The following is a 56335-nucleotide window of genomic DNA, read 5'->3' on the forward strand; positions in this document are numbered from 1 at the left end:
GCCTTCCTAAGAAACATCCTCGATTGCCTGTAGGGTGAAACCAAACTCGGCGGCCCGCCGGTGCAATCCCTTGACCACCCGCTCGCGGTACTGCTGCTCATAGTGGTCGGCGCCGGGATCCTGATATTCCATACCAAAACGCATTGCGTTGTAGAACAAGACCGCAATCTTGCGCGCGGTGGCGGTGACAGCCTTCGCTTTGCCGATACGCGCCGACAACCGTCGATAGAATGCCCCCAGCGCCGTATTTGTTCTGCCAATGGTCACCGCTGCCAGTCGTAAGTGGGCGGTCACTCGATTCTTGGTCTTGCGAGTATGAGCTGACAACACCTTGCCGCCACTGATCCGGCAGCCCGGAGCCAGTGTCAGCCAGGAGGTGAAGTGTTGGGCCGTTCGCCAGCGACTCAGGTCCGTTCCACACTCGGCCACCAGACGCAGTGCCAGGTAAGGGCCAATGCCATGGATTTGAGTCAGATCGATACCGACCAGCTGATAGAGCAAGGTGCGCACATCGAAGTTGAGTGCGTTCGGTTGCCGGGTACGGTGGCGAGGCTTGGGTAGCGCTTCGCTGGGGCGGGGCTTTCCACGAGAGAGTTGTTGCAAGCTTTGGGCAATCTGTTCATCACAGAGAGAAATCTGGGCCTGGTAGGCGTCGTACATGGCCAGTGCCTGACTCAAGGCAAACACATGCTCGGGCTGGTAATTGCCAACCAGCGCACGTTGGATAGTTTCGACGCTCGACTGACAGCGCAGGTCGCGCATGGCGGCGAGCATCGTGGCATTGCGCTCTCCTGCGACAATGGCACGGATGATCCGCATACCGGTGGCGCCGGTGATGTCACTCACCACATGCTGCAATTGCAGATTCATGTGGGTGAGCACCTTTTGCATGTGCTGGATATGAGCCGCAGCGTAATCGAGGTGACGTTCACGTAGCCGCAGATAACTGCGCAGCGCGGCGATCTCCCGCTCAGGATGGAAGCTGGCGCGCAGTAGACCGCAAGCATGCAGGCGCTGGATCCATTGCGCATCGTTGACGTCGGTTTTTCGCCCTGGTACGGCCCGGGCATCCCTGGCGTTAGCTAAGATGACCTGTAAGCCATGGGTCTCCAGGATCTCATACACGGGTATCCAATACACGCCCGTTGACTCCATTGCCACGGTGGTGATCCCAAGCTCGACCAACCAAGCAGCCATACGCTCCAGGTCTGCCGTGAAAGCCTGAAAGGTTTGCACTGGTTCTTCGGCGAGCGCGGTGGGCACCGCAACCACATGGAACCGCGAACCGATATCGATGCCCGCGGCGAAGGCATGGATGATCGGTAAACCGTGTTCAGTGTTGTGCTTTTTCATGAATACCCCTCCATCACAAAATAGTGCCGGACGGGGACTCGGATTCGATCACATTCCTAAACGGGGTCACCAAGGTGCCACCACTCACGGGTCCGCAGCTTCCCCTGGGTCAGGTTTTTTGACGGGGACTCAGCCTCCAAAAAGCAGACGACCACTGTCCGGTGAGGTCAGTGTAGTGGACGTGTTTCTAATTCCATGGGCCACGGAGTGCCGGGGAGGCGGTTTTTTAAGATATCTCGCTCATCGGTGACGCGACGCAGTTCAGCCTTGAGGCGCCGAATTTCGGCTTGCTGGCTGGAGTCATCCTGTTGCTGCGCTTCGGGTTGGCTGTAGCGTTTGATCCAGACATAAAGACTGTGGCTGGAAATACCAAGTCGTTCAGCGACCTCTGCTACTGGGTAATTGCGCTCAGTCACCTGCTTGACGGCTGCCAGTTTGAATTCTTCCGTGTAACGTTGCTGCTTGCTCATAACACCTCCTGATTGACCTCAGTTTGAGGCTCTTGAGGTGTCTAGGAAAGTAGGGGCGATTCACATCTCCCACAGCGGTAGCCAACCGATGAACATTAAATGGCGTCTCACTACTCCGATGCCGCCTTTTATGTGGAAAGAAGCGGCCAAATTGGCAGTTGGCTGAGCGACCAATCACAACAAGGCCCACCCACGGCGGGCCGCCTTCGTGTGGTCAGCAGGCAATCCGCTCGATTCGGCCACCGCTTAGTTTGAAGAAGGCATCCTGCGGCAGCTCCTGCAGCCAGGTGGTGGTGTAGTCCAGATCCACATAGGCGCCGCGCAGCATGGCGCCAAAGAGACCGTGAGAAACCACGATGGCCTGCTCGGCAATGTACTCGTCCTCAAGCCATTGCCGGGCCCGGCGCTGAATGCTCTCAAAACTCTCGCCATGGGGGGCCCGCAGATACCAGTCCGGCTCCTCCAGATCCAGCTCGGGGTGGGCCGCCAGCAGCTCGGGCACCCGGCGACTCTCCCACTCCCCCATCCCCAGCTCCACCAGCCGCTCGTCCCAGATGATGCGCTCCTGGTCCAAGCCAAGCTGCTGACACACCCGCTCCGCCGTCTGCCGTGCCCGGCCGAGGGGGCTGGCGTAGATCGTCCAGTCGGTGGGCTCGGCCAGGAGCTTGGCCAGACGGGCCCCCATGGCGAGGGCCTGGGCTTCGCCCCTGGGGGTCAGCTCGGAGTTGCACCGCCCCTGCAACCGCAATTCGGCGTTGTAACGGGTCTGGCCATGGCGCAGCAAATAGAGGGTTCGAGACATGGTTTCTCCAGCAGAGTCAACGAGATAAGAAAACAGGGGGAAGATGATAACAGATGTACCGGGTCAACCAAGACCCGGAGGATGCAGGCTTGTGCTGACTCCTTGAGCGCATGGCCTGCGGCTATCGTGAAAGGACGACAGGGGCTGCGCGCCTTTATCGCACAGGCGCCTTGTGCGCATACCACACGCCTTCGCCACGGGCCCGCCAGCGCCGTGGCAAGCGCCCCATGCTCCCCTATCTTGTTGTTCAGACGGAATAAAATGGGGATGTGCCGGTTTATCGGTCACAGGATGGCGGCCAAAGCCAGAAAAGACAGAGTTTTTGCTCTGATCCGGGGGCCATTTTGGTACGTATCTCTGGCTCACGACAGGGACGCCTGGTGTACAATCTGCCACCCGATTTCCCCTGACCCGGCCCAGGCTCAGGCCCTGATGTACCCCAGAGTAAATGAACGTGACCCCAACCCACCCCATGCTCGACAGTTATTACAGCCAGGATCTGGTGTTCTTCTCCATCCTGGTGGCGGTGCTCGCCTCCTACACGGCGCTGACCATGACCAGTCGGGTGAGCCAGAGCCGGGGACGGGCCGCCGTGCTCTGGCTAGCGGGGGGAGCCTTCGCCATGGGGCTCGGCATCTGGTCCATGCATTTTATCGGCATGCTCGCCTTCAACCTGCCCATCGCGCTGGGATACGATCTGACCCTCACCGGTCTCTCCCTGGTGGCGGCCATCGGCTCCTCGGCCTTTGCGCTCTGGCTGGTCAGTCGTCCCCAGCTCCCCTGGCACCAGATCCTGTTCGGGGCCGTGCTGATGGGGGCCGGCATCGCCACCATGCACTACATCGGCATGGCGGCCATGAAGATAGCGCCCGGCATCCACTACCTGCCTGGGCTCTTCATCCTCTCCATCCTTATCGCGGTATTCGCCTCGGGTGCCGCGCTCTGGATAGCGTTTCGCCTGCGCAACAGCTCGCCCCGCGCCTTCTTCAGCAAGGCCCTCGCCTCCCTGGTGATGGGGGCGGCCATCATCGGCATGCACTACACCGGCATGGCGGCGGCCCAGTTCCCCGCAGAGAGCCTGTGCGGGGCCCTCTACACCGGTCTCAATACCCAGTGGCTGGCAACCGTGGTCATCATAGTGACCCTGGCGGTGTTCGCCATCGCCTTCGTGCTCTCCATGCTGGATGCCCACGCCGCCAGGCTCTCCACCTCCCTGCACCAGGCCCACGACGAGCTGCTCAAGCTGGCGCTCCATGACAGCCTGACCCGGCTGCCGAACCGGCTGCTGTTTGCCGACCGCCTGGAGCAGCGCATCCAGGAGTGCCAGCACAGCCAGCGCAGCTTCTCCCTGCTGTTTCTCGATCTCGACGGCTTCAAGATCATCAACGATGCCCACGGCCACCACACCGGGGATCTGCTGCTGGCCGAGGTGGCCCAGCGCATCACCGGCCTGCTCGGTGCCAGCGACACCGCCTCGCGCTTTGGCGGGGACGAGTTCGTGCTGGCCCTGGCGCCGGGGGATGTGAGCCAGACCACGGCCTTCGCCGAGCGGCTGCTGGCCACCCTGGCCCAGCCCTATGAGTGGGAGCACCACAGCCTGCACATCACCGCCAGCATCGGCATTGCCGTCTATCCCCAGGATGGCACCAGCCTGCACGAGCTGACCCTCAACGCCGATGCCGCCATGTATTACGCCAAGGAGCAGGGGCGCAACGACTACTACTACTTCGACAGCGCCATGAACGCCAACGCCCACCAGCAGTTCCTGCTGCACAAGGAGCTGCAACACGCCCTGGAGCGGGGGGAGCTAGCCCTGCACTACCAGCCCAAATACTGTGCCCGCAGCGGCCAGGTGGTCGGCGCCGAGGCCCTGCTGCGCTGGCAGCACCCGGAGCATGGTGCCGTCTCGCCGGCCAGCTTCCTGCCGCTGGCGGAGAAGAGCAGGCTCATCATCCCCATCGGCAACTGGGTCATCGACGAGGCGTGCCGCCAGATGAGCGCCTGGCGGGCGGCGGGTCATCACGACTGGAGCGTGGCGGTCAATCTCTCCACCATCCAGCTCGCCAGCCCCGGGCTGCTGGAGGAGGTGCAGGGCGCCCTCGCCCGCCATCGGCTCGAGGCCCGTCACCTGACCCTGGAGATCACCGAATCCACCGCCATGCAGAAGGCCGAGGAGAGCCTCGCCATCCTCAACCGTCTGGCCGAGCTTGGCCTTGGCATCTCCATCGACGACTTCGGCACCGGCTACTCCAGCCTGCTCTACCTCAAGCGCTTCCCCGCCAACGAGCTCAAGATTGACCGGGGCTTTGTCACCACCCTGGAGCGGGGGGGCGACGATGCCACCATCATCGCCGCCATCATCGCCCTGGGTCAGGCCCTGGAGATGCGCATCGTGGCAGAGGGGGTGGAAACCCCGGAGCAGCGCGACCTGCTGACCGAGCTGGGCTGCGACACCTTGCAGGGCTATCTGCTCGGGCGCCCCATGACCGGGGAGCAACTGCTTGTCCACTGCGCTCCCGAGACTCCCCAACGGGTGCTGGAAGGTGTGCTTGCCTGACAAGCAGGTGAGGCGCTGCGCCCATGTCGCCAGAGCCATCACCAGGCCGATTGCGTCCCTTCACGACTCAAGGTAGTCTGCTGCAAGACTCGAATGCTACTTTATCTTGCCGGGCGCATCGAGCGCCCCATGGCAGATCACCCGTTCAGAGGAGCCACATCCATGGCCAGATACCAGTTCTTCAGCGTCCCCGCCTCCCACCGTCAGCAATATACCTATGTCGACATGGCCTCCCCCACCTTCCTCACGGAGAAGGAGGCGCTGCTGACGCAAGGGTTCGAGGTGGAAGAGGATTTCATCGACGCGGCCACTCCCCGCGAGGCGGTGGAGAAGTACAGATCCGGTTTTCTCTACGTGGCGGACGAGATAGGCAAGTCAGACGAGGCCTATGCGGCGGCAACGGCCTTGCTGGAGATGGGCAAGAAGATCCTCGGCCGCAAGGCGGGCTGAGCAAGGCGGGCCGCCGGGACGATACCTCCGATGGCCCGCGGGCAGTCAGCGTTGGGGGTGCTGACGGAGCATCTCCACCAGCTCCTCTTCACTGCCGGGTTCATGGGCAAGCTGCAGGCTGGGGGCGGCGCCCCCCATCAGCATATAAACGTGAGTGCTGCAGTGATCGTAGTGATACCACTTACCGTCGATACAGACGTCGGTATAGCATCTCGGGTCCCTCTTGAGTTCCATACGCACATCCTTATGTGTCATTCACCAACATCACCCTTGACCGTAAAATAAGCGGCCCGAGTCCCCCTTGACCTGGATCAAGGGAGGTGGCGGGCAGAAGCGGGCAGTGGCCGGATCTGGCCGGGGCCGGATGCCCCCAGCCCGGGTGACCTAGCCCGCCAACCGGCCCCAGCCAGGCAACAGCGCAACAAAAACGGCGCCCGAAGGCGCCGTTTTTCATGTCCGTCATTTGACCGACGAGGAACAAGCCGCTGGCTTATTCGTCTTCCAGGTAGGCGTAGCCTTGCAGACCCAGCTCCAGCTCGTCGAGCAGGGCCTTGCGGGTCTCTTCGTCCAGCGCCGGGTGGGAGACGATGCGCTGGTAGTTCTCGCGGATCACGGACGGGTCGATGTTGACGTAACGCAGCAGCTGGTCGACGGTGTCGCCACGCACCACGTTGCGGATGTCCATCTTGCCTTCTTCATCCAGCCACACTTCCGCGCAGTGGGTGTCACCAAACAGGTTGTGCAGATCCCCCAGGATCTCCTGATAGGCACCCACCAGGAAGAAGCCGACGTGGCACTCTTCGCCTTCACCGTAGACCGGCATCGGCAGGGTGCTTTCCACCCCCAGACCGTCGACGTAGTGCTCCACCTGACCGTCGGAGTCACAGGTGATGTCCATCAGGATGCCGCGGCGGGTGAGCGGACGCTCGAGGCCGGAGAGCGGCATCACCGGGAACACCTGACCGATACCCCAGGCATCCGGCAGGGACTGGAACAGGGAGAAGTTGGCAAAGCACTTGTCAGCCAGTTTCTCGGAGAGCTCGTCGGCCAGGGCGCGGTGGTTGCGGTTGACTGGGTTCAGCAGCTCCTTGAGCGCCAGACAGGTGTTCTGGTGCAGCATCTCTGCCCAGGCACGTTGCTCCAGGTTCAAGAGGCCCATGGTGTACTGGGCGTTGACGTCACCGAGATCCGCCACGGAGTCGTGGAAGATCTCCAGCAGGGAGGGGTCTTCACCGCGCAGGTCCAGCCAGCCTTTCCACATGTTCTGCAAGATGGTGGGCGCGTCTTCGTCCGGGGCGCTGATGTCGTTCACCTCCACCCCTTCGGCACCAATGATGTTGGTGACCAGCACGGCGTGGTGCGCAGTCAGGGCACGGCCGGACTCGCTGATGATGGTCGGGTGCGGCAGGTCGAACTCGCGGCACACATCGCCGATGCCCCAGACCACGTTGTTGGCGTACTCGGAGAGGCTGTAGTTCGCGGAGCAGTGGCTCTGGGAACGGGTGCCCTCATAGTCCACCCCGAGGCCGCCGCCCACGTCCACCACCTCGACCTTGGCGCCAAGACGGCACAGCTCGGCGTAGAAGCGGCCGCACTCGCGGATGCCGCCCTGGATGTCGCGGATGTTGGCGATCTGGGAGCCCAGGTGGAAGTGCAGCAGTTGCAGGCAGTCCAGCTTGCCGAGGCTGCGCAGACGCTCCACCAGCGCCAGGATCTGGGAGGCAGAGAGACCGAACTTGGACATGGAACCGCCGCTCGATTCCCACATGCCGGAGCCGGTGGACGCCAGACGGGCGCGCACCCCGATGTTGGGCTTGATGTTGAGACGAGCAGACTCGTCGAGCACCATTTCCAGCTCGGAGGGCTTCTCCACCACGATGTAGACCTTGTGGCCCATCAGGTTGCCCAGGAGGGCGTGGCGGATGTATTCGCGGTCCTTGTAACCGTTGCAGACGATCACGGACCCTTGCTCATGATGATGGGACAGCACGGCCAGCAACTCGGGCTTGGAGCCCGCTTCCAGCCCAAGCCTCGGCTTGTCGCTGTAGGACTGACTGATGGTCTCGATGACGCGGCGCTGCTGGTTTACCTTAATCGGGTAAACGCACAGGTAATCCCCCTCATAGCCTGACTTTTCGATGGCCTGACCGAAGGCGTTGAACAGCGCATCGACCCGGCTCTTGAGGATGTCGGGGAAACGCAGCAACACCGGCGTGGTCAGCCCGGACTGGCGCAGTTGCTCGATGGCCTCGGACAGCACGATCTGAGCCTCGGGGCGAGACTTGTCGGGAGAGACGGTCACATGACCGGCGTCATTGATATTGAAAAAACCCGCACCCCAGTAGGGAACGTTGTAGACCTTCAAGGAGTCCTTGCTGGACCAGTTAGTCATGGGCTATGCCTCGCAAATGAGCGGCCGTGGGCCGCCTTCGTTACCCTCAATCACATCCAGACCATTGATTGCAAAATGCGGCAAGCCAGAGCGGCCTGCTGACGTTGGACCCGCAACGGAGCATGCTCCGCCACATCCTGTTCATTGCACATCGCGGCAAGCCAAGGCTGCCTGGTGGATCTTGGGAAGTAACGAGTCTTGATGTGGGGCTGGTGGCTTTACATCAAGCTCAACGGTATGCGGTAACACCTTGCCGGCGTACCGCGGTACTTTGATGACAATCGGCATCAGCCACGCCGTTTGTTCATCATTCGGCAGCCATCCCGACGGACAGGAGAGGGTTTCAAGGAAGAGAAGGGAAGACGTCAGCACGCATCGTGTTGATGGACGACAACCACTACGACCCGCTCAACGCCAGTGACCGCCCATGACAAGGGAGATGATGAGCCCGAAGCCCACTCGGTCAGCTGAAAGATGAGAGTCCGTTGTTCTCCCTGATACCGGAGCCTAACCGGTATTAAAGAAACCATTCCCCAGCAGTGTCTGTCGTTTCTGCGTGCCTCGCCCTATAGGCGTCATGATCCTGCGGGTCTGGCGGACACGGCCTGCGCAGGGTTGCCCTTGGATCGGCGCGGAGTGTACACACTTACCGCAGCCAGTGACAATAAAAAATCGTGCTAAAAAACGGGTTTTCATCGGGGGGCAAAATCTCGCTGCCAGCAAGGCGGGCTCTGGGATGGCGGGGGATGGGAGTGCGTGGGCGAGGCGATGAAAATAACCAACACGTCACGCTTTTTGGGTCACCCCTTGCCAGCGCTGGGCCGAGGGGAAATTCAGCTTTTTCGCAATTGCTTAACCAGTTTTCATTTTGGAATTTTTATGCAAGGTGCCGAGCGATGATCCCTGCCCCTCCCCCTCGATGGCCCTCCTCTCCCCCACAAAGTCATCAAAAACTGCGCTGACGCAATAAGCGGCGCCGCCGTCTTGGCCACAATGACTCCTCTTTCGTGACCCGAGGCTTGCCCATGAACACCCTGCTTTCGCGCTTTCTCCACTACCTCACCTTTCATACCCGTTCCGATGCGACCAATCCTGCCTGCCCCAGCAGCGAGGGACAGCGCCTCTTCGCCCGGGCCCTGTGCGACGAAATAACGCAGATGGGGCTGAGCCAGGTCACCCTGGACGAGCATGGCTACCTCACCGCCTGCCTGCCGGGCAACCAGCCGGATGCCCCCGCCATCGGGCTCATCGCCCACATGGACACCGCCGATTACGAGGCCGAATGCGTCGTCCCCCAGATAGTCGAGCACTATCAGGGGGGCGATATCTGCCTTGGCAAAGGGGACGAGGTGCTGGCCATCCGCCAGTACCGCTTCCTGAAAAACTACCTGGGGCAGGATCTCATCACCACCGACGGCACCACACTGCTGGGGGCCGACGACAAGGCGGGCATCGCCGAGATCCTCACCGCCGTGGAATACCTGCAGGCTCACCCCGAGATCCCCCGTGGCGATGTCTGGGTCGGCTTTACCCCGGACGAGGAGATAGGGCGCGGTGCCGACCGCTTCCCGCTGGACCGCTTCCCGGCCAAGTGGGCCTACACGGTGGATGGCGGCGAGCTCGGCGAGCTCGAATGCGAGAACTTCAACGCCGCCAGCGCCACGGTGCGCATCACAGGCAACAACGTCCACCCCGGCACCGCCAAGGGCAGCATGATCAACAGCCAGACCCTGGCCGCCCGCTTCCATGCCGCCATGCCCGCCGAACAGACCCCGGAGTGCACCCAGGGGTATGAGGGCTTCTTCCACCTGGCCCGGATGGAGGGCACGGTGGAGGAGACCACCCTGCACTACCTCATCCGCGACTTCGACGATGACTGCTTCGCCGCCCGCAAGGCCCAGCTCAAGGAGCGGGTCGCCTCCCTTCAGCTGGACGCCCCCAGAGCGCGCATCACCCTGGAAATAGTGGACAACTACCGCAACATGCGCAGCCAGATAGCGCCCCATCCCCACATCGTCGAGCTGGCCAAAGCCGCCATGGAGGCCGCCGACGTGGTGCCCAAGATCAAACCCATTCGCGGCGGCACCGACGGCGCCCGGCTCTCCTTCATGGGGCTGCCCTGCCCGAACCTGTTCACCGGCGGCCACAACTTCCACGGCAAGCACGAGTTCATCCCCCTGCAATCCATGGAAAAAGCGGTCGCCACCCTGGTGGCGCTGGTGCGCCTCACCTCTGCCTGGCGGGCAGAGTAAGGGGGCAAGGACGGGGCTCGCCCCGTCATCAAACCGTCACCCAACCGACACACGAAAGGCACGCAGGGGCGTCAAGCTGGGGCAAAGTTCAGCGGAGCCTTGCCCATGTTCGACGTCGATACCCTGTTGGGGCAGCACCTGCCCCACCTCGCCAGCCAGCCCCTCCTCCGTCCCCTGATGAGGCAGGGGCTGCGCTGGTTGCTGCATGAGGAGGCCTTCACCCGCTTTGCCGCGCGCCATCCCCACCTGCGCGGTCTGGACTTCGTCGAGCAGGCCCTCACCGAGCTCCACTTCGACTACCGGGTGAGCGAGGCCGAGCTCGAGCACATTCCCGCCAGCGGCCGGGTCATTCTTGTCGCCAACCACCCCATCGGCTCCCTGGACGGGCTGGCCCTGCTGCGCCTCATCGGGCGCATCCGCCCCGACGTCAAGATAGTGGCCAACCAGGTGCTGGCCCAGCTCGCACCGCTGCGCCCTTTGCTATTGCCGGTGGACAACCTGGGGGGCAAGACCGACAGGCAGGCCATCCTCGCCATGAACGAACACCTCGCCGCCGACGGGGCCCTGGTTATCTTCCCCGCAGGCGAGGTCTCCCGCCTCGGCCCCAAGGGGGTGAAGGATGGCCCCTGGCAGGCCGGCTTCATCAAGCTGGCCCAGCGCAGCCGAACGCCCCTGGTGCCCATTCACCTGGGAGGGCGCAACAGCCTCTGGTTCTATCTCGCCTCCTGGCTCAACAAGCCCGCCTCCGCCCTGCTGCTGGTGCGCCAGCTGTTTCGCCAGCAGGGGCAGACGCTGCCGGTGACCATAGGGGCGCGCATTCCCCTCGCCAGTTTTCAGGAGCTGCCGGCCAAGACGGCGGCCCGGCTGGTGCGTGGCCACCTCTACCGAATCGCTCGGGGCAAGGCGGGACGGCTGCAGACCGAGGCCCCCATCGCCCTGCCGGAGGATCGCCGCCTGCTGAAACAGGCCATCGACGGGTGCGAGCTGCTCGGCCAGACCCCGGACGGCCAGCGCATCCTGCTCTATCGCCGCCACGAGCAGAGCCACTCGGTGATCCTGCGTGAGCTGGGGCGCCTGCGGGAGATCGCCTTTCGGGCGGTGGGGGAAGGCTCGGGCAAGCGGCGGGATCTCGATGCCTTCGACGATGACTATCACCACCTCATCCTCTGGGATCCCGCCCGCCTCGACATCATCGGCGCCTACCGTTTTGCCCCGGTGGCCGAACGGCTGGCCAGCAAGGGGCTGGATGGCCTCTACAGCCACACCCTGTTCGGCTTCGAAGAGAAGCTGCTGCCCCGGCTGGAACAGGCCATCGAGCTTGGCCGCAGCTTCATCCAGCCCGCCTATTGGGGCAAGCGGGGGCTCGATTACCTCTGGTTCGGCATCGGGGCCTATCTGGCCCGCTATCCCCAATACCGCTACCTGTTCGGGCCCGTCACCCTCTCCGGCAGCCTGCCGCCAGCGGCCAAGGATCTGCTGGTGAGCTTCTATCGCCAGCACTTCGCCCCCGCCCTTGCCCTCGCCCCTTCCCGCCGCCCCTATCCCGCCACGCCGACGCTGTTCGAGGGGCGCGATTACGGGGACGACCTCAAGGTGCTCAAGGCAGGGCTCGACAATCTGGGCTGCGCCATTCCCACCCTCTACAAGCAGTACGCCGAGCTGTGCGAGCCGGGGGGCGTGCAGTTCATGGACTTTGGCATCGACCCGGACTTCAACCACTGCATCGACGGCCTGGTGTGGGTGGACGTGAGCCGCATCAAGCCCCACAAGCGGGCCCGCTATATCGGCCTCCCCGCCGGGGAAGCGCTGGCCACCTCTGGCGACCGTTGACCGGGGGCCGCAACGAAAGAGGGAGGCCTGTGCCTCCCTCTTTCACTTCATGGGTGATGCCGCTTACTCGGCTGCGGGTTTGCGATCCGCATGGCCGAGATCCCGCTCAGGGGCGATGACATCCCGCACCCGCTGCTTGATCTCCTTGGCCTCGGGGAAGCCCTCGTCGGCCACCCTGTCCCACACCAGCACCCCGTCCACCAGGATGCGAAACTCCCCCTTGCTGGCGGGCACCAGGGCCACCTCGCCCAGTTCGCCGTCGAAGGTGGAGAGCAGCTCCTGGGCGAGCCAGGCGGCCCGCAGCATCCAGCGGCAGAGGGTACAGTAACGGATTTCGATGCGCGGTTTCGCGAGGGGCAAATGGGTGTCTGTCATGGGGTGACTCCGTGAAAATCGGTCAACCAGTGGCGAGCGATGCGCTGCATGGTGGCCTGGGGCAGTTCGTGAAGGCCCGGGGTGGATGCCTGATGGGCCAGTTGGTGCACCCCTTCGATGATCTCCGCCAGCACCAGGTAGACATATTCGCCGATGACGGCGCCGTGGACGAAGTTGACCGCCTCCCCCCGGTTGAGCAAAAAGATGGTGCTGCCGTCCGGCCGGGTCAGGGCCAGCACATGGGGACACACCTCCTCGCTCGGCCAGGGCAGCTGGGCGAGGCTGAAGGCAAATTCGTCGTCGGCGGAGGTGACCGAGGCCAGCATGGCGCCGGGGCGCAGGGCCTGCAGATCGGTGATGTCGAGGGAGCCGTTGCCGGTGGAGCAGATCACCAGCTCGGCGCGGCCCAGGGCCTCGGCCTTGTTCACCAGCTTGAAGCCGTGGGAGAGTGCCTCCACCTGGCGCAGGGCATCCGTCTCCACCAGCTCCAGATGCAGGTTGCGACAGCGCAGTTCCCGGGCGATGCTGCGCCCCACCTTGCCATAGCCGAACAGGGCGGCCTGGCAGACATTGAAGGTACGCCTCAGGGTACGTGCGAGAGACTCCGCGGAGTAGACCACGCTCAGGCCGATCTGGATATCTTCCGCCTGCTTGAGGGGGCTGCGGGCCACCGAGATGACGGGGGCCGCCAGTGACTCCTGTTCGTAGCGCTGATGGCCGTTCTCGGTCATCTCCACCACCCCGATGAAACGTGCGCCAAAGTGCTCGGCCAGTACCGCCTGGCTCTTGGCGAAGTAGCCGCCGATGTCGAGGATGATGAGCCGCTCGTGGGACATCACCAGGGGGGCAATCTGGGCGATCACCTCACCGGGATCCGAGGTCCAGTGGCGATTGAGGGGCAGCACGGGGTAGTGCTGCTGGGCCCAGGTCAGGGTCGGTCCATGCACCGACTTGGGTTTGGGCAGGATGGCACCGACCCGACCCACCCGATCGAGCACCTGGATGAAGTCGGGTCTGTCGGGAAGCAGGTGGGTCACCAGCAGGATGCAGAGATCCCCAAGACATCCCTGTTCGGTGAAATGGCGAAAAAACAGATGCTCAGATCCCTGACTGCGCAACTGTGGCCTCCTTAGCGTGCCGCGGGAAAGCAGGCAAACAGAACCCGGCATAGCCGGGTTCTGTGTGTATCCAGATAATTGAAAATCCTTTTTATCCGAAAGCACCATGGGTCTCAATCTTTATCTGTCCAGACTTTGACAAGCCCATCAATTTCTAAGGTAATAGCCTGTTTTTCATGCAGAAATCAGTAAAGTGACGCCTCTGGCCATACCCACCACAGACTCACTCCGGCACCGACGGCCGCCACCAGGATCAAGACCCCCCAGCGAGAGAGTCCCGGGCGCCCGTGCAGGGCACGTTCCAGCAGCGGCAACAGCCAGACCGGCAGCAGCACCAGCAGGGGCACTTCCACGTACTGCCAGGCGAGCATCTGCACGAAGGCGAGTGAAAGCCCCAGGGCAGCCGGGGTCACCTTGACCCCTGCAAAGGCGCCGAGCAGGGCACGGAATCCGGCAAACGCGGCCAGGGCACCCGTCAGCTGGGCGATGAGCAGGCTGCCATCGATGCCGATGACCAGCGCCAGCCAGATGAAGGCCAGGGCGAAGCCGAGCCCCTCCTCGCTGTCGCCACGCCAGCTCGTCCAGCCAGACCAGAGGATGGCGGGCAGCAGGGCCAGCCAGATCCCGGGCTCGCTCGCCAGCACGGAGGCCAGCCCCTGCCACCACACCAGGGCGCCCAGCCCCCCGAACAGCGCGAGGGCGACCCCCTTGCTGGTACCCTGGGTCAGGGCGGGCACCAGCAGGGTCAGCGGCAGCCACTGCCACGCCTTGACCGGCAGGCCATAGGCACCGCCCAGCAGGCAGCCCACCAGCCAGATCCCCAGGGCGCCCCACAGATAGCCCAGCAGCGGCCAGCGCCACGACAGCAAAGCGGCCCCCAAAGGAGCCGCCAGGGTTTGAAGCAGGAGTGCTGCGCCCATTACTTGCGCACGCCTTCAACGAACAGGTTGATGGTCATCTCGTCAGGGATGTTCGGCACCATGTAGTTCACGCCAAAGTCGCTGCGCTTGATGGTGGTGGTGGCGTTGAAGCCGCTGCGGTAGCCGCCCCAGGGATCCTTGCCTTCGCCGATGTGGACCAGGTCGAAGGCCACGTCCTTGGAGACGCCGTGCAGGGTCAGGGTGCCCTTGAGCACGCCTTTGTCCTTGGTGCCTTCATAGCCGGTGCTGACGAAGGTCATCTTGGGGTACTGCTTCACGTCCAGGAAGTCGGGGCTGCGCAGGTGCTTGTCGCGGGCCTCGTGGTTGGAATCCACGCTGGCGGCATCGATCTCGAAGCTCGCCTTGGCCGCTGCCGGGTTGGCGTCGTCCATGCTGAAGGTGCCACTGAAGGTGTTGAACCGGCCGACCAGTTCGGAGAAGCCGAGGTGGCCCACCTTGAACTGGACTGTGGTGTGCGCTGCATCGACATCGTAATCGGCAGCCATCAGGGGAGCCGCCATAAACAGGCAGGAGGCCAGCAGGGCCTTGGTCATTTTCATTCCGATCGTTCCTTCATTGGGGGTTCACAACGGTGTCCAAAATGCTAACCTCCTATCGAGAATAGATAATCATCGATTTATTAAAATAATTATCAACCGAGAGTGGAATATGGATCAGATAGCCGCCATGCGCACCTTCATCAAGGTGGTGGAGTGCCAGAGCTTCACCAAGGCCGCCCATCAGCTCGGGATCTCGGTCGCCATGACCTCCAAGCTGATGCAGCAGCTCGAGGAGTCCCTCTCCACCCGGCTGCTGTCGCGCACCACCCGCCAGGTCAACCCCACCGAGGCGGGCCAGTTCTACTACCAGCGCTCCCTGGCCCTGCTGGCGGAGCTGGAAGAGACCCACAGCCAGCTCACCCACAACAACCAGCAGCCCCAGGGCACCCTCAAGCTCTCGGTGCCCATGGATTTCGGCTACCTGCACCTCTCCCCCGCCCTGCCCCTGTTTCGCGAGCGCTACCCGGACTTGAAGCTCGAGATTGAGTACAGCGACCGGCGGGTGGCCCTGGTGGAGGAGGGGTTCGATCTGGCCCTGCGCATCGGCAACCTGCCGGACTCCTCCCTGGTGGCCAAGCCGCTCGCCATGATGAAGATGGTGGTGTGCGCCAGCCCCGACTACCTGGCCCGCCGGGGCAGGCCGAAGACCCCGGAGGATCTCAAGCAGCACGACTGCCTCATCTACACCCTGACCCAGCCGGACTGGGTCTTCAAACGGGATGGGGAGGAGCACAGCATCCGCCCCCAGGGGCCCCTTCGCGCCAACAACGGGGTGGCCCTGACCCGGGCCGCCTGCGACCACCAGGGCATCATCTTGCAGCCCACCTTCATCGTGGGGGATGCGCTGCGCTCGGGGGCGCTGGTCCCCTTGTTGCTGGAGTGGGAGAAGGGGCAGGTGGGGCTCTATGCCCTCTATCCGCACCGCCGTTTCGTGTCGGCCAAGGTGCGCTGCTTCATCGAATTCGTGCAGGAGCGCTACCTGGCGCCCCACTACTGGGACAGGGAGACCTGAGCCCGGGCTCAGGGGGTGGGCATCAGCTCGGCCACCAGCAGGTGATCCTGCTGGCTCATCTGCCAGCGTGGCAGGCGCTGGCGCAAGGCGGCGAGCTCGGCCTCCCCCAGCGCATAGGGCAGGGTGACGTGCAGGCAGTGGCAATCCAGCATGGCCGCCAACTGCATCATCAGGGCGAGGTTTGCCTCGTCGCTCTTGTGCTTGTTGATGCGCTTGCCGAGCTCGTGGCGAAAGTGGGTCTCGGGATCCTGGGTCATCGCCTGCCAGCCGTAGCCAAAGAGCGGGATGAAGGCGCTGACGATGCCAAGGGCGGTGAGGGGCCGTTTGGGCGGGTGATAGAGGGCATTGAGATCCAGCAGGATGGGGCTTTGATGGGGCTCACGACTGCCGGATAAAATAGTATTGCTCATTGGATTACCCTGTTGATTCCTCTAGACTTCGCCGCATATTTGACCTGACATGCCAACGAGGTGCTGATGCTAAGCGATATCGAGATCTCCCGCCAGTCCCCCCGCCTGCCCATCGCCGAGGTGGCAGCACAGCTCGGCATAGCGGCCGCCCATCTCCACCCCCACGGCCATTACAAGGGCAAACTCGACCTCGCGCTGCTCCATCACGCCCCCGCCCGCGAGCCCGGCAAGCTGGTGCTGGTGAGCGCCATCACGCCCACCCCCCTTGGGGAGGGCAAGACGGTCACCACGATCGGCCTCTCCATGGGGCTCAACCACATCGGCCAGCCCAGCATCGCCACCATTCGCCAGCCGAGCCTCGGCCCCGTCTTCGGGGTCAAGGGGGGCGCCGCCGGGGGCGGCATGGCCCAGGTGGTGCCGATGGAGGAGATGAACCTGCACCTCACCGGGGATTTTCACGCCCTCACCGCCGCCCACAACCTGGCCTCTGCCGCTCTCGATGCCCGCCTGTTCCATGAACGCAAACTCGGTGACCAGTTCAGCGCCAGAACCGGTCTGGCGCGGCTCGATATCGACCCGGCCAACATCCTCTGGCCCCGCACCCTGGACATGAACGACCGGGCGCTTCGCCACCTCACCCTCGGCCAGGGCGGCGCTGCCGATGGTGTCGAGCGCCCCGATCGCTTCGTCATCACCGCCGCCTCCGAGCTGATGGCCATTCTGGCCCTGGCCAGGGATCTCAAGGACTTGCGCGCGCGTATCGGCCGCATCCAGCTCGCCCTCGACCTGCGCGGCAAGCCCATCACCGCCGAGCAGCTGGAAGTGGCGGGGGCCATGACGGTGCTGCTCAAAGACGCCCTCAAGCCCACCCTGATGCAGACCACGGAGCAGACCCCTGTGCTGGTCCACGCCGGCCCCTTTGCCAACATCGCCCACGGCAACTCCTCCGTCATCGCCGATCGCATGGCGCTGGGTCTTGCCGACTATGTGGTGACCGAGGCGGGTTTTGGCTCCGACATGGGGCTGGAGAAGTTCTTCAACATCAAGTATCGCCAATCCGGCCTTCCCCCCGCCTGCGTGGTGCTGGTGGCCACGGTGCGCGGCCTCAAGGCCAACAGCGGCCTGCTCGACATCCGGCCGGGCCAGCCGCTGCCGGCCAGCCTGCAAGGGGAAGATCTGCCCACCCTGACAGCGGGGTGCGCCAACCTCGCCTGGCATATTCACAACGCCCGCCGTTACGGGGTGCCCGTGGTGGTCGCCATCAACCGCTTCCCCACCGACAGCGATGCCGAGCTGGCCCTGCTGGAGGAGGCGGCGCGCCAGGCCGGTGCCTGTGGGGTCGCCCTCTCCCGGGCCTTCACTGACGGTGGCGCGGGTGCGGCGGATCTGGCTCACGCCGTGGTGGCGGCCTGCAAGCAGCCCAGTGAGGTCAGGCTGCTCTACCCCGATGAGATGAGCCTTGCCGCCAAGCTCGCCACCCTGGTGGAGTGCGGCTATGGCGGCCGGGGTGTCACCCTCTCGGACAAGGCGCGCCAGCAACTGGCCAGACTCTCGGCAGAGGGCCAGGATCACCTGCCCGTCTGCATGGCCAAGACGCCGCTCTCCCTCAGCCATGACCCCGCCAGGAAGGGCGTGCCGACGGACTTCGAGGTCCCCATCGAGGAGGTGAAACTCTGCGCGGGGGCAGGCTTCGTCTATGCCCTGGCGGGCCCCATCATGACCATGCCGGGCCTGGGTAGCCTGCCGGCCTATCGCCATATCGACATCGACGATGACGGCGACATTGTCGGCCTGAGCTGACGTGCAGGCTGGCAGCCTGCCCTCAATGAGCGCCATATGGATATCGACGATGACGGGGAGATTGTCGGCCTGAGCTGACGCGCAGGCTGGCAGCCTGCCCTCCCTGAGCGCCTGACGGCGAGATAGTCCGATTGCGTCACATGATCGGACAAGCAGTCTGGCGCCGGCCGATGACGCGGCGCTAATCGACCCTGACATCAACAGACCCGCCATCAACAACAAGGCCCCGCCGATTGGCGGGGCCTTGTTGTGCGTATCAGAACGCCATCAGTAGTGGAAGCGCCCCAGCTTGCTCATGACCGTCTCGGTCAACCCGTGCATCTGCCGGCTCTGGGCATCCTGCTCCCGGGCCACCCGGGTGGAGGCGCTCGCCAGCTCGTGGATGTTGCTGACGTTCTGGTTAATCTCCTCGCTCACCTTGGATTGCTGCTCGGCGGCGCTCGCAATCTGGGTCGCCATGTCCTGGATACGGTCGGCGGCCTGCACTATGGTCGCCAGCTCGCTTACCGCCTGCTCGGCATCACGCAGCGCCAAGCTGCTCAACTGGCGCCCCTCTGTCATGGTGTCGACCGCGGCACGCGTGGTATCCCGCAGCCTGTCTATCATCTGCTGGATCTCCTGGGTCGAGGCCCGGGTCTTGGAAGCCAGGGTACGCACCTCGTCGGCCACCACGGCGAAACCGCGACCATGTTCACCGGCCCGTGCCGCCTCGATGGCTGCATTCAGCGCCAGCAGGTTGGTCTGCTCAGAGATGGTCCGGATCACATCCAGGATGCTGCCAATCTGCACCCCCTGCTGCTGCAAGGCGGTGATCCTGTCCGACACCTCGCTGACCTGGGCACTCAACTGGCGGATGCCGTTGGCAGAGGCGCTCACCACCTGCTGACCCTTGTGCACCGCATGACGGGTCTCATCCACCGCCTGGGCCGTGATCTGGGCGCTGCTGGAGACGGAGTCTGCGGTCGATGACATTTCATGGATGGCCGTGGCCACCAGCTCGACCTGCTCCAGCTGGTGATGGCTGTTCGCCAGCCCCTGCTGGGCCTGCCTGGCCGAGGTCACCGCCGCCTGCTGCAACTCGTGCACGCTGGTGGCGGTGTCGGTCACTATGCCCTGCACGGTCGCGACGAACTGGTTGATCCCCTCCGCCAGCACCCCGGTCTCATCGCGCCGGTGCTGGGTCAGCCGCTGGGTCAGATCCCCTCCGGCGCTGGAGAGACGCGCCACCATGCGAGCCGTCTCCTGCACCGGCCGGGAGATGGACCCTGCCGCGAAAGCGAGCCCGACCAGACCGATACCCGCCACCAGGATGCCCACCATCAGCTGGGTCCAGACCCCCTTGCCAAAGGCCTCGGCACGGACCTGCGCCATCCGCTCGTACTCGGCATAGAGGGCGCTGCCCGGCACCTCGATGGCGATCCCCCAGGCCTGTGTGACCTTGTTGAGGCTGATGGGTGCGAAGACCCTCAAGCCATCGGCGTGCTCGTCGCTGCCCCTCTCGCCACGTTGCAACTGGGCCAGCAAGGATGGATCCTGCAAGCGCTGCCCTACCCCGTCGCCATCGCGGGAGTCGGCGGCGATGATGCCCATGGGGCTGATGATGCGCACCCTGCCCTGCCCGTCGAACACCCGCTGGCTGATGTCAGCGGCCAGCCGTTGCAGGTAGTTGAGGGAGTAGTCGATGCCCACCATGCCGAGGTATTGATCCCCGTTCAGCACAGGCACCACAAAGGAGGTGAGCAGGGTGGGCTGACCGTTGACCTGGTAGACGGAGGGGTCGACGGCGCAGCTTGCCTTGCTCTCCTGCGGGCAGAGATACCACTCGGAGGCCCGGATCCCGGTCGCGCTCGGCGTCTTGCTGTAGAAATCCCCCAGGGGTTTGAGGTCAAAACCGGCCGGGCCACGGCTCCAGTAGGGGGCGAAGTTGCCCGATGCCTGGCTATGCCGGCCATCACCGGTATGGAGCGCATCCTGACCGTCGAAACGATCCGCCTCCCAGCCACTGTAGATGCTGAGGAAATCCGGGTTGCGATCCCCTATGTCCTTGAGCAGGGCCGTGACCTCGTCCCGATCGAGAGGCTCGGACTGATGGACATTGCCCGCCAGCAGCGCCGCCAGGGTTTCGGCCGCATCCAGCGCCAATTCGAAGGAGCGTGCCACCTCGCTCGCCTGACCATCCGCCAGGGTCAGCAGCCACTGCCTGGCCTGCTGGCGGGCCGCGTCGTGGCTCTCCTGCTGGATCTTCTCCTGCATGCTGGCCAGGGAAACATAGCTGTAACCCACCACGCTGAGGACGGTGGTCAGCAGGATGCAACCCGCAAAGAACATGACTTGATACTTGATGGAACGGAACATGACGGATGGTGGGTCTCTTGAGCCAAAAAAGGGGGGCATCATACGGGCTCGCAAACAGGTCGCAAACGGCCCTGCATGAAATTAATCGCCGATTTGTGAGCGAATTCGAACATCCGGCCTGTCATCCCCCCATCCGGTAGGTGACGGGGCAGGCGGGCCGGTTGAAACGGGCACAGGGAGGGCGATGACAAACAACAAGGCCCCGCCAATCGGCGGGGCCTTCTGCGTTGTGCCGGGTGGCAGCAAGACTCAGAGGGTGAAACGCTGGGTCATATGGTGCAGGGTATTGGCCAGCTTGCTCAGCTCGACACAGGCCTGGGCGGTCTGCTGCGCCCCCTGGGCATTCTCGTCGGCGGCGGTGTGGATCTTGACGATGCTGCGATTGAGCTCCTCGGTGACCGCGTTCTGCTGCTCGGTGGCGGTGGCGATCAGGGTGTTCATGTCGGTGATCTGGGTGACGGCACCGTTGATGCTGTCGATGCTGCTCCCCGCCTCCCGCGCCAGCTCCACGCTCTCCTGCATCTGCTGACGGCTCAGCTGCATGGCGCTGCCCGCCTCGGCGGTGCGCTCCTGAAGCACCTCGATCATCTTGCTGATCTCGGCGGTGGACGCCTGGGTACGCTGGGCCAGACTGCGCACCTCGTCCGCCACCACCGCAAAGCCACGCCCCTGCTCGCCGGCACGGGCCGCTTCGATGGCCGCATTCAGTGCCAGCAGGTTGGTCTGCTCGGCGATGCCGCGAATCACGTCCAGCACCATGCTGATGCTGGCGCTGTCGGTCTCCAGTTGCTGCACCACGCCCCCGGCCTGCTCTATCTGACGGGAGACCTGCTCTATGCTGCCGATGGCGCTGCGTACCACCTGGTTGCCCTGGGTGGAGGTGCGGGAAGCCTGCTTGGCCGCCCCCATGGCGTCCGTGGTGTTGCGAGCCACCTCATTGACGGTGGACTGCATCTCGTTCATGGCGGTGGCGACCTGAGAGACCTCTCCCTGCTGGCTCGCCATGCCTTTGGCGGACTGCTCGGAGATGGCGCTCACCTCCTCCACCGCGCTGCTGAGCTGGCTCACCGAGCCGGAGATTTCGCTCACCAGCTCTGCCAGTGCCCCCTGCATCCGGTCGATGGCCGACCCCAGCTGACCCAGCTCGTCGCGGTTGAAGCGGTTGCCGCGGACCCACTCCTGCAGCTCGCCCCGGCCGAGATCGCCGCTCGCTATGCGCTGGGCCTGACGGGCCAGCATGATGAGCGGGTCGCGGATCTGGCGGGTCAGCACCACGGAGAGGGCGACAACCAGGGCCAGGCCGATCACCAAGGCCAGGGTCACGCTCAGCTTGGCGCTGTCAAAGGCGTCCACCACCTCGGCACGGGAGCCCACGGAGTAGCCGTGGTTGATGCGGATAAGCTCACCCACCGACTTGGTCAGATTGGTATAGAGGGTGACCCCCTCCCCCATGAAGAGGTGCTGGGCTTCGGCCATCTGTCCCGAGTCCTGCATCTGCCGGATGCGCTGGTGCAGGGCGACATATCGCTCCCAGTCCGCCTTGACGATGTCAAAGGCGCGGCGCTCCTCCCGATCCTCCGCCCAGATGGTGCCATCGTGGGCCACTATCTGGCGCGCAGCCTCTTGCAGGCTCTTCTCGCTCTCGTTGCGATAGCGGGCCTTCTGTTGGGCATCGTCCGCCACCAGGAAGACATCCAGTTCGTAGCGGCGCAGGGCATTGATGGTCTCGCCGAGGGTGCTGGTGCGCACGACGGCGGGCAGGATACTGTCGGTAAAGCCGATGGCGGCGCGGTTCATCTTGCTGAATTCAAACAGCGAGAAGCCGCCGATAAAGGCCATCATCAGGCCGAGTACGGCAAAGCCGGCGGTAAGTTTTTTGCCTATCGTCATGGTGTTCATGGCATGTCCTGCATGGGGGAAAACAAGTGGCATTGCTGGGCGCAGGCCTGGCCTGCGCCTTCACTACCCTCCTTGGCAGCACATCTCGTCCCTGTCGGCGCGCACAAGGGCGGGCCCGGGGGTGTCGGCGTCAACCAGACCGTCCGACAACACGGAGAGCCATAGCGACCGGCACGGTCACAACTTTAGGTATTTTTCAAAAAAAGTGAGGGAAAGGAGCCGGGGCCTGTCGGCGACAGGCCCCGGGAGCACTACCCTTTCAGACCACCGAGGAACTCGGCGCGGGTGTCGGGCTGGGTCTTGAAGACGCCGCCCAGGGAGGTGGTGGTGGTGTAGGAGGTGGAGTCCATCACGCCACGGGCCTTCACGCAGAAGTGGGTCGCCTTGATGCTGATGGCCACGTCCCTGGTGCCAAGCAGGGTCTGCAACGCCAGCAGGATCTGCTGGGTCAGCCGCTCCTGTACCTGGGGACGGCGGGCGAAGAACTGCACGATGCGGTTGATCTTCGACAGGCCAATCACCTTGCCGCGGGGAATGTAGGCCACGTGGGCAAAGCCGTCTATGGTGACGAAGTGGTGCTCGCAGGTGCTGGTGAGGCTGATGTCCCGCACCATGATCATCTCGTCCACCTTCATCTTGTTCTCGATCACCGTCACCTTGGGGAAGGTGGCATAGTCGAGGCCGGAGAAGATCTCGTTCACGTACATCTTGGCAATGCGGTGCGGGGTCTCGGCCAGACTGTCGTCGGCCAGATCCAGTCCCAGCGTCTCCATGATGGCGCGCATATGACCTTCGATTTTTTCCTTTTTCTGCTGGCCGCTCAATTCATTGGCCACCAGAGGTGTCTCAAGGCCCTCGGCCTCGAGCGCCGCCCTGACCAACAGGGCTTCCTGGCTTAAGCTCGTCATCGTGTTTCTCTCCCACGCTCAGGGACTGTGCTGGCCTGCGGCATGGTGCCGCGGCGCAATCTTACAGGGCGATTATTGTCATAATTCTGTCTAACTCAAGCCCGGTGCCCGACTTTATGCCAAACCACCCCGTTTTGTCCGCACCGGCCTGCCCATTCGGGGGCAAGGCCATGCCGCCTCTTCCCCAGCCACCATCTCGCACAAGCCTCGCCCTGGTTACCCATCAGGAGGTAATTCAACGGGATAGCGCCCCAGAATCCGATCACTCCGGGGCATCTGCCCCCCATTACCACACCTTCGGCCTGCCCATCGGAGCGGATTTTTGGGATAATCCGCCCCCTACACACCAGAGAGGTCATGATGATGGGATTCGATACCGGTGCACTCCTCCCCTTGGACAAGGCCCTGCAAGGGATGCTGGAACAACTCACCTGCTGCTGCGAGACGGAGCGGTTGCCCCTGCCCCAGGCGCTGGATCGGATCCTGGCCGAGGAGATAAGCTCCCCCCTCTTCGTCCCCCCCTTCGACAACGCCGCCATGGACGGCTATGCCGTGCGCCTGGCGGATCTCGCCGCCGGGGTGCCGCTCCCCGTGGCGGGCAAGGCCTTTGCGGGCCAGCCCTATGAGGGGGAGTGGCCCGCTGGCCACTGCATCCGCATCATGACCGGGGCCCCTGTGCCCCCGGGTGCAGACGCTGTGGTGATGCAGGAAGAAACGCAAGCCGGCGACAACGGGATCACTTTCCTGACCCACCCCGTTGCTGGCCAGAACATCCGTCGCCGCGGCGAGGATCTGGCGCAGGGTGCCCAGGTGCTCGAAAGCGGCCTGCGCCTGAGCCCCAGGGAGCTGCCGCTGCTCGCCTCCCTTGGCATCGCGAACGTCACGGTGCGCCGTCCCCTCAGGGTCGCCATCTTCAGCACAGGGGACGAGCTCAAGCCTCTGGGCACCCCGCTCCAGCACGGGGACATCTACGACTCCAACCGCTACGGGGTCAAGGCGATGCTAAGCCGCATGGGCTGTGAGTGCCTGGACCTTGGCATCATCCCCGATGATCCGGCGGCCCTGCGCGCCGCCTTCTTGCAGGCCGACCGCGAGGCCGATGCCCTGATCACCACCGGGGGAGTCTCGGTGGGGGAAGCGGACTTCACCAAGCAACTGCTCGAAGAGCTCGGGGAAATTGGCTTCTGGAAGCTCGCCATCAAGCCGGGCAAACCCTTCGCCTTTGGCCGGTTGCCAAACGCCTGGTTCTTCGGTCTGCCGGGCAACCCGGTCTCCGCCATGGTCACCTTCGATCAACTGGTGCAACCGGCTCTGGCCAGGCTGGCCGGTCAGCAGTTTGCACGCCCGCACCCCCTCCAGGCCCTGGCGACAGCGCCGCTCAAGAAGAGCCCGGGGCGCCAGGACTTCCAGCGCGGCATATTGAGCGTGGGCCCGAATGGTCTCGAGGTACGCAGCACCGGCTCCCAGGACTCCGGGGTGTTCAGCTCCCTGTCCCGGGCCAACTGCTACATCGTGCTCGAGCAGGAGCGCGGCAAGGTAGCCGCCGGTGAGACGGTCACCGTCGAGCCCTTCTCGGGGCTGCTGCTGTGAGCGAGATCCTGAGCGACGCAGAACTCCTTCGCTACAACCGCCAGATCGTGCTCAAATCCTTCGACTTCGAGGGGCAGGAGGCGCTCAAGCAATCCCGCGTGCTGGTCATCGGCGCCGGGGGCCTCGGCTGCGCCGCCAGCCAGTATCTGGCGGTGGCCGGGGTCGGCCACCTCACCCTGGTGGATTTCGATCGGGTGGAGCTCTCCAATTTGCAGCGCCAGGTGCTGCACAGCGACGAGCGCATCGGCCAGCTCAAGGTGGAGTCCGCGGCGACGTCCCTGCGCGCCCTCACCCCCTGGCTCGAGGTGGAGACCCACGCCGCCCTCGCCGATGAGGTGCTGCTTGATGCCCTGCTGCCAGGCCATCAGCTGGTGCTCGACTGCACCGACAACGTCGCCATCCGCAACCTCCTGAACCAGCGTGCCCGCCAGCACAAGGTGCCCCTGGTCAGCGGCGCCGCCATCCGGCTGGAAGGGCAGCTCTGCAGCTTCACCTGGCAGGACGATGAACCCTGCTACGCCTGTCTCAGCGCCCTCTTTGGCGATCAGGCCCTCACCTGTGTCGAGGCGGGGGTGCTGGCCCCCGTGGTGGGGCTGGTGGGCAGCCTGCAGGCGCTCGAGGCCATCAAGCTGCTGGCGGGCATGGGCAAAAGCTACAGCGGCCGCCTGCTGATGATCGACGGTCTGGGTGGCAGCTTTCGCGAGCTGAAACTGCCCAAGCGCCCCGACTGCCCGGTCTGCTCAAGGCCCTGAGCTGCGCCCACAAAAAAGCCGAACCCCCGGGGTTCGGCTTTTTTATCTACCTCTGCTGTCTGCTCCCCTCAATGGGTTGAGAGGATCCGCTGCAACAGATGATTGAACCCGGCGGGATCTTCCGCCGGCCAGGCGTGGTGACCATCCGGGGTGTGGATGGTGGCATTGGGCAGGGAGGCGAACTGCTCCACCCGCCGCGCCAGGGGCAGATAGTCGTGACTGGTGGAGATGATGGCCACCGGCTGCCAGAGGGTGCCGAGACGAGCCCGCACCGACCAGCCGGGCAGCGCCTCCAGCAGCGCCTTGTAGGTCTTCTTTTTGTTGCGCACGAAGCGCCCCCGGAAGGTGTGGCGCACCTGGGCGAGATCGGGGCCGGGAAAGAGCTCGCGACCGAGCCACCACGCCAGCGGCCGCATGCCGAACCAGCGCAGCCACTTGAGGCGCATGGCATAGCGCTCCTGCTCCTTTGGCGTCTCCAGCAGAAATTCGCTGAAGCCGTTGACCAGCACCAGCCCCTGCACCTTGTGGGGCAGTTGCAGCGCCAGCTCCAGCGCCACCATGGCACCGAGCGACAACCCCACTACCCAGGCAGGCTCGGGCTGTTCGTCGAGCCAGCGGGCCACGTCCGCCGCCAGGGTGGGCACGTCAAAGGGCCCCACCTGCATGCTCTGGCCGTGGCCGCGCAAGTCGATGGCCACCACCCGGTAACGCTCGGAAAAACGCTCGATCTGCGCCTGCCAGTCGAGGCTGGAAGAGCCCAGCCCGTGCAGCAAGAGCAGCAAGGGCCCCTCCCCCGCACTGCGCAGGGCCAAGCCATGGGATTTCATTACCTGATTGCGACGCACCCGTCCCCCCTTTCTCGACGCCATGCCGGCCACTCATGACCAGCCAATCCGTACTCCGGTCCCCCGTCTACCCCTCTCCCACCAGGCTCACCGCCTTGATGTAGGCGTAGAGGCGCATGGCCGGCGTCAGGGCGAGCCGCTGCGCGGAGCGGCTGGTGATCCGGGCCAGCAGTATCTGCTGCCCGAGAGCCAACTGCAACAGGGTCTGCCCGGGTCGCACCTCCCGCACCTCCAGCAGCCGGGTCTCGAGGCAGTTGGAGAGGCTGGAGTGCACGATGGGCTCGGTGGCGATCACCAGATCCCGCGCCGCCACCTTGATCTGCAAGGGGCCAGCTTCATCGGGGGCATGCTCCATGGTCACCATCAGGGTCTGCTCCCCGAGTCGCAGGGTCGCCATCTGCTCGTGCTCGTCGTAGTGGGCCAGGGTCGCCGAGAGCATGACCCCGACGTCGTCGCGACTGGCCAGCGACAGGTCGGTGCGGGCGAAGATCTCCTCGGGGGTGCCCTGAGCCTCCACCCGTCCCTCTGCCAGCAGCACCAGTCCATCGCAGAGCAGGCTCACCTCCTCCATGGCGTGGCTGACGAAGATCATGGGGATGCCGCTCTCCTGCTGCAAGCCCTTGAGCACGTGGGCCTGATGGATGCGGCTGCGCCTGTCCAGCGCCGAGAAGGGTTCATCCAGCAGCAGCAAGTCGGGCTCGGCCAGCAAGGCCCTGGCCAGTGCCACCCGCTGGCGCTGACCGCCGGAGAGGCCGTGGGCCGGTTGCCCCAGCAGCTCGGCAAAGCCGAGGCGCGCAGCCAGATCCTCAGGCTGCCAGCGCCCCCTCCCCTTGCGAGCCGCCAGTTGCAGGTTACCGAGCACGCTCAGGTGGGGGAAGAGACGGGCATCCTGAAACACCAGCCCGATGCGCCGCGCCTCGGGGGGCAGGGCTGCAAGCTCGCGCCCCTGCCAGCGCAGGGCATCGCCCGGGGCCCTGTCGAGCCCGGCGATGATGCGCAGCAGGGTGCTCTTGCCACAGCCCGAAGGACCGAACAGGCCGAGGATGCGGCTGGGGGGCAGCGCCAGATCGCACGCCAGGGTGAAGGGGCCGAAATCACGTCTGGCCTTGAGGTAGAGGCTCATCCGAACAGCCTCCGTTGCCGACGTTGCAGCACGCCGTAGACCAGCACCAGCATCACCAGGGAGAAGCCCATCAGGCCGCCTGCCAGAATATGGGCATTCTGGTAATCCATCGCCTCCACGTGATCAAACAGGGCGATGGAGAGCACCTGGGTCTCCCCGGGAATGTTGCCGCCGATCATCAGCACCACCCCGAACTCCCCCAGGGTGTGGGCAAAGCCCAGCGCCGCCGCCATCACGAAGCTGGGCAGCGTCATGGGCAGGATGATGCGAAAGAAGCGCTCAAACGGGCCCATCCCCAGGGTGGCAGCAGCCTCCAGCTCCTTGTTGCCCATGTTGACGAAGGCGGAGGTGAGGGGCTGTACCACGAAGGGGAGCGAATAGATGACGGAGGCGATGAGCAGGCCGAGAAAACTGAAGGCGAGCGGGGCCCCGAAAGTCTCCCGCCACCAGCCACCCAGGCCGTACTCCGGGGAGAAGGCCAGCAGCAGATAGAAACCGAGCACGGTGGGCGGCAGCACCAGCGGCAGGGCCACCATGGCCTCCACCAGGGGGCGCAGCCGGTGCTGGCTGCGAGACAGCCACCAGGCGAGCGGCGGCGACAGCAGCAGCAGGATGGCAGTGGTGCTGGCCGCCAGTTTCAGGGTCAGCCAGACCGCCAGCAGATCCCCTTCACTCATCTGACTCACTCCCAACGCCAGATCCAGCACCAGACACGGCGAATAAGCCGCACTCCCGGTAGCGCTGATCACGAGTTAGACAAGTCATTGCCAGCAGATCTCTTTCAATACTCATCGCCCACCTCCCGGGTGAATTCAGGCAACGGCATGGTGCGCATCCTTATGGCAAAAGTGGGCCGACCCGAAGGCCGGCCACTCATCAGGCAGGTGTGTGGTTGCGCCATCAGTGGGGCAGCGCATAACCAGCCGCCTTGATCTGCGCCTGTCCCGGCCCCTTGAGCCAGGCGACCAGGGCATCCACCGCCGCCCCTTTCTTCAGCACCAGGGCCTGCTGCTCGATGGGGGGATAGAAGCTGGCCGGTACCGCCCAGGCTTCGCCGGTCTTGCCCGCCTCCACCAGATTGGCCCAGGCGACGAAGCCCAGCTTCGCATTGCCGGTGTCAACAAACTGCCAGGTCTGGCTGATGTTGGTGCCGGTCAGCACCCGATACTGCTTGGGATCGATCTTGAGATGAGCCAGGGTCGCCATGGCGGCAGCGCCATAGGGCGCTGTCTTGGGGTTGGCGATGGCCAGCTCCCCCTGCCAGTGGCGCAAGGTGGCCTCGTCGGGAGCAGGCCCCCCCTTCTGCCAGAGGCCGAGCTGACCGATGGCATAGGTGAAGCGTTCGCTCCCCTTGCCTTCCGACTCCAGCTTTTGAGGGGTCGCCACGTCGGCCGAGAGGAAGAGATCGAAGGGCGCACCGTGGGTGATCTGGGTATAGAGCACGCCGGTGGCCGCCGAACTGATGACGACGCTGTGGCCGGTCTTGGCGGTGAACTCCTTGCCGATGCGCTCTATGGTGCCCTTGAAGTTGGCCGCCACCGCCACCTTGACCTCGTCAGCCAGCACAGCACCGCTGTACATGGCGCCGGCGCCCAGCACCAACACGGATACCCATCTCTTCATTCCGTTGCTCCTTATGTTCCGGCACGGCCGGATCGATTGACGCGAGCCCGAGGCTCACTCCCCTTGTTGCCAGCGGGCCAGGGCGGCGTCATCGCTCGCCCTGGCCTCGACCCAGCGTTGCACCCCGTCGGCGGTCAGCTCTTTTTTCCAGAACGGCGCCCGGGTCTTCAAGAAATCCATGATGAAGTGGCAGGCCTCGAAAGCCGCCTCGCGGTGGGCGCTGCTCACCACCACCAGCACGATCTGATCCCCGAGCAGCAGCTCGCCGATGCGGTGAATGAGGGTACACTCCTGCAGCGGCCAGCGGCTGCGGGCCTCGGCCACTATGTTCGTCAGCGCCTTCTCGGTCATGCCGGGGTAGTGCTCGAGGGCCAGCCCCTTCACATGCTCCCCCTGATTGAAGTCGCGCACCTTGCCGACAAAGCTGACAATCGCGCCTGTGTCCTGCCGGGCAGCGAGGCGGGCATATTCGTCCGCCAGCGAGAAGTCATCCCGCTGCACCAGAATGCGATCGGTCATGGTTGCCTCGCTCATCATCAGCCTCCGGTCACCGGCGGGAAAAAGGCGACCTCATCCCCGTCATGGAGGGGGGTATCCAGCGGCACCAGGGTCTGGTTGACCGCCACCAGGAGCTTGCCGGATTCGAGCGCCAGCGCCCACTTGTCACCTCGCTCGCTCAAGGCGGCGCGAAGGACATCGGCACTGGCGTAGTCGCAAGGCAGGCTGAGCTCGTCGCAGCCGACCAGCTCACGCACCTGCGCAAAAAACAGAACCTTGATCATGCTTGCTCTCCTTTGGTCGCACCCAGTTGGAAATGACCGGACTTGCCGCCCTTTTTCTCCACCAGACGCACCTGCTCGATCACCATGTCCTTTTGCACCGCCTTGCACATGTCGTAGATGGTCAGGGCCGCCACCGAGGCGGCGGTGAGCGCTTCCATCTCCACCCCGGTCTTGCCCGAGAGCTTGCACAGGGTGCGGATATGAACCCGATTGTGCGCCGTCTGGGGGGCTATCTCTACCTCCACCCGGGTCAGGGCCAGGGGATGGCACAGGGGAATGAGGTCGGCGGTCTTCTTGGCCGCCATGATGCCGGCGATGCGGGCGGTGGCGAACACGTCCCCCTTGTGGTGCTGACCGCTCAGGATCAACGCCAGGGTCTCTGGGGCCATGGTCACGAAAGCCTCGGCGCGGGCCTCGCGTTCGGTCACCTGCTTGTCGGTGACATCCACCATGTGGGCCTCGCCGCTCTGGTTGAGATGGGTCAGGTTCATCTATGCACCTATCGAAAAATAAGATGGATGATCCGGGTTTACTCCCGGGATCACAGATGGGTCACGAAGTTGCACGGCCGGGTACGGGCATCGAGCTGATCCCGGATAAGCTGTTCCCAACCCAGACGGCAGGCGCCGGTGGAGCCGGGCAGGCAGCAGATCAGGGTGCGATTGGCGAGCCCTGCCAGGGCACGGCTCTGCATGGCGGAGCCTTTTATCTCGGCAAACGAGAGCTGGCGGAACATCTCGCCAAAGCCCTGCACCGTGCGCTCGAACAGCACGCCGACCGCCTCGGGCACCCGGTTCTGCTCGTTGAAGCCGGTGCCGCCGTTGATGAGCACCACCTGGACTCCCTCGTCGGCAATCCAGTCGCTCACCTGGGCGCGGATGCGAAACAGGTTGTCGGGGCAGAGCGCCCGGTCGGCCAGCACGTGGCCGGTCTGGGTCAGGGCCTCGACCAGATAGTCCCCCGAGCTGTCATCGGCAGCGGTGCGACTGTCGGAAACCGTCAGGACGGCGATCTTGAGAGGGATGAATTCGCTGTGTTTGGGTGCCATTGGGACCATTCCTGTCAATCATTGACCACGAGAGGATGAGGTGAACGCGCCGCACCGTGGTGCCAGCCATGAAAGGAGCCGGTGGGCGCCGCGTTGCCGGGAAGGGATTCTATCAAAAGATGTCTGGCTGGGGGGCGTCATTGCCCATTAATCTCGAAGGCCGCCGGATCCCGGGGATCCGGCGGCCTTCCCATCAGAAGCCTGGCACCCCTTTCATGTCAGGCAGTTGGTGCGCAATCCCCTTGTGGCAGTCGATGCAGGTGTTGGCCCCGCTTGCCAGGTTGGTGGAGTGCATCTGGGCGGCCCGACGCCCTTGCAGGGAGAAGTCCATGTACTCGAAGTTGTGGCAGTTGCGGCACTCGCGCGAATCCGTCTCCTTCATCCGCTGCCACTCCCGCTCGGCCATCTCCCGCCGGTGAGATTCAAACTTCTCGCGGGTATCCACCTTGCCGGTGATCATGCCCCACAGCTCCTTGGAGGCCTGCACCTTGCGGATGATCTTGTAGGTCCACTCGTGGGGTACGTGGCAATCCGGGCAGCTGGCCCGCACGCCGGAGCGGTTGGCGTAGTGGATGGTGTCGCGGTACTCCACGAACACGTTGTCCTTCATCTCGTGGCAGCTGGTGCAGAAGGCCTCGGTGTTGGACGCTTCCATGGCGGTGTTGAACCCGCCCCAGAAGATGACGCCACCGAAGAAGCCCATCAGCAGGATGACCCAGAGGGCCGCCTTCGACGGTGACTTGAAGGTGGTCCACAGACGCTTCACAAAGCCGGGTAATTTCATCTATGGGTTCCTCAGTTCAGCGCTTCAACCGGTTTGAAGGTATTGTTCACCAGCGGCTTGGCATCCGCTTGCGGCACGTGGCACTGCAGACAGAAGTAGCGACGCGGAGAGACTTCGCCCAGGGTCATGCCGTCGCGGGTCTCGAAGTGGGTGGGGCTTATCTTGGGGGCCTTCATGGCACTGGCGTTCTTGAAGCTGTGACAGGCCAGGCACTTGTTGACCTTGTTGTCCACTTCATAGTTGCGGGTGTCGTGGGGGATCAGCGGGGGCTGGTGCATGTACTGGCGATCGTAGAGGTCGCCATCCTTGCGAAAGTTCTTCATGGGGGCCGCGTCGGCATCCGTCACCAGATCCGTGCTTCCCCGCTCCGACTTGATGCCCCCCGTGCTGTTGGTGATCTCGGGGACGGCCGCCATCAAGGAACCCGCCATCAGGCAGGCCAGCATTGCTCCAATCAGCTTCTTCATTATGTGTTCTCCGACGTTTTCTCTGCCTTGACGGCAAAACCTACAGTGATTTCAAAAACTTGCTCCGCGCAGACATCGATGCAACGGCCGCAGTTGGTACACTCCTGAGCCGCAATCAAGGGCCCGTGACCACGCCTGGCACCGTGAACGGGGCCGCGCAGGATGGGACGCTCCGGGCAGACCGCATAACAATCCATGCAGTTGCTGCACCGCTCGCGCCCCGAGGCTGCAATCTTGATGAACCCGACCCGGTTGACCAGGGCATAAAAGGCCCCCACCGGACAGAGGTGACCGCACCAGCCCCGCTCCACCACAAAAAGGTCGAACAGGAACAGCACCGCCAGCAGGCCCCAGCCCGCCCCCATGCCAAACAGCAGGCCCCGCAGGGTGAGCGACACCGGATTGACCAGCTCCCACACCAGCACGCCTGTGATGGCCGGTGCCACCAGCACCATGGCCAGCAGCCAGTAGCGGGTGGTGCGGTTGAACTGACCATTGCCCTTGAGCCCGAGCCGCCCCCTGAGCCAGGCGGCGGCATCGGTGACCAGGTTGACCGGACAGACCCAGGAGCAGAACACCCGCCCCCCGACCAGCCAGTAACCCGCGAGCACCAGCCCGGCCCCGAGCCAGAGGGTGGGGATGGGCCACTGGCCCGCCGCCACCGACTGCAACAGGGTCAGGGGATCCGTGAGGGGCACCGTCTCCAGCAGCAGGGAGCTGGAGAGGTTGCCCTTGAGGATCCAGATGCCCGCGAGCGGCCCCAGCAGGAACAGCCCCAGCACCCCGAACTGGCAGAGCCGGCGCAGCAGCAGGAAGCGGTGTGACCGCCACCAGCCCAGCCTGGCCGTGGCCTCGGCCCCCGGATACCGACTCATAGACCCTCCGGTTTGCGGGTCGGCAGGGTCAGTCGCTCACCGATGAGGGACTTGCCCGCCTTCTCCTTCTCTTCCCAGCCGAGCCGGTAGTGGTGACCCAGCTCCCCCTTGGCAAGCTGGCGAGGTACCACCTTGATGGCCGCCTCCTCCAGCACGCAGGCGTGCTCGCACTTGCCGCAGCCGGTGCAGACATCGCTGTGCACCGTGGGCAGGAACATGGCGTGCTTGCCGGTGCGCGGGTTGTGTTGCAGCTCAAGGGTAATGGCCTTGTCGATGAGGGGGCAGACCCGGTAGCAAACGTCGCAGCGCAGCCCCAGGTAGTTGAGGCAGGTCTCGTGATCGATGAGCACCGCCACCCCCATCCGCGCCTGATCGATGTCGGTCATGGCCCGATCCAGCGCCCCGCTCGGGCAGGCCGCCACGCAGGGGATGTCGTCACACATCTCGCACGGGACGGCGCGCGCCTTGAAGTAGGGGGTGCCGGTGGTCACGGGTTCAAACAGCCGGGCGAGCTTGAGAGTGTCGTAGGGGCAGGCCAGGGCGCAGAGCCCGCAGCGCACGCAGGCGCCGAGGAACTCGGCCTCGTCGAGGGCCGCCGGCGGGCGCAGCGCCTGGGCAGGCAAAGCCTGCACCTGCTGGCGCGCCACGCCGCCAAGCCCCACACCAAGCAGGCCCACACCGCAGGCCCCCTTGGCCATGTCGGCCAGAAACTGGCGCCGACTACGACTCATCTCGCGCTCCCCCGCCTCAGGCCTTCATGACCTTGACGGCGCACTTCTTGTAATCCGTCTCTTTGGAGAGCGGATCCGTGGCGTCCAGGGTCAGCTTGTTGACCAGCTGGCTCGCGTCGAAGAAGGGCATGAACACCAGTCCCTTGGGCGGACGGTTGCGGCCGCGGGTCTCGACCCGGGTCTTCACCTCGCCCCGGCGGGAGGAGACGATCACCTCTTCGCCACGGCGCACGCCGCGAGCCTTGGCATCTTCCGGGTGCATGAAGAGCACCGCATCCGGGAAGGCGCGATAGAGCTCGGGGACCCGGCGGGTCATGGTGCCGGTGTGCCAGTGCTCCAGCACGCGACCGGTAGAGAGCCACATGTCGTACTCTTTGTCCGGAGCCTCGGCGGCGGGCTCATAGGGCAGCGCGAAGATGACCGCCTTGCCATCGGGCTTGCCGTAGAAGCGCACCCCCTCCCCCGCTTTCACATAAGGGTCGAACCCTTCGCGATAGCGCCACAGGGTCTCCTTGCCGTCCACCACAGGCCAGCGCAGGCCACGGGCTTCGTGATACTGATCGAACGGCGCCAGGTCGTGGCCATGGCCGCGACCGAAGGAGGCGTACTCCTCGAACAGCCCCTTCTGGACGTAGAAACCAAAGTGCTCGGCCTCGTCGTTCAGGGCCCCCTTGCTCTGCTCTTTCGGGAACTGGTTCACCTGGCCGTTGGCATAGAGCACGTCGAACAGGGTCTTGCCCTTCACTTCCGGCATCTTGGCGATGAGTTCGGCCGGCCACACCTCTTCCACGGTGAAGCGCTTGGAGAACTCCATCAGCTGCCACAGGTCGGATTTGGCCCCTTCCGGTGCCTTCACCTGCTGGTGCCAGAACTGGGTGCGACGCTCGGCGTTGCCATAGGCCCCCTCTTTCTCCACCCACATGGCGGTGGGCAGGATAAGGTCAGCCGCCTGGGCGGTCACGGTCGGATAAGGGTCGGAGACCACGATGAAGTTGGCCGGGTTGCGATAACCGGGCAGCGCCTCTTCATTCATGTTCGGGCCGGCCTGCATGTTGTTGTTGCACATCACCCAGTAGGCGTTGAGCTTGCCGTCCTTGAGCATGCGGTTTTGCAGCACGGCGTGGTAGCCCACCTGCTCGGGAATGGTGCCTTCCGGCAGCTTCCAGATCTTCTCGGCGATGGCGCGGTGTTTGGGATCCGTGACCACCATGTCCGCCGGCAGACGGTGGGCGAAGGTACCCACTTCACGGGCGGTACCACAGGCGGAGGGCTGGCCGGTCAGGGAGAAGGGGCCGGAGCCCGGCTGGGAGATCTTGCCGGTCAGCAGGTGGATGTTGTAGCAGAGGTTGTTGGCCCAGACACCACGGGTGTGCTGGTTGAACCCCATGGTCCAGTAGGAGACCACCTTCTTGTCCGGATCCGCATAGATCTGGGCCAGCTTCTCGAGCTTGTCCTTGGGCACGCCGGAGAGCTTGGAGACGGACTCCAGATCGTAATCCGCCACGAACTTGGCGAAATCGTCGAAGCTCATGGGGGTGGAGTCGCCGCTGTCCGGGTTCTTGGCCTTCTGTTGCAGCGGGTTGGTGGGACGCAGGCCGTAGCCGATGTCGGTCACCCCTTTGCGGAACTGGGTGTGCTTGTTGACGAACTCCCAGTTCACCTTGTCGTTCTGGATGATGTAGTTGGCGATGTAGTTGAGGATCGCCAAATCGGTCTGGGGGGTGAACACCAGCCCGTTGTCCGCCAGCTCGAAGCTGCGGTGCTCGAAGGTGGAGAGCACGTGCACCTGCACATCCTGGTGGGACAGACGGCGATCGGAGATGCGCGACCAGAGGATGGGGTGCATCTCGGCCATGTTGGAGCCCCACAGCACGAAGGCGTCGGCCTGCTCGATGTCGTCGTAGCAGCCCATGGGTTCATCCATGCCGAAGGTACGCATGAAGCCCACTACTGCGGAGGCCATGCAGTGACGGGCATTGGGATCCAGGTTGTTGGAGCGCAGGCCTGCCTTCATCAGCTTGGCGGCGGCATAGCCTTCCCAGACGGTCCACTGGCCGGAGCCGAACATGCCGACGGCGGTCGGGCCCTTCTCTTTCAGGGTCGCCTTGAACTTCTCGGCCATGATGTCGAAGGCCTGATCCCAACTGATGGGGGCGAAGTTGCCGTTCTTGTCGAACTTGCCGTTGGTCATGCGCAGCATGGGCTGGGTCAGGCGATCCTCCCCGTACATGATCTTGGAGAGGAAGTAGCCCTTGATGCAGTTCAGGCCACGGTTGACCGGTGCATCGGGATCCCCCTGGGTCGCCACGACGCGGCCAGCCTGGGAGCCCACCAGCACGGAGCAACCGGTCCCGCAGAAGCGGCACGGCGCCTTGTCCCAGGTGATGGCGGTCTTGTCGGTACTGGTGATCAGGTTCGCCGCCAGAGTGGGGGCACTGACACCGGCCACGGCAGCGGCTGCCGCCACCGCATTGGCCTTCATAAAGTCGCGTCGACTCAGCTTCATGACATATCCTCGCATTGCTTAATCACATCAATGACAGCCATTGTGACGAGCCGCGCTGGCTCAGCTCCATGGCGCTTTATTCCTTTGCTCTGGGCTTTTCGTTCATCGAACGCAGACAACAGACCCGGCATCCCGTGTATTACCCGTGGCGCTCAGCGAACGACTCTTGCGCTTCTGCCACATGACGCCTTATTCCCCATCTTCGGCGTCCATTTCATCGAACTGGTGGTAGATCAGGGCCGCAGAGAGCACCCCGGGCAACCCCTGAATGGTGTCGATGGCCGCCATGATGGGGCGCTGGCTCGGCCCCTCCAGGGTCACCACCAGCTTGCCCTCCTCGCTGACGGCGTGGATCTCGGCCCCATCCAGGGTCGCAATCCGCTCTGCCAGGGCGTGGCGCAGATCGGGCTGGGTCAGCACCACCAGGCTGGATACATGGAACTCTTCTCGCGTCATATCACCGTTTTCCAACTTGTTCGTCTCTTGGGTCATCGCGAAGCCTCGCCACGAGACAGACCGATGCTGATGCTGCCCACCGGGCAATCCGCCACGCAGGCCCCGCAGCCGTTGCACGACTCGGCATGGATGCTGGGGGTGGGTACGCGCCCCAGCCGGGGGGAAAAGCGGATGGCCTGCTGCTCGCAGCTGTCCTGACAGCGCTGGCAGAACACCTGAGCCGTGGCCAGACAGCCCGCCTCGATATGGGCCACATACTCCCAGGGTGTCTGGGTTGTCGGCCTGAACACCGGCGCCTGGCAGGCGCTGACGCACTCGGTGCAGAAGGTGCACTCGCCGCGGTGAAAATCCACCGTGGGGAAGCCCCCGTCCCCCTTGATCAGGATCTGCTCCGGGCAGGCCGCCAGACAGTCGCCGCAGCGGGTGCAGCCAGCCACGAACTCGTCCCAGGAGACGGACCAGGGCAACTGGATCCCGGCCTTGGGGGCGCTCAGGCGTCCCCGAAACAGGCCTCTGCGTGACAAGTTGACCCCATCGGTCATATCGACTCCTCTTTTCGAGGACGGATGCCCCCGCGCGGATCCCGTGACTGGCATTTTCAATACCAATTATAAGCGTGGGTGTATATTGCGGCCCTGACAAGTCAGGGGATATACCACCAGGGAGATAAACAGGGGGGATTCTTGCGCTGGATCAAACCCTTGGCGCAATTAGACACAGCAGGGGCAAGGTAAATTACCCCTATGTGAGGATTGATAATTAATCGAAGGTTATTTGAGGTGCACGGCGGCTGTCAGCCGCCGATGGAGGCCAGGTGGGGGGTCATGCCTGCATTGCCTTCATGGAGGCGATGGGTGGCGGCCTTACCGGTCAGCGCCTGGCGAATACGCCATTGCAGCGCCTCCTGCTGGCTGTCATCGGTGAGCAGATCCCGCAGTTCCACCCCGTTGTCGCCAAAGAGACACAGGTGCAGTTTGCCCTTGGAGGAGACCCGCAGCCGGTTGCAACCGGCGCAAAAATCCTTGCTGTAGGGCATGATGAGCCCCACCCCGCCCCTCGAGTCCGGATGCGTGAACACCTGGGCAGGGCCATCATCCAGGCCGCGCAGCTGCTGCACCCAGCCGCTCTCTTGCAGGCGCTGCTTGATGAGTTCACCGCTGGTATGGTGATCGCGAAACAGGGCGTCCATCTCGCCGGTCTGCATCAGTTCGATGAAACGAAGCTCGATGGGTTTGTCCCGGATCCAGGCGAGGAACGTCTCGAGCTGATGATCATTGAGCCCCTTGAGCAGCACGGCGTTGATCTTGACCGACCGAAAACCGGCACTCAGGGCGGCGTCTATCCCCGCCATCACCTCCGCCAGCTTGTTCTCGCCGGTGATCTGGTGGAACTGGCGGGGATCCAGGCTGTCGACGCTGACGTTCAGGGCCGTCAGCCCCGCATCGAACCACTCGCGGGCACGCTCCTTGAGGCGATACCCGTTGGTGGTCATGGCCACCTTCTCGATGCCGGGGGTATTGGCCACGGTCTCGATGATGGCCGTGAAGTCGCGGCGCAGGGAGGGCTCGCCTCCGGTCAGACGCACCTTGCGCGTCCCCATGGCCGCAAACCCGGAGACGACGCGACGGATCTCCTCCAGGGAGAGGAAGGGCTGGCGCCCCTCACCGTCTCCTTTCGGCGGGTGATAGCCGTCCGGCAGACAGTAGGTACAGCGGAAATTGCAGACGTCGGTGACCGACAGACGCAAATAGTAAAAGCGACGGGAAAAACCATCTTCAAGTGGCAACATAAACACCTTTCCAAATACGGGAGGCCAGGGCATTTCTTTCCTGACCCTTTCAGCTCGAGCATCGGCTGACGGCGATCTCCCCCTATCTCAATGACTTAGGCAAAATCGCTCGGAGTTCATCTAGTTTTTCGATGCTAGCACAACTTGGAGTACACTCCCATGCTACTTTGTGGGGTCTTTGTGGGTGAAAAGGGAGCCGGTCGGCATGGGAAAATGGTTCAGAGTGCAGTCGGTCAGCAGCGCCATCGGTCGCTCCATGGTGCTGATCCTGTTCATGGCCAGCCTGATCGCCGTGGTGGCCATGGTCACCCTCTTCTATTCGGTTCCCGATGCCAAGGCCATCAATCTGTCGGGATCTCTGCGCATGCAGGCCTACCGCATGGCCTATGAAATCGAGAAGGATCAGGTCGTCCTCGGCCGGCTCGCCCAGTTTGAACAGACCCTTCATGCCCCCGAGCTGCAGGAGACCCAGCGCTGGATCACGCCCGCCTCCCTGCGCCGCACCTATGGTGAAGTCCTCTTGCAATGGCAAGTGATGCGCGAACATATCGAGAATGCCACTCCCAGCCGTTATACCGACAATACGGAACAGTTCGTCGCCGCCATCGATGACTTCGTCAACCAGATGCAGTACCACGTGGAGTTCAAGGTTCGCATGCTGGCCCTGGCAGAGGGGTTGGGTCTGCTCGCCATCATCACCATCGCCTGGTGCACGGTGCGCTTCACCCGCCAGCAGGTGGTGGCGCCCCTCAATCAGCTGGTCTATTGCGCACGCCAGATCCAGCGTCAGGAGTTCGATCTCACCCTGCCCCCTCACTGTGAGAACGAGCTGGGAGAGCTGTCGGGGGCGTTCGCGACCATGGCCGACGAGCTTGGCAAACTCTACCGGGAGCTGGAGAGCAAGGTGGAGGAGAAAACGGCCAAGCTGCAACAGGCCAACGACACCCTCTCCTTCCTCTATTCCACCGCCCAGAAACTGCACGCGGCGCCCCTCAGCCGCCGCACCCTGCAAAAGCTGCTGGAGCGGGCCGCCGCCCACCAGCACATCGAGTACATCCGCCTCACCCGCTTCGAGCACAATGCGATGCCGGTCTACATCACAGGTCGCAAGGGGTGGCCGGGGGATCTGGACGCCGTGGTGAGCTTCTACCTGCAGATGGATGACGAGGAGTACGGCCGGCTCGACTTGATAAGCGACCACCCCATCGACGAGCGGCTGATGAAGAACTTCTCCATGTTGCTGGCCCAGGTGCTGCACAAGGATCAGACCCTGCTGCAGCACCAGCGCCTGCTGCTGATGGAAGAGCGCGCCGTCATCGCCCGTGAACTGCACGACTCCCTCGCCCAGGCCCTCTCTTACCTGAAGATCCAGGCCACGCTGCTCAAGCGCTCCTTCGCCAAGGGGGACAGGGCCAAGACCGAGGCAGCCATGGAGCAGATCGACGAGGGGCTCAGCAATGCCTATACCCAGTTGCGCGAACTGCTCGGCACCTTCCGCCTCAGCATCGGCGATGCCAACCTGGGTGAAGCCATCGCGGTCATGCTCGAGCAGCTCAAACCCCAGACGCACGCCGACATCAGGCTCCAGTACGGACTGACGGACACCGACCTTGAAGCGGGGCAGCACATCCACATCCTGCAGCTGATCCGTGAGGCAGTGCTCAATGCCATCAAGCATGCCAGCGCGCGGCACATTGACGTTAGCTGTGAGACCCTGGCTGATGGTAACATCCAGGTTCAGATTGCAGACGATGGTGTTGGAATAAGGGGCGCAAGCTCGGCGGTGAATCACTACGGTCTCAGCATCATGAATGAACGCGCCAGCAAATTGCGCGGCCAGTTGACCATCAGTGAACCGCCCTCCGGGGGCACCCGCATACACCTGACCTTTCCCACCAGCCTAACAAGAGACGCCTGATGGACGAGATGAAATACAGTGTTCTGGTCGTGGACGACCACCCCCTGATGCGCAAGGGAATTGTGCAACTGCTGGAGTTGGAAGATCACATCGACGTGGTTGGCGAGGCCTCCAACGGCACCGACGCCGTGGCCATGGCCAAGGAGTCCGAACCGGACCTTATCCTGCTCGACCTCAACATGAAGGGGTTGTCAGGTCTCGATACCCTCAAGGCGCTGCGGGCCGAAGAGGTGACTTCCCGCGTGGTGATCCTGACCGTCTCTGACGCCCGCCAGGATGTGGTTGCCCTGCTCAAGGCAGGCGCGGACGGCTATCTGCTCAAGGACACCGAGCCTGACATGCTGCTGGCCCAGCTGGCTGACGTGATGACCGGCAAGCAGATCCTGAGCGAGCCGCTACGTCCCTATCTCGAGAACATCTACGAGTTGGACCACCTGCAGCAGAAGCTGGAGAGCCTGACCCGACGCGAGATGCAGATCATGCGTGAAATCGCCAAGGGGTTGTCCAACAAGCAGGTCGCCTCCGTGCTCCATATCTCCGAGGGAACCGTCAAGGTCCACGTCAAGAGCCTGCTGAAAAAGCTCGAGGCCCAAAGCCGCGTCGAAGCAGCCGTCATGTACCTGGAACAGCGCAACTGAGGTCCCGGCCTCCTGCCAGCAAGGGGTCACCATCCGTGCCTCCTTGCTGGCCCCCTTTCCTTTTCCCCAAATGGCGCGGAACCCGGTGCTCTATTGAGTAGATGGATTATTATTTTCATGACATCGCACGGGAAGGAAACATCGACATGACCTTTGAGCAGATAGAGCTGGTCCAGAAAGCCTGGGGCAGGGTGAGCGCCCTGAACAACAGCTATGTCCAGGAGGTGTATGAAGAGCTGTTCAGATTGTCCCCCGAACTCAGGGCCCTCTTTCCCCCACATCAGGAGCTGCCCGTTGCCAAGGTGTCGGACACCCTGAACACCGTCATCACCAGCCTCTCCCAGCTGGATGCACTGGGTTTCATCATTCGCGATCTCGGCAGGCGTCACCAGCGATTCAACGTTCAACCCCACCAGTTTGCACTGCTCAAACAGGCGCTGACCCAGGTGCTGGCACGGCGTCTCGGCAGTGGTTTTACCCCGGCACTGGCACAGGCCTGGTCGCAGATGTATGACGAGATAGCCGCCCTGATGCTGGACGGCATGACACAGCACACCGAATTCACCACCTGACCCCCTGGCCTTTGCCCCCAATCGCTGAATGGGTCTGTAACAGGCATTTTGCATGAATCAAATTTGCAATATGCGAAAATAGACTCATTCTGCACACAGGGTATGTTCGGCGCCCTTACACCTCACCTGAATCCCTTTCGCACTGCCTTGCCTGCATTCGCGACATCAAATCACAATAGATTGATTTTAAATGGATATTAAAAATAACCACGGGAAATGACTCACCCCTTCGCCACGCCACCTCTCTCTGGCACGGTCACTGCATTGTCACATTCAGCAATGACTGATTAGGAGGATGGAACATGAAACTTCAACAACTGGCACTGTTCCCCTTGCCGTCCCACATTCTGCCCGGTGGCAAGCTCCCCCTTCGCCTGTTCGAGCCGCGCCACCTGCAGATGCTCAAGGAGTCCTTCCTCGAGGATCGGGGTTTTGGCATTGTGATGGAAGAGACCACCAGCACGGACACCTGCGGACGGATTCTCCCGGTCGGAACCCGCGTCAAGGTGACTGATTTTTATACCCTCAACGACGGTTTGCTCGGGGTCACCGTGCTCGGCCTTGAACGCTTCTGCATCCACGAGATGGAAACGGATAGCGCAGGCCTCAGGCACGCCCAGGTCGAGCCGTTGCCCAACTGGCCGAGTGCGGACTCTGATATCAGCGACAACCAGCTGGTCAGCCGATTGAGAGAGGTCTTTGCACAATACCCGGAACTGGATGAGCTCTACCCGGACAAGCAGTTCGACGATGCAGCCTGGCTCTGCCAACGCTGGCTCGAGATCCTGCCCATGCCGATCTATGAAAAACAGATGTTGATTGCCAAACAAAACAGTGAAGCGGCGCGTCAGTTCTTGCGCCGACTGATCGCACAGTGAGTCAAAGAGTGAGTCAACGGTTTGTTTGCAAAACGCGAATTCTCGGCACTGCATTCTTATAATGAAAAAATGAGAATTGCATTTTGCAATCACGGTAGCGATAAATAACACACAATTCAGCTACAGGCCGCAAATAACAGGTTTTGAAAAGTTGGCACGACTTTTTCATATAAAACCGTACAACCCGATTTATCCCGTGCTCTCTTCAGTATTTGCTGAAGAATTGGTCAACCACCAGGTTGACCATTTTTTTTACCCAAAATCGGCCGACATCACCTGCAATGGCGGAGCAGGCAGCTTCGCAGCCTGGCAAGACTGATGGGTTTGGCCAGAAAATCGTTCATGCCCTGGGCAAGGCAGCGGGCCCTGTCCTCCATCATGGCATTGGCCGTCAACGCGACGATGGGCACCTCGCACCCCATGTCCCGCAGGCGCCGGGTCGCCTCCAGCCCATCCATCTGCGGCATCCGCATATCCATCAGGACAAGGTCCGGCTGCTGCTTCGCCACCTGTGCCAGGGCCTCCAGACCATTGCCTGCCAGCCTCACCCTGCACACCAGCTTCTGCAGCATCAGGGATACCACCAGCTGATTGACCGGACTGTCTTCCACCACCAGCACATCCAGCTCCAGTCTGGCGTACTCTTCACTGCCGGGGGCGGCGGCCGGAGCACAGGGAGAGGCCATCCCGGGCAGCTCGAACCAGAAGCAGCTTCCCAGCCCAGGCGTGCTCTGCACGCAAATGTCTCCCCCCATCAGCTGCACCAGCCGCCTGCAGATGGCCAGTCCGAGCCCCGAGCCGGAGAAGCGGCGGGTTGCCGAACTGTCGACCTGATAGAAGGGTTCGAACAGCAACGCCTGATCCTCGGTGGAGATGCCGATCCCCGTGTCGCTGACCATGACCCCCAACTTTTCCTCCTCCCAGGTCAATGCCAGACGCACGCTGCCGGCGGAGGTGAACTTCACGGCATTGCCAAGCAGGTTGCCTATCACCTGGGAGAGGCGGACGGCATCCCCTTGAAGGCGTTCGGGGAGCGTCTCATCCAGATGCCAGTGCAGTGTGATTCCCTTGGCACTGGCCTGTGCCTGCAAGGGCTCCACCAGGGCACGGCACAGCTCGGCAGGCTGAAAAGGTTCGCAGTGCAGCGTCAGGGTATGTGACTCTATTTTCGAGAAATCGAGCACGTCGTCGATGATGGTCTGCAACAGATGCGCAGAGTGGGTGGCATGGCCGATGAGGGTCTGTTCCGGAGTGTCGAGTCGGCCGTGCTGCAGTAGATCCAGCATCCCCAGCACGGCGTTCATGGGAGAGCGGATCTCGTGGGTCATCATAGCGAGGAACTGGGATTTGGCACGGTTGGCCGTCTCGGCATCGTCCCGCGCCCGCGCCAGCTCCTGCTCGCGGCGGATCTGGCTACCTATCTCCCGCGCCGTGCCCCGATAGCCGAGGAAGCGGCCACCGGCATCATGGCAAGGCTCCGCATTGATCTCCATCCAGCAAGGCCCGCCCGCCAGCATCACCTGGGCCCGCATTCCCCGCACCGGCAGATGGTGGGCGATCAGGTGCCGGTAGTGGCTCCAGGCCGGGTCCTGCTTGTCGTGGGCAAAATCATAGAGGCTTCTCCCCGTCTGGCGGGCCAACACCTCCCCCTGATAGCCAGGGGCAGAGACATAGCTGAGCCTGTGCTGGGGATCGGTCTCCCAGAACCAGTCGGAGGCCATGGCGGCAAAACTGCGAAAACGCTGTTCGCTGGCCTGCAGGGCCAGGGTCTTGAGGTCAACCTGTTCTTGCAGGCGAGCCCGATAGGCGATGTTGACCAGGGCCTGGGAGATGAGCGGGCGACAACGCTGCATCGCCGCCTTGCTCTTGAGATCGAAGGTGCCCGCCACGCTGTGCCGGCAGATGAGCACACCGGAAAACCCCGGTCCCTGCAAGCCTGTCATCATGACGCTGGCCCAGCCCGGCGCCCCCGCCAGCGGCGCCAGCTCAGGCAGTTGGGCGGGATCATAGATCACCAGGGTCTCCCCCTCGATAGCCCTGGAGAAGAGCGGTGTCAGCGACCAGGTCCGGCCCACCTCGTCCGGCTGGGTGCTCAGATGGGTGCTGCCCCCCACGGCCTCCCAGGCAACCACGTCCGCCTGTTCGAATCCGATAAAGGGCTTGAGAGCAAGAATGAGGCTCTCCAGTACCTGCTCCAGACTCTGGGCCTGTGCCAGGGTCGCCACCCCGCACAGCAGGGCTTGGGACTCCTCCCGATATCTGGCCTCCCGCTCCCGGCAACGCATCAGCTCCACCAATGTGGTTTGCAGTTTGTCACCCAGGGTTTCGAGTTCGCTATTGCCTATCATCTTGAATCCAGCACAATGTCAGCTCTCGAGGAAGACTACGCTCGACACCATGAGGTTGCCGTGTGCCAGCTCACCATGGGGTAATCGTCCCTGTTCACCGAAGGTAAAGGGCGTGATGAAGGGGATCTCACCCAGCCTCTGACTGAATTGACTGACGATGTCCCCCAGCCTGTCCCCCAGTGCCAGCCGACAACCGGCACAAAACACCACCAGGGCGCCAAAGGGGCGCATATTGCTCGCCATGCCATATTCAGGCTCGATATTCACCGCATTCAGGCTACGCTGCAACAACCCTTCCTGGCTGCTGTACATGAGCAGCAGCCGCTCTCCCAGTCGGGTCTCGGTAAAGAGGCGCAGCCCCTCCCGCGCCGTCACCGCCTCGGGATGGGAGAGCTTGTAGTAGGGCAGGTCATCGAGCATGCCGACCTGACGGGCCAATGGCGAGAGCGTCGTCTCCCTGAGGATGGGGCCCACCGGCCAGGGCGTCGCACGCTCGGTCCAGCGACCATAGACCCGGGCCGCCGGCTCGTGATCGATGGTCAGCACCTCCCTCCCGTCTATCCCGGTAATAATGCCGCGACACTCGGTGGGTACATAGCCTGAGTGAAACTGGAACGCCAGTTGGCAGTCGGGGTAAAGCACCGCCAACACGCACCCTTGTGATCCCTCCCCTTCGTCCCAGCACAGCTGCCACTGCCCGGCCACGCCATCGTCTGCCGCCGACCCGCCGACGACGGGAACGGTCGCGCCAAACTCGGCGTCGATCCCAGCGAGCACAGCCTCCTCCAGCCCCGGGCTGGTGTGCAGCAACACGAGCTGCGGCAGCTCTCCCGGTCGGCCACCATCGGCGATGGCGCGGCGCAGCAATGCCCGCACATCCGGTTGATCCCCCATCTGGCCAGCCACGCCATAGGCCCCCTTGTCATCATAAAGGGCGGCGACCGACAGGCTCCAGCCATGCCGACCATGATGGCCATCCTGGGTCAGGATACCGCCGCAGGAGCTGCAACCGATCAGCCGGGTATCGGGAAAACGTGCCTTGAGCGCACGGCGCAGTTCCGCCGCCTCGTGTGCTTGGGTAAAATAGACCAGCAACAGCGATGGAACATGGGATGACTGGGCATGCAACCGCTCTGTAACTTGTTGGGCGGCCAGTGGGGTCGTCTCGGCAAGCGAGTGAGCCGTCAGGAAGTTCAACATCGTCTCCTAGGGGTACGGGATGCTGGCATCAAGCAAAAATCATACCCTTATCAAACAATTACCTGGCCATGGAGACTAGAATGGTGCTCACTGGCCTCCCACGGGATCACTGCATGTGGCAGAAAAATATCAATGACTTCGACCGGGTCGTCGCCATCGGCGGCGGGCACGGTATGGGCCGGGTGCTCTCTTCCCTGTCGTTCTTGGGATCCCGGCTGACGGGCATCGTCACCACCACGGATGATGGCGGCTCCACCGGACGCCTGCGCAAAAGCCAGGAGTGCATCGCCTGGGGGGATCTGCGCAACTGCCTCAACCAGTTGGTGACCACCCCCAGCATCGGTAGCCAGCTGTTCGAGCACCGCTTTACTGGCCGCGGCGAGCTGGCGGGCCACAACCTCGGCAACCTGATGCTGCTGGCCCTCGACAACCTCTGCGTGCGCCCCCTGGGTGCCATCCGGCTCATCAGTGACATGCTGGAAATTGAACCCAATCTGCTGCCCATGTCCGAGCATCCCACCGATCTGTGCGCCCACACCGTCTGTGGCGATCAGATCCTGGGAGAGGTCTCCATCGATCAGCTCACCACACCGCCACGGGCCCTGAGCCTGAAACCGGTCGTGCCCGCCACGCGCGAAGCGGTCGAGGCGCTGAGCCAGGCCGACATGATCATCCTGGGGCCGGGCAGCTTCCTCACCTCCATCATGCCTCCTCTGCTGCTGCGCGAGATTGCGGAGGCGATCCGCAGCAGCCGTGCCATCGTCGTGTTCATCAGCAATCTGGTGGACGAAGAGGGTCCGGCAGGCCAGTTGTCACTGTCCAGTCAGCATCGTTGGCTGGAAGAGCGGATAGGCAGCGGCCGGATCGATGCCATTCTGGCTCCCGAGGGCCCCCAGGTACCCGAGCTGCAGCACTGCCTCGTTCGGGCCGAGCTGGGTGAAGCGGCCCTCCCCCACCGCCACGACCGCCTCAAGCTGCGGCTGGCACTCGACACCGTGATCCTGAGCAGGCTTGGCGAGCGCGACATGGCGGGCTGATGCCCTTCTGGATCAGTGAAACTGGGCCAGATGGGTGAAGACCTGGGGCAGGGAGTGCTCCAGCTCAGCCAGCAGTCTGCTGGCCTCTTGCTCATCTTCCCGGCGACAGGCGGACTCCAGATCCATCACCTGCTGATAGCTGGGTTTGGCGCCATAGCTGCCACAGGACGATTTCATGCTGTGGGCAACACGCGCCAGGGCTGACCAGTCCCGCTGCTCAAAAAGCGGTCTTAATTGGGCCAACTGCTCGCCTACCTCTTCGACAAACACCGAGATGACGACCGGCATCATCTCGTGACCGATGTCATCTGCCAGTTGTCGCAGCACTTTCTGATCCAGCCACTCCATCTTCTCTTCCCTATGATGGTATTCAAACAGACCACAATATAGCGGACCCACAGCCCCGCTGTCACCCGCCCTTCGGGCATGCCCGTATCGCTCCGGATGCTCTTGGGACACCAGAATGTGAGCAGCTTCAAGTTATCGGTATGTCAGCCAGAATGGAGAGAGATAAAGGTTGTCACAAAATTAACATTAAAGTAACAATGCAACCCATGAGAATGATGCGGCTCAGCAACACCTCTCTCATCCCTTTTTGCCTGTATGGCTGCTGCGAAGAACCAGGGTAGACATCTACCCTGGTATTTTTTATTTCTGGTTCAACAAGTTGGCTGCATTGCCATATTCCAGCTCGCCCAGCCTGAACAGGCAGAACTCCCCGGGCACCATCTTCACCCAATTCTCGTTGCCGGTGAGCGGCCGGGTGGCGATCAGGGTCACCACATCGTTCGGCGTGGTTTCACTCTGAAAGTCGATGGCCACATCCTCATCCAGCAGACGGGCTTCGCCAAAGGGAGCCCTGCGGGTCAACCAGTAAAGGTTGTTGCTGCAATAGGTCATCACGAACTCTCCGTCCGACAGCAGCATGTTGAACACCCCGAGCCCGCGCAGCTCGTCGCACAGGGTCGCGAGATAGCGGAACATGGCGGGGAAATTTGCCGGCCGTTTGGGGTACTTGTGCTCCAGCCTGTCGAGCAGCCAGCAGAAGGCGTGCTCGCTGTCGGTGTCGCCGACCGGACGGTGCCGCCCCGTGGGCAGCTTCTTGTAGCCGGTCAGCTGGCCGTTGTGGGCAAAGGTCCAGTAACGGCCCCACAGTTCGCGGGTAAATGGGTGGGTGTTTTCCAGGGAGACACACCCCCGGTTCGCCTGCCGGATATGGCTGACCACGGCACGGCTCTTGATGGGCAGTGCCTGGACCAGCTTGGCGATGGGAGACTGGGCGCTGGGTTCGGGATCCTTGAAGGTGCGAAAACCCCGCCCCTCATAGAAGGTGATCCCCCAGCCATCCTTGTGGGGACCGGTCTTGCCGCCCCGCAGCATCAGCCCGGTAAAGCTGAAGCAGATGTCGGTCGGCACATTGGCACTCATGCCGAGCAGTTCGCACATATACCATCCACTCCCTGAATGTCTTGACTCTGGTTTCGTCAATCAACCGTCACGGCTGGACGAGAGGGCCGGTATGGTCACCCATCCCCCCTCTCAATCCCGGATCGTTGATTACTTGGCCATCTCTTTTTCAACCAGCTGGATCAGGATGTGGATCACCTTGATGTGCACTTCCTGGATGCGGTCGGCATAACCGAAGTGCGGTACACGGATCTCCACATCGGCCAGACCAGCCATCTTGCCGCCGTCCTTGCCGGTCAGGGCAATCACCTTCATCCCTTTGGCACGGGCCGCCTCGATGGCTTTGAGGATGTTGCCGGAGTTGCCGCTGGTGGAGATGCCGAGCAGCACGTCACCACGGCGGCCGACGGCCTCCACATAGCGAGAGAAGACATAGTCATAGCCAAAGTCGTTGGAGACGCAGGAGAGGTGGCTGGGATCGGAGATGGCGATGCCGGCATAGCCTGGGCGGTTCTCGCGATAACGACCGGTCAGCTCCTCGGCAAAGTGCATGGCATCGCAGTGGGAGCCGCCGTTGCCGCAGGAGAGTACCTTGCCTTCCTGCTTGAAGGAGTCGGCGAGCAGCTTGGCCGCCGCCTCGATGTTTTTCAGATTTTGCTCATCTGCCAGGAACGCCTGAAGCACGCTGGCAGCCTCGGTCAACTCGTTGCGGATCAGTTCTTGGTACATGGTTCTTGAAATCTCGTCGTCCAACATAGGGTGGCGGCATTGTCGCACAAGCCAGTCCAATCGTCGCCCCCCGCCCGCCAAGATGGGGCGGGCAGCGCGTTATGCCGATCACAGAGCCAAGGTAACAGGCTTGTAAACAGCTTGATAAGTTTGTGCGTATGAATTACAACAGGGGCCATATCCAACAGGTCAGACCTCTGGATCAGTTAACGCCAATTTCCCAACCTCGGCAATTCATGCAAGGAGCAAACAATGACGACGACCCTCACTCTGCTCGGGGTGATCCTGGTGATCGGCGCCATGGCCTATCGCCGTGCGTCCCTGTTCACCGCCACGCTTGCCACGGCCGCCGCCCTGGTCGCCGGCACCTTCTATGGCCATGTTCCCCTGCTGGTGTGGGCGCTGTTCGCGGTGATAGCCCTGCCCCTCAATCTGGTGGAGTTTCGCCGCAACCAGCTGACCAAGCCGCTGTTCAAGATCTACAAGTCCATCATGCCGGAGATGTCCCGAACCGAGAAGGAAGCCATCGAAGCGGGGACGACCTGGTGGGAAGCGGATCTGTTTGCCGGCAACCCGGACTGGAAGAAGCTGCACGCCATTCCGGTGAGCACCCTCAGCGCCGAGGAGCAGGCCTTCATGGACGGCCCGGTTGAAGAAGTGTGCCGTATGGTCAACGACTGGGAAGTGACCCACGAGCGTGCCGATCTCTCCCCCGAGGTGTGGCAATACCTGAAGGACAACAAGTTCTTCGCCATGATCATCAAGAAGAAATATGGCGGGCTGGAGTTCTCCGCCTACGCCCAGTCCTGCGTGCTGCAAAAGCTGTGCGGCGCCAGCGCCGTGCTCGCCTCCACCGTCGGCGTGCCCAACTCCTTAGGGCCGGGTGAGCTGCTGCAACACTACGGTACTGAGGAGCAGAAGGATTACTACCTGCCCCGTCTGGCCGTCGGCAAGGAGATCCCCTGTTTCGCCCTGACCAGCCCGGAAGCGGGTTCCGATGCGGGCTCGATTCCCGACTTCGGCATCGTCTGCAAAGGCGAGTGGGAAGGGGAAGAGGTGCTCGGCATGCGCCTGACCTGGAACAAGCGCTACATTACCCTGGCTCCCATCGCCACCGTACTCGGCCTCGCCTTCAAGCTGCGTGACCCTGACCACCTGCTGGGTGAGGAAGAAGAGCTCGGCATCACCTGCGCCCTCATTCCGACCCACATCAAGGGGGTCGACATCGGCCGTCGCCACTTCCCGCTCAACGTGCCGTTCCAGAACGGCCCGACCCGCGGCAAGGACGTGTTTGTACCGCTCGACTTCATCATCGGCGGCCCGGCCATGGCCGGTCAGGGCTGGCGCATGCTGGTGGAGTGTCTCTCCGTCGGCCGCGGCATCACCCTGCCCTCCAACAGCACGGGCGGCGTCAAGATGCTGGCCCTGGCCACCGGAGCCTACAGCCGCATCCGTCGCCAGTTCAAGCTGCCGATTGGCAAGATGGAAGGGATTGAAGAGCCGCTGGCACGCCTGGGTGGCAACGCCTACATCATGGGCGCCGCCGCCAAACTGACGGTCACCGGCATCGATCTCGGTGAAAAACCCTCGGTCATCTCCGCCATCGTCAAGTACCACCTCACCGACCGCGCCCAGAAGTGCATCATTGATGCCATGGACATCCATGGCGGCAAGGCCATCTGCATGGGGCCGAACAACTATCTGGCCCGTGGCTATCAGGGGGCGCCCATCGCCGTGACCGTCGAAGGAGCCAATATCCTGACCCGCAGCATGATCATTTACGGTCAGGGAGCCATCCGTTGCCACCCCTACGTGTTGCCGGAGATGCTGGCAGCCAGCCACCCCGACAAAGAGCAGGCGCTGAAAGATTTCGACAAGGCGATGTTCAGCCACGTGGGCTTTGCCATCAGCAACCTGGTGCGCAGCTTCTGGCTGGGGCTGACCGGTGCCCGCTTCGCCGCAGCGCCCTACAAGGATCAGACCAAGGGCTACTATCAGCAACTATCCCGCCTCTCCGCCAACCTGGCCTTCCTGTCAGACATGGCGATGGGCACCCTGGGTGGCGAGCTCAAGCGCAAAGAGCGGGTCTCTGCCCGCCTCGGCGATGTGCTGAGCCAGCTCTATCTGGCCTCCAGCGCCCTCAAGCGCTATCAGGATGAAGGACGCCAGCAGGCCGACCTGCCGCTGCTGCACTGGGCACTGCAAGACGCCCTGTTCAAGGCTCAGGAAGCGATCGACGAGTTGCTGCGCAACTTCCCGAACCGCTGGATTGGTCTGGCCCTGCGCGCCATCGTGCTGCCCCTTGGTCGCGACCTGAAGCGTCCCTCCGACAAGCTCGACAGCCAGGTGGCCCGCCTGCTCCAGGTGCCAAGTGCCACTCGCAGCCGTCTGGCCGAGGGTCAATATCTGACGCGCGAGGAGGGCAACCCCTTCGGGCTGCTGGAACAGGCGCTGGACGATGTGCTGACCGCAGAGCCACTGTTTGACAAGGTGTGCAAAGCCGAAGGGAGCAAACGCCCCTTCACCCAGCTCGACAAGGTGGCAGAGGCGGGCCTGAGCCTCGGTGTCATCAATCAGGCCGAAGCGGACCTGCTGCGGCGCGCCGAGGAGAGTCGCCTTCGCACCATCAACGTCGATGACTTCGATCCCGTCGACCTGGTGGCCAACAAGGCACTGTTTGAAGCCTCCGCATATCACAGGGCAGCTTGATGCCTCTGATGCCAGAACGCCTCCCTTGTGGAGGCGTTTTTCATGAAAGGGCTGGTGGATGGCATCCGATACGAAGAAAGAGAAACCGACTGGATCATATTTTGGATATCAATCCGTTTCCTATATTGAATGAAGCGGTTAAGGTAAGCACAGGATCACACACAGGATTGCATAATGGATGATCAAATCCTGATTATTGATGATGAAGATCTTCCCCAATCAGCACCGCGTCCCGCCGGCTGGAAGGTGATGATAGTGGACGATGAACCCGAAGTGCATCGCATCACCAAAATCACCCTGAACAAGTTTGAATTCGACGGCAAGCCGATCGATTTTCTGCACGCCTACTCTGCGGCTGAAGCCAAAGCCTTGCTCGCCCTCACCCCGGATGTCGCCCTGCTGCTGCTCGACGTCGTCATGGAGGTCGATCATGCCGGTCTTGAGGTGGTCAAGTTCGTGCGTGACGAGCTGCAAAACAAGATGGTACGCATCGTGCTGCGAACCGGTCAGCCCGGCCAGGCCCCGGAAGATGACGTGGTGACCAACTACGACATCAACGACTACAAGGACAAGACCGAACTTACCTCCCAGAAACTGCGCACCCTGTTGCGCGCCAGCCTGCGTTCTTACCGGGACATCCGAACCCTTGAGAGCAATCGACAGGGGCTGGAGAAGGTCATCGAGGCGTCCAAGGGGATCTTCGAGCAGCGTGCCCTGCGCCAGTTCGTCGAAGGAGCCCAGACCCAGCTCAGCGCCCTGCTCAATCTGGAAGAGTCCCAGATTTACGATGTGAAACACCTGGCGTATGAGGTGCGGGATCAGGTGCTCGAGCCTCTGCTCAGCGATGGTCCCATGCTGCGCCTCGTCGATGCGCCGGAAATCCTGCGCTGTGCCATGGCCAAGGGAGCCAATGTCTACGATGGCAACCAGATGGTGCTCTATTGCCAGAATGCCCGCCATCACCTGCTGTTCCACATCGAGACAACTCGCCCGCTCAGCCAGATGGACACCGGGCTGCTGAGCCTGTTCACCGAAAACATCATAGTGGCGCTGGAGAATATCCGGCTCAACGAGGTGATTGGTGACAACCAGCGAGAGATCATCTATCGCATCGGCGAACTGGTGGAGAGCCGCTCGAAAGAGTCCGGCTTGCACGTCAAGCGGGTGGCCCTCTACACCGAACTGTTCTGCAAGCTGCTCGGCATGAATGAGGACAGGTGCGAGCTCATCAAGCGTGCCTCTCCCCTGCACGACATCGGCAAGGTGGGGATCCCGGACGCCATCTTGCACAAACCGGGCAAACTCACTCCCGAGGAGTGGGAGATCATGAAAACCCACGCCCAGCTTGGGCAGGACATGCTCTCCGGCAGTGACCTGGCCCTGTTCCAGATAGGCGCCACCATCGCGGGCAACCATCACGAGAAGTGGAATGGCAGCGGCTATCCCCGCGGATTGAAGGGAGAGGACATTCCGCTGGAAGGACGCATCGTCGCCCTGGCGGATGTGTTCGATGCCCTGGGCTCGGATCGTTGCTACAAGCAGGCCTGGCCGCTGGATCAGGTGCTGGCGCTGATCAAGGAGGAGAAAGGAGAGCACTTCGACCCCCTCCTGGTGGACCTGATGCTGGCCAATCTGGAGAAGTTCCTCGATATTCGCGAGCAGTACAAAGACATCTATATCGGCGCTCACTGATATCGGATTCACCCCATCCACTTGCCACCATGAAGAAGCCGCCCATTGGGCGGCTTCTTTGCAATGTGCGCGGAATTATTGCTCCGGCAGATTGAGATCCAGTTTGGGGGTTGCTGGCGTCTCTTCAAGTTGCGCCTTCTGCGCCGCCATCGCCTTGTGCAGAGTGCGGCGCTTTTGCAGCAGAATGAAACCACCCGCCCCCAGCAAGAGCAGCAACACGCCACCTCCCCCCAACGCCCAGGGCAGCCAGACCGGACTCTCCCGCTCCTCGAACCGGTCGGGGGTGGCGGCGGATGCGGGCATGGCCGCAGAGGGTGCAGGAGGGGGGGGAGGCGGTGCTATGGTGAACAACTTGGCCGGCAATTGCAGTTGCACCTCGCGACCGAGCCGGGTTGTTCCAAAGAGGGTGGCCTCCACCTTGTAATGCCCTGCCGCCTTGAGGGCGGAGAGATCCACGCCAAAACGCGGCGCTGTCGCTACCTCGTTGAACGTCATGCTACTGCCGCCGCCGTCGATGGCCTTGCCCTGGATGACCACGGAGGCGGGATCCAGTTCATCCACATCGATGACCAGAGAGAGCTTGGCTCCCCCCTCCCCGGAGGGGGGATTCAGGGAATAGCTGACCGGCCAGGGGTAGAGCAGCACCTGCTGTGACTGGGCTCGTGAGAAGACCTCATTGCCGGTGCTGAAGAGGGCTCGGTATTTTCCCGCAGGGACGTCCAGTACCGCCTCGGCGGTCAAGATACCGTCCCCCGGCACTTCGTCCACCCCCTTGCCATCATCCATGTAGCGTCCCAGGGTCTCCTCGAACACGGGATCGCCGCTCTGGCTGGCATCGTTGAACTGCTGCAGCTTGACGGTCATGCCCAGATCGGTGAGGTAGTAACCCGCCCCAGGCGCCGCGCCATCGATCAGCAGACGGGATTGCAGTTTGACCCGCTCACCCTGATAGAGGCGGGCCGGTAGCGGCTCGCTCTCGACCTGGATGTCGGTGAGCAGGCGCACCCGATTGTCGGGGGCCACCTCTCCGATCGCCTGCCAGGGGCCGGGCATGGGGTCGCGGATGGTGATGAGATCCTGATCCTTGAGGGGCAACCAGCCCACGTCGGGCTGCTTGACCTTGCCCACATAAAGCTTGCTGCCATCGGGTCGCACCAGGATCACCGAGGGCGTCCCCGGCTTGCGCTTGATGATGAAGGTGATCTCCTTCACGCCGTAATCGATGCGAAAGCGGTTGTCGAGCAGAGGAATGTCGGAAGGCGCAAACACCTCGTTGGCCGCGGCCGGGAGGGAGGCCAGCAGCAGCAGCCCCCAAAGCGATCTCATTGCCGCCACAGGCAGGCACCTCCTTTTTTCTGTACCAGATCCAGCCTCGCTTCATGGACAGCCGCCACCTCGTCGCTGGCGCGCACCACCCTGAGCGGCGGGCGATTGCTCTCCAGACGACGAATGCCGGTATCCTGGTTGGTCTCGCTCTCGCTGGTTTCGCTCGCGAGATTGAGTTTGGTCTGGCCACCCGTCATCAGGAGGTAGACGTCCGCCAGGATCTCCGCATCGAGCAAGGCGCCGTGCAGGGTACGGTGAGAGTTGTCGATGCCGTAGCGATCGCACAACACGTCCAGGTTGTTGCGCTTGCCCGGGAAGAGATCCCGCGCCATCGCCAGGGTATCCGTGATGCCGCAGATATCCGCCGTCTTGAAGTTCAGACCGAGCTTGCTGAACTCATAGTCCATGAAGCTCACGTCAAAGGGGGCGTTGTGGGCGATGAGCTCGGCGCCGCGAATGAACTCGATGAAATCGTCCGCTATCTGGCTAAAAGAGGGCTTGTCCGCCAGGAAGGCATCCGTGATGCCGTGCACGGCGATGGCCTCGGGGTCCACCAGCCGATCCGGCTTGATGTAGACGTGGAAATGGTTGCCGGTGAGTTTGCGGTTGATCACCTCCACACAGCCGATCTCGATGATGCGGTGCCCAAGATAGACAGGGCCGCCCGCGGTGTTCATGCCGGTGGTTTCGGTATCCAGAATGATCTGGCGATTCAGTTGGGGTGTGCTCATGATCAAATCCATGTCAAACTTCGGTTTTACTCGCTAGTTTACCCCAAGCCTCTCGCTAAAACAGATTGATTGCTCATGTTGAAACAGATTGATTTATTCACGGATGGCTCCTGCTTAGGCAACCCGGGCCCCGGCGGCTATGGTGCCGTCATGGTCTATGGCAAGCATCGCAAGGAGATCTCCGCCGGTTTTCGATTGACCACCAATAACCGGATGGAGCTGATGGCTGCCATCATGGGGCTGCGGACCCTGAACGAACCCTGCCAGGTGCGGCTCACCACCGACAGCCAGTATGTGCGCCAGGGGATCACCCAAT

At 62.9% G+C, this 56335-nt stretch carries 51 protein-coding genes, 1 pseudogene and 1 riboswitch (1 of these 53 cut by a window edge); of the genes and pseudogenes, 16 read left to right on the forward strand and 36 right to left on the reverse strand.

Going from position 1 to position 56335, the window contains the following annotated elements:
- Positions 1-6 precede the first annotated feature (6 nt).
- The 3 genes and pseudogenes from AB5Y68_RS09280 to AB5Y68_RS09290 all read right to left on the reverse strand — a co-directional run bounded on the left by AB5Y68_RS09280 (position 7) and on the right by AB5Y68_RS09290 (position 2625).
- Positions 7-1353, reverse strand: coding sequence for an IS110 family transposase (locus AB5Y68_RS09280; protein WP_039041085.1), 1347 nt, complete (start codon positions 1351-1353; stop codon positions 7-9).
- Positions 1354-1577: 224 nt separating this feature from the next.
- Positions 1578-1823, reverse strand: a pseudogene (locus AB5Y68_RS09285) (transposase); the annotation flags it as partial.
- A gap of 214 nt (positions 1824-2037) precedes the next feature.
- The gene (locus tag AB5Y68_RS09290; RefSeq protein WP_039038865.1) at positions 2038-2625 is read right to left on the reverse strand and encodes a histidine phosphatase family protein; all 588 of its coding nucleotides are present in this window, start codon (positions 2623-2625) and stop codon (positions 2038-2040) included.
- Positions 2626-3073: 448 nt separating this feature from the next.
- Here AB5Y68_RS09290 and AB5Y68_RS09295 point away from each other — a divergent pair, with 448 nt between their 5' ends.
- Both AB5Y68_RS09295 and AB5Y68_RS09300 read left to right on the forward strand, forming a co-directional pair.
- Entirely contained in the window at positions 3074-5182 is a 2109-nt protein-coding gene (locus tag AB5Y68_RS09295; RefSeq protein WP_234703997.1) for a bifunctional diguanylate cyclase/phosphodiesterase, read from the forward strand.
- Between the two features lie 162 nt (positions 5183-5344).
- Positions 5345-5632 (forward strand): hypothetical protein, encoded by a 288-nt coding sequence (locus AB5Y68_RS09300; RefSeq protein ID WP_039038863.1) that lies wholly within the window; start codon positions 5345-5347, stop codon positions 5630-5632.
- A gap of 45 nt (positions 5633-5677) precedes the next feature.
- Here AB5Y68_RS09300 and AB5Y68_RS09305 read toward each other — a convergent pair whose 3' ends face one another.
- Positions 5678-5866: a hypothetical protein gene (locus AB5Y68_RS09305; RefSeq protein ID WP_010674183.1), complete on the reverse strand. Its 189-nt coding sequence runs from the start codon at positions 5864-5866 to the stop codon at positions 5678-5680.
- Positions 5867-6122: 256 nt separating this feature from the next.
- On the reverse strand, positions 6123-8024 hold the full coding sequence (speA, locus tag AB5Y68_RS09310) for a biosynthetic arginine decarboxylase (RefSeq protein WP_039038862.1): 1902 nt from the start codon (positions 8022-8024) through the stop codon (positions 6123-6125).
- A gap of 1025 nt (positions 8025-9049) precedes the next feature.
- Here speA and pepT point away from each other — a divergent pair.
- Together pepT and AB5Y68_RS09320 are read left to right on the forward strand one after the other, a co-directional pair.
- On the forward strand, positions 9050-10276 hold the full coding sequence (pepT, locus tag AB5Y68_RS09315; protein WP_039038861.1) for a peptidase T: 1227 nt from the start codon (positions 9050-9052) through the stop codon (positions 10274-10276).
- Between the two features lie 105 nt (positions 10277-10381).
- The gene (locus AB5Y68_RS09320; RefSeq protein ID WP_039038860.1) at positions 10382-12106 is read left to right on the forward strand and encodes a lysophospholipid acyltransferase family protein; all 1725 of its coding nucleotides are present in this window, start codon (positions 10382-10384) and stop codon (positions 12104-12106) included.
- 63 nt (positions 12107-12169) lie between these two features.
- Here the strand turns inward: AB5Y68_RS09320 and AB5Y68_RS09325 are convergent, their stop codons facing one another.
- The 4 genes from AB5Y68_RS09325 to AB5Y68_RS09340 form a co-directional block, all read right to left on the reverse strand.
- Positions 12170-12481, reverse strand: coding sequence for a SelT/SelW/SelH family protein (locus AB5Y68_RS09325; RefSeq protein WP_010674179.1), 312 nt, complete (start codon positions 12479-12481; stop codon positions 12170-12172).
- A complete protein-coding gene (locus AB5Y68_RS09330; protein WP_039038859.1) occupies positions 12478-13599 on the reverse strand; it encodes an adenosylhomocysteinase in 1122 nt (373 codons plus the stop codon). Before AB5Y68_RS09330 ends, AB5Y68_RS09325 begins: the two co-directional genes overlap by 4 nt.
- A gap of 185 nt (positions 13600-13784) precedes the next feature.
- Positions 13785-14519 (reverse strand): hypothetical protein, encoded by a 735-nt coding sequence (locus AB5Y68_RS09335; protein ID WP_039038858.1) that lies wholly within the window; start codon positions 14517-14519, stop codon positions 13785-13787.
- Positions 14519-15079 carry a YceI family protein gene (locus AB5Y68_RS09340; protein WP_039038857.1) on the reverse strand — a complete coding sequence of 187 codons (561 nt, stop codon included), beginning with the start codon at positions 15077-15079 and terminating at the stop codon, positions 14519-14521. Before AB5Y68_RS09340 ends, AB5Y68_RS09335 begins: the two co-directional genes overlap by 1 nt.
- A gap of 109 nt (positions 15080-15188) precedes the next feature.
- On the opposite strand from AB5Y68_RS09340, the gene AB5Y68_RS09345 reads away from it, so the two are divergent.
- Positions 15189-16091, forward strand: a complete 903-nt coding sequence (locus tag AB5Y68_RS09345; protein WP_039038856.1) for a LysR family transcriptional regulator — start codon at positions 15189-15191, stop codon at positions 16089-16091.
- Positions 16092-16099: 8 nt separating this feature from the next.
- Here AB5Y68_RS09345 and AB5Y68_RS09350 read toward each other — a convergent pair whose 3' ends face one another.
- Positions 16100-16501 (reverse strand): hypothetical protein, encoded by a 402-nt coding sequence (locus tag AB5Y68_RS09350; RefSeq protein ID WP_010674174.1) that lies wholly within the window; start codon positions 16499-16501, stop codon positions 16100-16102.
- A gap of 66 nt (positions 16502-16567) precedes the next feature.
- Here AB5Y68_RS09350 and AB5Y68_RS09355 point away from each other — a divergent pair, with 66 nt between their 5' ends.
- Entirely contained in the window at positions 16568-18301 is a 1734-nt protein-coding gene (locus AB5Y68_RS09355; protein ID WP_039038855.1) for a formate--tetrahydrofolate ligase, read from the forward strand.
- A gap of 267 nt (positions 18302-18568) precedes the next feature.
- Here the strand turns inward: AB5Y68_RS09355 and AB5Y68_RS09360 are convergent, their stop codons facing one another.
- The 3 genes from AB5Y68_RS09360 to folE form a co-directional block, all read right to left on the reverse strand.
- Positions 18569-20656 carry a methyl-accepting chemotaxis protein gene (locus AB5Y68_RS09360; protein ID WP_039038854.1) on the reverse strand — a complete coding sequence of 696 codons (2088 nt, stop codon included), beginning with the start codon at positions 20654-20656 and terminating at the stop codon, positions 18569-18571.
- A 249-nt stretch (positions 20657-20905) separates the two neighbouring features.
- On the reverse strand, positions 20906-22555 hold the full coding sequence (locus AB5Y68_RS09365) for a methyl-accepting chemotaxis protein (RefSeq protein ID WP_039038853.1): 1650 nt from the start codon (positions 22553-22555) through the stop codon (positions 20906-20908).
- A 251-nt stretch (positions 22556-22806) separates the two neighbouring features.
- A complete protein-coding gene (gene folE, locus AB5Y68_RS09370) occupies positions 22807-23463 on the reverse strand; it encodes a GTP cyclohydrolase I FolE (protein ID WP_010674171.1) in 657 nt (218 codons plus the stop codon).
- A gap of 363 nt (positions 23464-23826) precedes the next feature.
- Here folE and moeA point away from each other — a divergent pair, with 363 nt between their 5' ends.
- Complete coding sequence (gene moeA, locus AB5Y68_RS09375) at positions 23827-25053, forward strand: molybdopterin molybdotransferase MoeA (RefSeq protein ID WP_039038870.1); 1227 nt, start codon at positions 23827-23829, stop codon at positions 25051-25053.
- Positions 25050-25805 carry a molybdopterin-synthase adenylyltransferase MoeB gene (moeB, locus tag AB5Y68_RS09380; protein WP_039038852.1) on the forward strand — a complete coding sequence of 252 codons (756 nt, stop codon included), beginning with the start codon at positions 25050-25052 and terminating at the stop codon, positions 25803-25805. Before moeA ends, moeB begins: the two co-directional genes overlap by 4 nt.
- Positions 25806-25873: 68 nt before the next feature.
- On the opposite strand, the gene AB5Y68_RS09385 is transcribed toward moeB, so the two are convergent.
- The 16 genes from AB5Y68_RS09385 to moaA form a co-directional block, all read right to left on the reverse strand.
- The gene (locus AB5Y68_RS09385) at positions 25874-26650 is read right to left on the reverse strand and encodes an alpha/beta fold hydrolase (RefSeq protein ID WP_039038851.1); all 777 of its coding nucleotides are present in this window, start codon (positions 26648-26650) and stop codon (positions 25874-25876) included.
- 67 nt (positions 26651-26717) lie between these two features.
- Positions 26718-27773 carry a molybdenum ABC transporter ATP-binding protein gene (gene modC, locus AB5Y68_RS09390; RefSeq protein ID WP_039038850.1) on the reverse strand — a complete coding sequence of 352 codons (1056 nt, stop codon included), beginning with the start codon at positions 27771-27773 and terminating at the stop codon, positions 26718-26720.
- Complete coding sequence (gene modB, locus AB5Y68_RS09395) at positions 27770-28450, reverse strand: molybdate ABC transporter permease subunit (RefSeq protein ID WP_010674165.1); 681 nt, start codon at positions 28448-28450, stop codon at positions 27770-27772. The genes modC and modB overlap by 4 nt, the downstream gene beginning before the upstream one ends.
- A 223-nt stretch (positions 28451-28673) precedes the next feature.
- Complete coding sequence (modA, locus tag AB5Y68_RS09400) at positions 28674-29396, reverse strand: molybdate ABC transporter substrate-binding protein (protein ID WP_368207108.1); 723 nt, start codon at positions 29394-29396, stop codon at positions 28674-28676.
- Between the two features lie 54 nt (positions 29397-29450).
- Positions 29451-29930 (reverse strand): molybdopterin synthase catalytic subunit MoaE, encoded by a 480-nt coding sequence (gene moaE, locus AB5Y68_RS09405; RefSeq protein ID WP_301480805.1) that lies wholly within the window; start codon positions 29928-29930, stop codon positions 29451-29453.
- Positions 29931-29932: 2 nt separating this feature from the next.
- Positions 29933-30178: a molybdopterin synthase sulfur carrier subunit gene (moaD, locus tag AB5Y68_RS09410; RefSeq protein WP_048207331.1), complete on the reverse strand. Its 246-nt coding sequence runs from the start codon at positions 30176-30178 to the stop codon at positions 29933-29935.
- Entirely contained in the window at positions 30175-30669 is a 495-nt protein-coding gene (gene moaC / locus AB5Y68_RS09415; RefSeq protein WP_010674161.1) for a cyclic pyranopterin monophosphate synthase MoaC, read from the reverse strand. Before moaC ends, moaD begins: the two co-directional genes overlap by 4 nt.
- Positions 30670-30719: 50 nt before the next feature.
- Positions 30720-31226 carry a molybdenum cofactor biosynthesis protein B gene (gene moaB / locus AB5Y68_RS09420; protein WP_039038846.1) on the reverse strand — a complete coding sequence of 169 codons (507 nt, stop codon included), beginning with the start codon at positions 31224-31226 and terminating at the stop codon, positions 30720-30722.
- A 193-nt stretch (positions 31227-31419) separates the two neighbouring features.
- The gene (locus tag AB5Y68_RS09425) at positions 31420-32010 is read right to left on the reverse strand and encodes a cytochrome c3 family protein (RefSeq protein WP_039038845.1); all 591 of its coding nucleotides are present in this window, start codon (positions 32008-32010) and stop codon (positions 31420-31422) included.
- Between the two features lie 11 nt (positions 32011-32021).
- Positions 32022-32477 carry a nitrate reductase cytochrome c-type subunit gene (locus tag AB5Y68_RS09430; RefSeq protein ID WP_029314277.1) on the reverse strand — a complete coding sequence of 152 codons (456 nt, stop codon included), beginning with the start codon at positions 32475-32477 and terminating at the stop codon, positions 32022-32024.
- The gene (gene napH, locus AB5Y68_RS09435) at positions 32477-33352 is read right to left on the reverse strand and encodes a quinol dehydrogenase ferredoxin subunit NapH (RefSeq protein ID WP_039038844.1); all 876 of its coding nucleotides are present in this window, start codon (positions 33350-33352) and stop codon (positions 32477-32479) included. Before napH ends, AB5Y68_RS09430 begins: the two co-directional genes overlap by 1 nt.
- On the reverse strand, positions 33349-34083 hold the full coding sequence (gene napG / locus AB5Y68_RS09440) for a ferredoxin-type protein NapG (protein WP_010674156.1): 735 nt from the start codon (positions 34081-34083) through the stop codon (positions 33349-33351). The genes napH and napG overlap by 4 nt, the downstream gene beginning before the upstream one ends.
- Positions 34084-34099: 16 nt before the next feature.
- Positions 34100-36589, reverse strand: coding sequence for a nitrate reductase catalytic subunit NapA (gene napA, locus AB5Y68_RS09445; RefSeq protein WP_041212735.1), 2490 nt, complete (start codon positions 36587-36589; stop codon positions 34100-34102).
- A gap of 189 nt (positions 36590-36778) precedes the next feature.
- Positions 36779-37081 (reverse strand): chaperone NapD, encoded by a 303-nt coding sequence (locus AB5Y68_RS09450; protein ID WP_010674154.1) that lies wholly within the window; start codon positions 37079-37081, stop codon positions 36779-36781.
- On the reverse strand, positions 37078-37587 hold the full coding sequence (gene napF / locus AB5Y68_RS09455; RefSeq protein ID WP_010674153.1) for a ferredoxin-type protein NapF: 510 nt from the start codon (positions 37585-37587) through the stop codon (positions 37078-37080). The genes AB5Y68_RS09450 and napF overlap by 4 nt, the downstream gene beginning before the upstream one ends.
- A gap of 251 nt (positions 37588-37838) precedes the next feature.
- Entirely contained in the window at positions 37839-38834 is a 996-nt protein-coding gene (gene moaA / locus AB5Y68_RS09460) for a GTP 3',8-cyclase MoaA (RefSeq protein WP_368207111.1), read from the reverse strand.
- Positions 38822-38961, reverse strand: a riboswitch (molybdenum cofactor riboswitch). (Overlaps the previous gene by 13 nt.)
- 78 nt (positions 38962-39039) lie before the next feature.
- Between moaA and narQ the strand changes: the two genes are divergently transcribed.
- The 4 genes from narQ (at position 39040) to AB5Y68_RS09480 (ending at position 42840) form a co-directional block, all read left to right on the forward strand.
- The gene (gene narQ, locus AB5Y68_RS09465; protein WP_010674151.1) at positions 39040-40752 is read left to right on the forward strand and encodes a nitrate/nitrite two-component system sensor histidine kinase NarQ; all 1713 of its coding nucleotides are present in this window, start codon (positions 39040-39042) and stop codon (positions 40750-40752) included.
- The gene (gene narL, locus AB5Y68_RS09470; protein WP_104452698.1) at positions 40752-41390 is read left to right on the forward strand and encodes a two-component system response regulator NarL; all 639 of its coding nucleotides are present in this window, start codon (positions 40752-40754) and stop codon (positions 41388-41390) included. The genes narQ and narL overlap by 1 nt, the downstream gene beginning before the upstream one ends.
- 146 nt (positions 41391-41536) lie before the next feature.
- Complete coding sequence (locus tag AB5Y68_RS09475) at positions 41537-41962, forward strand: globin domain-containing protein (protein WP_039038868.1); 426 nt, start codon at positions 41537-41539, stop codon at positions 41960-41962.
- Positions 41963-42264: 302 nt separating this feature from the next.
- Positions 42265-42840: an LON peptidase substrate-binding domain-containing protein gene (locus AB5Y68_RS09480; protein ID WP_368207113.1), complete on the forward strand. Its 576-nt coding sequence runs from the start codon at positions 42265-42267 to the stop codon at positions 42838-42840.
- A gap of 272 nt (positions 42841-43112) precedes the next feature.
- Here AB5Y68_RS09480 and AB5Y68_RS09485 read toward each other — a convergent pair whose 3' ends face one another.
- Together AB5Y68_RS09485 and AB5Y68_RS09490 are read right to left on the reverse strand one after the other, a co-directional pair.
- Positions 43113-45188, reverse strand: coding sequence for an ATP-binding protein (locus AB5Y68_RS09485; protein ID WP_368207115.1), 2076 nt, complete (start codon positions 45186-45188; stop codon positions 43113-43115).
- A gap of 18 nt (positions 45189-45206) precedes the next feature.
- The gene (locus AB5Y68_RS09490; RefSeq protein ID WP_368207117.1) at positions 45207-46388 is read right to left on the reverse strand and encodes an FIST signal transduction protein; all 1182 of its coding nucleotides are present in this window, start codon (positions 46386-46388) and stop codon (positions 45207-45209) included.
- Positions 46389-46501: 113 nt separating this feature from the next.
- Between AB5Y68_RS09490 and yvcK the strand changes: the two genes are divergently transcribed.
- On the forward strand, positions 46502-47425 hold the full coding sequence (gene yvcK, locus AB5Y68_RS09495) for a uridine diphosphate-N-acetylglucosamine-binding protein YvcK (protein ID WP_368207119.1): 924 nt from the start codon (positions 46502-46504) through the stop codon (positions 47423-47425).
- Between the two features lie 12 nt (positions 47426-47437).
- On the opposite strand, the gene AB5Y68_RS09500 is transcribed toward yvcK, so the two are convergent.
- From AB5Y68_RS09500 to lpcA, 3 genes are all read right to left on the reverse strand, one after another.
- Positions 47438-47773, reverse strand: coding sequence for an Hpt domain-containing protein (locus AB5Y68_RS09500; protein ID WP_201996788.1), 336 nt, complete (start codon positions 47771-47773; stop codon positions 47438-47440).
- 300 nt (positions 47774-48073) lie between these two features.
- Complete coding sequence (locus AB5Y68_RS09505) at positions 48074-48871, reverse strand: class II glutamine amidotransferase (RefSeq protein WP_043154215.1); 798 nt, start codon at positions 48869-48871, stop codon at positions 48074-48076.
- 111 nt (positions 48872-48982) lie between these two features.
- On the reverse strand, positions 48983-49561 hold the full coding sequence (gene lpcA / locus AB5Y68_RS09510) for a D-sedoheptulose 7-phosphate isomerase (RefSeq protein ID WP_039038837.1): 579 nt from the start codon (positions 49559-49561) through the stop codon (positions 48983-48985).
- Between the two features lie 252 nt (positions 49562-49813).
- Here lpcA and fadE point away from each other — a divergent pair, with 252 nt between their 5' ends.
- Together fadE and AB5Y68_RS09520 are read left to right on the forward strand one after the other, a co-directional pair.
- Positions 49814-52270: an acyl-CoA dehydrogenase FadE gene (gene fadE, locus AB5Y68_RS09515; protein WP_039038836.1), complete on the forward strand. Its 2457-nt coding sequence runs from the start codon at positions 49814-49816 to the stop codon at positions 52268-52270.
- A gap of 174 nt (positions 52271-52444) precedes the next feature.
- Entirely contained in the window at positions 52445-53962 is a 1518-nt protein-coding gene (locus tag AB5Y68_RS09520; RefSeq protein WP_039038835.1) for an HD domain-containing phosphohydrolase, read from the forward strand.
- A 75-nt stretch (positions 53963-54037) separates the two neighbouring features.
- On the opposite strand, the gene AB5Y68_RS09525 is transcribed toward AB5Y68_RS09520, so the two are convergent.
- Positions 54038-55288, reverse strand: coding sequence for a TIGR03503 family protein (locus AB5Y68_RS09525; protein ID WP_368207123.1), 1251 nt, complete (start codon positions 55286-55288; stop codon positions 54038-54040).
- On the reverse strand, positions 55285-56019 hold the full coding sequence (gene dnaQ, locus AB5Y68_RS09530; RefSeq protein ID WP_039038833.1) for a DNA polymerase III subunit epsilon: 735 nt from the start codon (positions 56017-56019) through the stop codon (positions 55285-55287). The genes AB5Y68_RS09525 and dnaQ overlap by 4 nt, the downstream gene beginning before the upstream one ends.
- Before the next feature lie 75 nt (positions 56020-56094).
- On the opposite strand from dnaQ, the gene rnhA reads away from it, so the two are divergent.
- On the forward strand, positions 56095-56335 hold the 5' portion of the coding sequence (gene rnhA / locus AB5Y68_RS09535; protein ID WP_010674138.1) for a ribonuclease HI. The gene runs 224 nt beyond the window's last position; the window shows 241 of its 465 coding nt (coding positions 1-241); it begins with the start codon at positions 56095-56097; the stop codon falls past the right edge of the window.

Origin of the sequence: Aeromonas sp. R6-1 (assembly GCF_040908165.1) — a bacterium.
In the GTDB taxonomy this organism is placed as follows: Bacteria; Pseudomonadota; Gammaproteobacteria; order Enterobacterales; family Aeromonadaceae; genus Aeromonas; species Aeromonas caviae.

What these genes read in the sequence shown, in the direction of transcription:
- AB5Y68_RS09280 (WP_039041085.1), bottom strand. Translation starts at nt 1,353, where the DNA reads ATGAAAAAGCACAACACTGAACACGGTTTACCGATCATCCATGCCTTC.
- AB5Y68_RS09290 (WP_039038865.1), bottom strand. Translation starts at nt 2,625, where the DNA reads ATGTCTCGAACCCTCTATTTGCTGCGCCATGGCCAGACCCGTTACAAC.
- AB5Y68_RS09295 (WP_234703997.1), top strand. Translation starts at nt 3,074, where the DNA reads ATGAACGTGACCCCAACCCACCCCATGCTCGACAGTTATTACAGCCAG.
- AB5Y68_RS09300 (WP_039038863.1), top strand. Translation starts at nt 5,345, where the DNA reads ATGGCCAGATACCAGTTCTTCAGCGTCCCCGCCTCCCACCGTCAGCAA.
- AB5Y68_RS09305 (WP_010674183.1), bottom strand. Translation starts at nt 5,866, where the DNA reads ATGGAACTCAAGAGGGACCCGAGATGCTATACCGACGTCTGTATCGAC.
- speA (WP_039038862.1), bottom strand. Translation starts at nt 8,024, where the DNA reads ATGACTAACTGGTCCAGCAAGGACTCCTTGAAGGTCTACAACGTTCCC.
- pepT (WP_039038861.1), top strand. Translation starts at nt 9,050, where the DNA reads ATGAACACCCTGCTTTCGCGCTTTCTCCACTACCTCACCTTTCATACC.
- AB5Y68_RS09320 (WP_039038860.1), top strand. Translation starts at nt 10,382, where the DNA reads ATGTTCGACGTCGATACCCTGTTGGGGCAGCACCTGCCCCACCTCGCC.
- AB5Y68_RS09325 (WP_010674179.1), bottom strand. Translation starts at nt 12,481, where the DNA reads ATGACAGACACCCATTTGCCCCTCGCGAAACCGCGCATCGAAATCCGT.
- AB5Y68_RS09335 (WP_039038858.1), bottom strand. Translation starts at nt 14,519, where the DNA reads ATGGGCGCAGCACTCCTGCTTCAAACCCTGGCGGCTCCTTTGGGGGCC.
- AB5Y68_RS09340 (WP_039038857.1), bottom strand. Translation starts at nt 15,079, where the DNA reads ATGAAAATGACCAAGGCCCTGCTGGCCTCCTGCCTGTTTATGGCGGCT.
- AB5Y68_RS09345 (WP_039038856.1), top strand. Translation starts at nt 15,189, where the DNA reads ATGGATCAGATAGCCGCCATGCGCACCTTCATCAAGGTGGTGGAGTGC.
- AB5Y68_RS09350 (WP_010674174.1), bottom strand. Translation starts at nt 16,501, where the DNA reads ATGAGCAATACTATTTTATCCGGCAGTCGTGAGCCCCATCAAAGCCCC.
- AB5Y68_RS09355 (WP_039038855.1), top strand. Translation starts at nt 16,568, where the DNA reads ATGCTAAGCGATATCGAGATCTCCCGCCAGTCCCCCCGCCTGCCCATC.
- AB5Y68_RS09360 (WP_039038854.1), bottom strand. Translation starts at nt 20,656, where the DNA reads ATGTTCCGTTCCATCAAGTATCAAGTCATGTTCTTTGCGGGTTGCATC.
- AB5Y68_RS09365 (WP_039038853.1), bottom strand. Translation starts at nt 22,555, where the DNA reads ATGAACACCATGACGATAGGCAAAAAACTTACCGCCGGCTTTGCCGTA.
- folE (WP_010674171.1), bottom strand. Translation starts at nt 23,463, where the DNA reads ATGACGAGCTTAAGCCAGGAAGCCCTGTTGGTCAGGGCGGCGCTCGAG.
- moeA (WP_039038870.1), top strand. Translation starts at nt 23,827, where the DNA reads ATGGGATTCGATACCGGTGCACTCCTCCCCTTGGACAAGGCCCTGCAA.
- modC (WP_039038850.1), bottom strand. Translation starts at nt 27,773, where the DNA reads ATGAGCCTCTACCTCAAGGCCAGACGTGATTTCGGCCCCTTCACCCTG.
- modB (WP_010674165.1), bottom strand. Translation starts at nt 28,450, where the DNA reads ATGAGTGAAGGGGATCTGCTGGCGGTCTGGCTGACCCTGAAACTGGCG.
- modA (WP_368207108.1), bottom strand. Translation starts at nt 29,396, where the DNA reads ATGAAGAGATGGGTATCCGTGTTGGTGCTGGGCGCCGGCGCCATGTAC.
- moaE (WP_301480805.1), bottom strand. Translation starts at nt 29,930, where the DNA reads ATGAGCGAGGCAACCATGACCGATCGCATTCTGGTGCAGCGGGATGAC.
- moaD (WP_048207331.1), bottom strand. Translation starts at nt 30,178, where the DNA reads ATGATCAAGGTTCTGTTTTTTGCGCAGGTGCGTGAGCTGGTCGGCTGC.
- moaC (WP_010674161.1), bottom strand. Translation starts at nt 30,669, where the DNA reads ATGAACCTGACCCATCTCAACCAGAGCGGCGAGGCCCACATGGTGGAT.
- moaB (WP_039038846.1), bottom strand. Translation starts at nt 31,226, where the DNA reads ATGGCACCCAAACACAGCGAATTCATCCCTCTCAAGATCGCCGTCCTG.
- AB5Y68_RS09425 (WP_039038845.1), bottom strand. Translation starts at nt 32,010, where the DNA reads ATGAAATTACCCGGCTTTGTGAAGCGTCTGTGGACCACCTTCAAGTCA.
- AB5Y68_RS09430 (WP_029314277.1), bottom strand. Translation starts at nt 32,477, where the DNA reads ATGAAGAAGCTGATTGGAGCAATGCTGGCCTGCCTGATGGCGGGTTCC.
- napH (WP_039038844.1), bottom strand. Translation starts at nt 33,352, where the DNA reads ATGAGTCGGTATCCGGGGGCCGAGGCCACGGCCAGGCTGGGCTGGTGG.
- napG (WP_010674156.1), bottom strand. Translation starts at nt 34,083, where the DNA reads ATGAGTCGTAGTCGGCGCCAGTTTCTGGCCGACATGGCCAAGGGGGCC.
- napA (WP_041212735.1), bottom strand. Translation starts at nt 36,589, where the DNA reads ATGAAGCTGAGTCGACGCGACTTTATGAAGGCCAATGCGGTGGCGGCA.
- AB5Y68_RS09450 (WP_010674154.1), bottom strand. Translation starts at nt 37,081, where the DNA reads ATGACCCAAGAGACGAACAAGTTGGAAAACGGTGATATGACGCGAGAA.
- napF (WP_010674153.1), bottom strand. Translation starts at nt 37,587, where the DNA reads ATGACCGATGGGGTCAACTTGTCACGCAGAGGCCTGTTTCGGGGACGC.
- moaA (WP_368207111.1), bottom strand. Translation starts at nt 38,834, where the DNA reads ATGTTGCCACTTGAAGATGGTTTTTCCCGTCGCTTTTACTATTTGCGT.
- narQ (WP_010674151.1), top strand. Translation starts at nt 39,040, where the DNA reads ATGGGAAAATGGTTCAGAGTGCAGTCGGTCAGCAGCGCCATCGGTCGC.
- narL (WP_104452698.1), top strand. Translation starts at nt 40,752, where the DNA reads ATGGACGAGATGAAATACAGTGTTCTGGTCGTGGACGACCACCCCCTG.
- AB5Y68_RS09475 (WP_039038868.1), top strand. Translation starts at nt 41,537, where the DNA reads ATGACCTTTGAGCAGATAGAGCTGGTCCAGAAAGCCTGGGGCAGGGTG.
- AB5Y68_RS09480 (WP_368207113.1), top strand. Translation starts at nt 42,265, where the DNA reads ATGAAACTTCAACAACTGGCACTGTTCCCCTTGCCGTCCCACATTCTG.
- AB5Y68_RS09485 (WP_368207115.1), bottom strand. Translation starts at nt 45,188, where the DNA reads ATGATAGGCAATAGCGAACTCGAAACCCTGGGTGACAAACTGCAAACC.
- AB5Y68_RS09490 (WP_368207117.1), bottom strand. Translation starts at nt 46,388, where the DNA reads ATGTTGAACTTCCTGACGGCTCACTCGCTTGCCGAGACGACCCCACTG.
- yvcK (WP_368207119.1), top strand. Translation starts at nt 46,502, where the DNA reads ATGTGGCAGAAAAATATCAATGACTTCGACCGGGTCGTCGCCATCGGC.
- AB5Y68_RS09500 (WP_201996788.1), bottom strand. Translation starts at nt 47,773, where the DNA reads ATGGAGTGGCTGGATCAGAAAGTGCTGCGACAACTGGCAGATGACATC.
- AB5Y68_RS09505 (WP_043154215.1), bottom strand. Translation starts at nt 48,871, where the DNA reads ATGTGCGAACTGCTCGGCATGAGTGCCAATGTGCCGACCGACATCTGC.
- lpcA (WP_039038837.1), bottom strand. Translation starts at nt 49,561, where the DNA reads ATGTACCAAGAACTGATCCGCAACGAGTTGACCGAGGCTGCCAGCGTG.
- fadE (WP_039038836.1), top strand. Translation starts at nt 49,814, where the DNA reads ATGACGACGACCCTCACTCTGCTCGGGGTGATCCTGGTGATCGGCGCC.
- AB5Y68_RS09520 (WP_039038835.1), top strand. Translation starts at nt 52,445, where the DNA reads ATGGATGATCAAATCCTGATTATTGATGATGAAGATCTTCCCCAATCA.
- AB5Y68_RS09525 (WP_368207123.1), bottom strand. Translation starts at nt 55,288, where the DNA reads ATGAGATCGCTTTGGGGGCTGCTGCTGCTGGCCTCCCTCCCGGCCGCG.
- dnaQ (WP_039038833.1), bottom strand. Translation starts at nt 56,019, where the DNA reads ATGAGCACACCCCAACTGAATCGCCAGATCATTCTGGATACCGAAACC.